General features: G+C 64.7%; 45 protein-coding genes, 1 tRNA gene, 1 pseudogene and 1 other annotated feature (1 of these 48 running past the window's edge). Of the genes and pseudogenes, 18 read left to right on the top strand and 29 right to left on the bottom strand.

The features are described from left to right. On the top strand, positions 1–96 hold the 3' end of the coding sequence (locus tag ASE49_RS06165; RefSeq protein WP_056769400.1) for an FAD-binding oxidoreductase. 1,464 nt of this gene lie to the left of the window's left edge; 96 of the gene's 1,560 nt are visible here — the last part of the coding sequence; its start codon lies beyond the left edge, outside the window; its stop codon occupies positions 94–96. 13 nt (positions 97–109) lie between these two features. On the opposite strand, the gene ASE49_RS06160 is transcribed toward ASE49_RS06165, so the two are convergent. The 3 genes from ASE49_RS06160 to ASE49_RS06150 form a co-directional block, all read right to left on the bottom strand. Continuing rightward, complete coding sequence (locus ASE49_RS06160; RefSeq protein WP_056769399.1) at positions 110–1,015, bottom strand: alpha/beta hydrolase family protein; 906 nt, start codon at positions 1,013–1,015, stop codon at positions 110–112. Positions 1,016–1,017: 2 nt separating this feature from the next. Beyond that, positions 1,018–1,410 carry a c-type cytochrome gene (locus tag ASE49_RS06155; RefSeq protein ID WP_056769397.1) on the bottom strand — a complete coding sequence of 131 codons (393 nt, stop codon included), beginning with the start codon at positions 1,408–1,410 and terminating at the stop codon, positions 1,018–1,020. 65 nt (positions 1,411–1,475) lie between these two features. Next, the gene (locus ASE49_RS06150) at positions 1,476–2,876 is read right to left on the bottom strand and encodes an MFS transporter (RefSeq protein WP_082456331.1); all 1,401 of its coding nucleotides are present in this window, start codon (positions 2,874–2,876) and stop codon (positions 1,476–1,478) included. 163 nt (positions 2,877–3,039) lie between these two features. Here ASE49_RS06150 and ASE49_RS06145 point away from each other — a divergent pair, with 163 nt between their 5' ends. After that, on the top strand, positions 3,040–5,289 hold the full coding sequence (locus ASE49_RS06145) for a beta-glucosidase family protein (protein WP_056769455.1): 2,250 nt from the start codon (positions 3,040–3,042) through the stop codon (positions 5,287–5,289). Between the two features lie 67 nt (positions 5,290–5,356). On the opposite strand, the gene ASE49_RS06140 is transcribed toward ASE49_RS06145, so the two are convergent. Next, complete coding sequence (locus ASE49_RS06140; protein WP_056769452.1) at positions 5,357–6,574, bottom strand: alpha/beta hydrolase-fold protein; 1,218 nt, start codon at positions 6,572–6,574, stop codon at positions 5,357–5,359. 213 nt (positions 6,575–6,787) lie between these two features. Here ASE49_RS06140 and ASE49_RS06135 point away from each other — a divergent pair, with 213 nt between their 5' ends. Together ASE49_RS06135 and ASE49_RS06130 are read left to right on the top strand one after the other, a co-directional pair. Then, a complete protein-coding gene (locus ASE49_RS06135; RefSeq protein WP_056769395.1) occupies positions 6,788–7,312 on the top strand; it encodes a hypothetical protein in 525 nt (174 codons plus the stop codon). A 118-nt stretch (positions 7,313–7,430) separates the two neighbouring features. Then, positions 7,431–8,681 (top strand): MFS transporter, encoded by a 1,251-nt coding sequence (locus ASE49_RS06130; protein WP_162234232.1) that lies wholly within the window; start codon positions 7,431–7,433, stop codon positions 8,679–8,681. 27 nt (positions 8,682–8,708) lie between these two features. Here the strand turns inward: ASE49_RS06130 and ASE49_RS06125 are convergent, their stop codons facing one another. Further along, entirely contained in the window at positions 8,709–9,200 is a 492-nt protein-coding gene (locus tag ASE49_RS06125) for a nucleoside deaminase (RefSeq protein WP_056769391.1), read from the bottom strand. Positions 9,201–9,322: 122 nt separating this feature from the next. On the opposite strand from ASE49_RS06125, the gene ASE49_RS06120 reads away from it, so the two are divergent. Further along, on the top strand, positions 9,323–10,198 hold the full coding sequence (locus ASE49_RS06120) for a formate/nitrite transporter family protein (RefSeq protein WP_056769389.1): 876 nt from the start codon (positions 9,323–9,325) through the stop codon (positions 10,196–10,198). Positions 10,199–10,209: 11 nt separating this feature from the next. Here the strand turns inward: ASE49_RS06120 and ASE49_RS06115 are convergent, their stop codons facing one another. The 8 genes from ASE49_RS06115 to ASE49_RS06080 all read right to left on the bottom strand — a co-directional run bounded on the left by ASE49_RS06115 (position 10,210) and on the right by ASE49_RS06080 (position 24,427). Continuing rightward, the gene (locus ASE49_RS06115) at positions 10,210–11,460 is read right to left on the bottom strand and encodes an arsenic transporter (protein ID WP_056769387.1); all 1,251 of its coding nucleotides are present in this window, start codon (positions 11,458–11,460) and stop codon (positions 10,210–10,212) included. Beyond that, positions 11,457–12,581 (bottom strand): metallophosphoesterase family protein, encoded by a 1,125-nt coding sequence (locus tag ASE49_RS06110; protein ID WP_056769386.1) that lies wholly within the window; start codon positions 12,579–12,581, stop codon positions 11,457–11,459. The genes ASE49_RS06115 and ASE49_RS06110 overlap by 4 nt, the downstream gene beginning before the upstream one ends. Further along, on the bottom strand, positions 12,578–13,888 hold the full coding sequence (locus tag ASE49_RS06105; RefSeq protein ID WP_082456330.1) for an MFS transporter: 1,311 nt from the start codon (positions 13,886–13,888) through the stop codon (positions 12,578–12,580). Before ASE49_RS06105 ends, ASE49_RS06110 begins: the two co-directional genes overlap by 4 nt. A 292-nt stretch (positions 13,889–14,180) precedes the next feature. After that, positions 14,181–15,707 (bottom strand): efflux transporter outer membrane subunit, encoded by a 1,527-nt coding sequence (locus ASE49_RS06100; RefSeq protein ID WP_082456329.1) that lies wholly within the window; start codon positions 15,705–15,707, stop codon positions 14,181–14,183. Positions 15,708–15,710: 3 nt separating this feature from the next. Further along, positions 15,711–18,926 carry an efflux RND transporter permease subunit gene (locus ASE49_RS06095; protein WP_056769384.1) on the bottom strand — a complete coding sequence of 1,072 codons (3,216 nt, stop codon included), beginning with the start codon at positions 18,924–18,926 and terminating at the stop codon, positions 15,711–15,713. Further along, complete coding sequence (locus ASE49_RS06090; RefSeq protein ID WP_082456328.1) at positions 18,923–22,189, bottom strand: efflux RND transporter permease subunit; 3,267 nt, start codon at positions 22,187–22,189, stop codon at positions 18,923–18,925. The genes ASE49_RS06095 and ASE49_RS06090 overlap by 4 nt, the downstream gene beginning before the upstream one ends. Before the next feature lie 9 nt (positions 22,190–22,198). Continuing rightward, complete coding sequence (locus ASE49_RS06085) at positions 22,199–23,452, bottom strand: efflux RND transporter periplasmic adaptor subunit (RefSeq protein WP_056769382.1); 1,254 nt, start codon at positions 23,450–23,452, stop codon at positions 22,199–22,201. Between the two features lie 198 nt (positions 23,453–23,650). Further along, positions 23,651–24,427 carry a helix-turn-helix domain-containing protein gene (locus ASE49_RS06080; RefSeq protein ID WP_056769380.1) on the bottom strand — a complete coding sequence of 259 codons (777 nt, stop codon included), beginning with the start codon at positions 24,425–24,427 and terminating at the stop codon, positions 23,651–23,653. A 158-nt stretch (positions 24,428–24,585) separates the two neighbouring features. Here ASE49_RS06080 and ASE49_RS06075 point away from each other — a divergent pair, with 158 nt between their 5' ends. Both ASE49_RS06075 and ASE49_RS06070 read left to right on the top strand, forming a co-directional pair. Further along, positions 24,586–26,724, top strand: a complete 2,139-nt coding sequence (locus ASE49_RS06075; protein WP_056769378.1) for a marine proteobacterial sortase target protein — start codon at positions 24,586–24,588, stop codon at positions 26,722–26,724. After that, complete coding sequence (locus ASE49_RS06070; protein ID WP_235522863.1) at positions 26,721–27,320, top strand: class GN sortase; 600 nt, start codon at positions 26,721–26,723, stop codon at positions 27,318–27,320. Before ASE49_RS06075 ends, ASE49_RS06070 begins: the two co-directional genes overlap by 4 nt. Here the strand turns inward: ASE49_RS06070 and ASE49_RS06065 are convergent. From ASE49_RS06065 to ASE49_RS06050, 4 genes are read right to left on the bottom strand one after another with little or no spacing between them, the layout of a single operon-like run. Next, on the bottom strand, positions 27,317–28,198 hold the full coding sequence (locus ASE49_RS06065; RefSeq protein WP_156370150.1) for a hypothetical protein: 882 nt from the start codon (positions 28,196–28,198) through the stop codon (positions 27,317–27,319). The two genes, ASE49_RS06070 and ASE49_RS06065, sit on opposite strands and share 4 nt — an antisense overlap. Then, positions 28,195–29,532 carry a lipopolysaccharide biosynthesis protein gene (locus ASE49_RS06060; RefSeq protein WP_056769372.1) on the bottom strand — a complete coding sequence of 446 codons (1,338 nt, stop codon included), beginning with the start codon at positions 29,530–29,532 and terminating at the stop codon, positions 28,195–28,197. The genes ASE49_RS06065 and ASE49_RS06060 overlap by 4 nt, the downstream gene beginning before the upstream one ends. A 28-nt stretch (positions 29,533–29,560) precedes the next feature. Beyond that, a complete protein-coding gene (locus ASE49_RS06055) occupies positions 29,561–30,277 on the bottom strand; it encodes a hypothetical protein (protein ID WP_056769370.1) in 717 nt (238 codons plus the stop codon). Then, the gene (locus ASE49_RS06050) at positions 30,274–31,026 is read right to left on the bottom strand and encodes a hypothetical protein (RefSeq protein WP_200921985.1); all 753 of its coding nucleotides are present in this window, start codon (positions 31,024–31,026) and stop codon (positions 30,274–30,276) included. Before ASE49_RS06050 ends, ASE49_RS06055 begins: the two co-directional genes overlap by 4 nt. A gap of 213 nt (positions 31,027–31,239) precedes the next feature. On the opposite strand from ASE49_RS06050, the gene ASE49_RS06045 reads away from it, so the two are divergent. Beyond that, on the top strand, positions 31,240–31,908 hold the full coding sequence (locus tag ASE49_RS06045; RefSeq protein WP_082456327.1) for a response regulator transcription factor: 669 nt from the start codon (positions 31,240–31,242) through the stop codon (positions 31,906–31,908). After that, the gene (locus tag ASE49_RS06040; RefSeq protein ID WP_156370148.1) at positions 31,905–33,278 is read left to right on the top strand and encodes a sensor histidine kinase; all 1,374 of its coding nucleotides are present in this window, start codon (positions 31,905–31,907) and stop codon (positions 33,276–33,278) included. Before ASE49_RS06045 ends, ASE49_RS06040 begins: the two co-directional genes overlap by 4 nt. Before the next feature lie 56 nt (positions 33,279–33,334). Here the strand turns inward: ASE49_RS06040 and ASE49_RS06035 are convergent, their stop codons facing one another. The 3 genes from ASE49_RS06035 to ASE49_RS06025 are packed head-to-tail and all read right to left on the bottom strand — an operon-like array spanning position 33,335 to position 37,150. Further along, positions 33,335–34,948: a family 43 glycosylhydrolase gene (locus tag ASE49_RS06035; protein WP_056769366.1), complete on the bottom strand. Its 1,614-nt coding sequence runs from the start codon at positions 34,946–34,948 to the stop codon at positions 33,335–33,337. 58 nt (positions 34,949–35,006) lie between these two features. Beyond that, positions 35,007–36,302, bottom strand: a complete 1,296-nt coding sequence (locus tag ASE49_RS06030; protein WP_056769364.1) for an MFS transporter — start codon at positions 36,300–36,302, stop codon at positions 35,007–35,009. 53 nt (positions 36,303–36,355) lie between these two features. Continuing rightward, on the bottom strand, positions 36,356–37,150 hold the full coding sequence (locus tag ASE49_RS06025) for a 2-keto-4-pentenoate hydratase (RefSeq protein ID WP_235522862.1): 795 nt from the start codon (positions 37,148–37,150) through the stop codon (positions 36,356–36,358). A gap of 268 nt (positions 37,151–37,418) precedes the next feature. Between ASE49_RS06025 and ASE49_RS06020 the strand changes: the two genes are divergently transcribed. From ASE49_RS06020 to ASE49_RS06000, 5 genes are all read left to right on the top strand, one after another. Beyond that, entirely contained in the window at positions 37,419–38,435 is a 1,017-nt protein-coding gene (locus tag ASE49_RS06020; protein WP_056769440.1) for a LacI family DNA-binding transcriptional regulator, read from the top strand. 127 nt (positions 38,436–38,562) lie between these two features. After that, entirely contained in the window at positions 38,563–39,399 is an 837-nt protein-coding gene (gene kduI, locus ASE49_RS06015; protein WP_056769360.1) for a 5-dehydro-4-deoxy-D-glucuronate isomerase, read from the top strand. Positions 39,400–39,536: 137 nt separating this feature from the next. Then, positions 39,537–40,292 (top strand): 2-dehydro-3-deoxy-D-gluconate 5-dehydrogenase KduD, encoded by a 756-nt coding sequence (kduD, locus tag ASE49_RS06010; protein ID WP_056769358.1) that lies wholly within the window; start codon positions 39,537–39,539, stop codon positions 40,290–40,292. Between the two features lies 1 nt (position 40,293). Beyond that, on the top strand, positions 40,294–41,319 hold the full coding sequence (locus ASE49_RS06005) for a sugar kinase (RefSeq protein WP_056769355.1): 1,026 nt from the start codon (positions 40,294–40,296) through the stop codon (positions 41,317–41,319). A 24-nt stretch (positions 41,320–41,343) separates the two neighbouring features. Then, on the top strand, positions 41,344–42,903 hold the full coding sequence (locus ASE49_RS06000; RefSeq protein ID WP_056769353.1) for a carboxylesterase/lipase family protein: 1,560 nt from the start codon (positions 41,344–41,346) through the stop codon (positions 42,901–42,903). A gap of 28 nt (positions 42,904–42,931) precedes the next feature. On the opposite strand, the gene ASE49_RS05995 is transcribed toward ASE49_RS06000, so the two are convergent. Continuing rightward, entirely contained in the window at positions 42,932–43,315 is a 384-nt protein-coding gene (locus ASE49_RS05995; protein WP_056769351.1) for a cupin domain-containing protein, read from the bottom strand. Further along, on the bottom strand, positions 43,312–43,539 hold the full coding sequence (locus ASE49_RS05990) for a hypothetical protein (protein WP_056769349.1): 228 nt from the start codon (positions 43,537–43,539) through the stop codon (positions 43,312–43,314). Before ASE49_RS05990 ends, ASE49_RS05995 begins: the two co-directional genes overlap by 4 nt. Positions 43,540–43,652: 113 nt before the next feature. Here ASE49_RS05990 and ASE49_RS05985 point away from each other — a divergent pair, with 113 nt between their 5' ends. Further along, on the top strand, positions 43,653–46,562 hold the full coding sequence (locus ASE49_RS05985) for a TonB-dependent receptor (RefSeq protein WP_056769347.1): 2,910 nt from the start codon (positions 43,653–43,655) through the stop codon (positions 46,560–46,562). Between the two features lie 56 nt (positions 46,563–46,618). Then, positions 46,619–47,617 carry an alpha/beta hydrolase gene (locus tag ASE49_RS05980; RefSeq protein WP_056769345.1) on the top strand — a complete coding sequence of 333 codons (999 nt, stop codon included), beginning with the start codon at positions 46,619–46,621 and terminating at the stop codon, positions 47,615–47,617. A gap of 4 nt (positions 47,618–47,621) precedes the next feature. On the opposite strand, the gene ASE49_RS05975 is transcribed toward ASE49_RS05980, so the two are convergent. Beyond that, positions 47,622–48,344: a LamG domain-containing protein gene (locus ASE49_RS05975; RefSeq protein ID WP_082456333.1), complete on the bottom strand. Its 723-nt coding sequence runs from the start codon at positions 48,342–48,344 to the stop codon at positions 47,622–47,624. Between the two features lie 8 nt (positions 48,345–48,352). After that, on the bottom strand, positions 48,353–52,183 hold the full coding sequence (locus ASE49_RS05970) for a LamG-like jellyroll fold domain-containing protein (protein WP_156370146.1): 3,831 nt from the start codon (positions 52,181–52,183) through the stop codon (positions 48,353–48,355). 221 nt (positions 52,184–52,404) lie between these two features. Between ASE49_RS05970 and ASE49_RS05965 the strand changes: the two genes are divergently transcribed. Then, complete coding sequence (locus tag ASE49_RS05965) at positions 52,405–53,937, top strand: UxaA family hydrolase (protein WP_056769433.1); 1,533 nt, start codon at positions 52,405–52,407, stop codon at positions 53,935–53,937. A gap of 115 nt (positions 53,938–54,052) precedes the next feature. Here ASE49_RS05965 and ASE49_RS05960 read toward each other — a convergent pair whose 3' ends face one another. Beyond that, on the bottom strand, positions 54,053–54,556 hold the full coding sequence (locus ASE49_RS05960; RefSeq protein WP_235522865.1) for an SDR family oxidoreductase: 504 nt from the start codon (positions 54,554–54,556) through the stop codon (positions 54,053–54,055). A gap of 510 nt (positions 54,557–55,066) precedes the next feature. Between ASE49_RS05960 and ASE49_RS05955 the strand changes: the two genes are divergently transcribed. Further along, positions 55,067–55,387 (top strand): hypothetical protein, encoded by a 321-nt coding sequence (locus tag ASE49_RS05955; RefSeq protein ID WP_056769341.1) that lies wholly within the window; start codon positions 55,067–55,069, stop codon positions 55,385–55,387. A 207-nt stretch (positions 55,388–55,594) separates the two neighbouring features. On the opposite strand, the pseudogene ASE49_RS05950 reads toward ASE49_RS05955, so the two are convergent. The 4 genes and pseudogenes from ASE49_RS05950 to ASE49_RS05940 all read right to left on the bottom strand — a co-directional run. Beyond that, positions 55,595–55,956 (bottom strand): annotated as a pseudogene (locus tag ASE49_RS05950) (IS3 family transposase); the annotation flags it as partial. Then, positions 55,775–55,891, bottom strand: a sequence feature (AL1L pseudoknot). It overlaps the preceding pseudogene by 117 nt. Positions 55,957–56,177: 221 nt before the next feature. After that, positions 56,178–56,372 carry a hypothetical protein gene (locus tag ASE49_RS18665; RefSeq protein WP_235522867.1) on the bottom strand — a complete coding sequence of 65 codons (195 nt, stop codon included), beginning with the start codon at positions 56,370–56,372 and terminating at the stop codon, positions 56,178–56,180. Between the two features lie 301 nt (positions 56,373–56,673). Further along, a complete protein-coding gene (locus ASE49_RS18655; protein WP_235522861.1) occupies positions 56,674–57,360 on the bottom strand; it encodes a tyrosine-type recombinase/integrase in 687 nt (228 codons plus the stop codon). A 189-nt stretch (positions 57,361–57,549) separates the two neighbouring features. Next, positions 57,550–57,626 (bottom strand) — tRNA-Met (locus ASE49_RS05940). Positions 57,627–57,671: the final 45 nt, after the last annotated feature.

The following is a 57,671-nucleotide window of genomic DNA, read 5'->3' as shown; positions in this document are numbered from 1 at the left end:
CAGCGCCTTGCCCCACCGGCCGCGTCATTGCTGCGCGCCATCAAGTCAGAACTGGACCCCCAGGGATTGATGAACCCCGGCGCGCTGGGGTTCTGAACGGGACAGCCCGCTAGCGTTTCATCAATCGAGCGGGCAGCGCCTGGGTTACTAGAGAATCAAGCCGCCGTCGGGCGCGTACATTGCTGGCGCCGTAGCCTTCCAGGAAAAGCGCCACCCTTGCGTTGGCAAGTTCCAGCGGGGCAAGCTGCATCGGCCCCGGCTTCGTGGAATCGCAAATCGCGCCGCCGAAGTAGTGATCGGCGCCTTCCAGCACCAGTCCGTAGCGATTCCCGCCCGGTGCAGGCGCCTCGAACGCGGCGAGGTGCACGTTCCATCCGTCCGGGCCTTGCGTGGTAAGGCCGGCCACCAGATCGCGCGTGCCGGTCTGGATCAGCGCGGGCACGGCGATCTGTGCGTAGCCCTGCTGGGTCACCAGCGCGGGAATGATGGGTGGCGGGGAAAACGCGATCACTGCTTTTGCCAGCCTGGGCACAAGCGGCAATGACAGGCCTTCGGGCACCACGGGCTGTGCACCGCTCAGCATCGTCGCGGTAAGACCGCCATACGAATGTCCGGCGGCAACGAACGGCGCATCGCCAATATGCGCGATAAGCGCACGCATATCCTCGACCCGGGCTTTCCAGCTCAGCAGGCCAGGAAACTTCGCAAGGTCGGGATGCTCGCGCGAGTCCACGTGTAGTGGCGCCAGCACATGCCAGCCCGCCGCAACCCAGGGATCGACGATGCGACCGTAAAAGGATGGGGACGATCCCGCGCCGTGCGAGAACAGGATGATGCCGCGCGGCCTGCCAGCGGGACGCCACTCGGTCACCGAAATGGCGCGCCCTTCCGGCGTTTGCAGCATCACGCGGCCAGGTATAGCCGCGGCCAGCGCCCGGCCACCCGTCATCGCCACGGCAAATGCCGCGCCGCCAAGCAGGACCTCGCGTCGTCCTAAACCGTTCCCCCCCGTCATGATCAGGGCGCCGGCTTTTTCAGGTAAGCGATGACCGCCGCGCGATCTTCGGGCTTGGACAGTCCCGCAAAGGCCATCGACGTGCCGGGGACCACGCTGGCAGGGCGCATCAGCCACTTGTCAAGCGTCGCCTCATTCCAGGTCACGTTGGCCTTCTGCATGGCGGCAGAATAGCGAAAGCCCTTCACCTGCGCCGCCTTGCGACCCACGACGCCGGACAGGTTGGGGCCCACCTTGTTCGGCCCGCCGGGCTGGATCGTATGGCAGGCCATGCAGCGTATGTAGATTTTCTTGCCCGCAGCCGCGTCCGGCGCCGCGAAGGCGGTGGAGGAGGCCGCGGACATGCCCACGATGGCAAGACCGGTCAGGACGGGAAGAAGTGCGCGTGTATTCATGTATCTATATCTACCTTTTTCAGTCCCTTGGCGCACCCGTTAGCGGGTGCTAGGTGCATACCATGTTAATGGCGGGCAGGCAGCCGGTACTGCGAAAATACGAGCAGGCTGATCAGCTGCGTAGCCGCAGGGATCAGACTGTAAAGCAAGACGATGCCGGCAATCGCATGGGGGCTTTGCGCCGCCGCCCCACCTGTGGACGACACGAAACCGAACGCGCTCATCACCAGGCCGGCCACCACGGGGCCAAGCGCGAACGACAGCTTTTCCAAGGCCGAGAACAGCCCTGCGAATACGCCTTCGTTGGCGATCCCCTTGCGCCGCCGCTCATAGTCGATCGTGTCGGTCAGCATCGAGAGGGAAAGCATGACGAATGCCGAATTGACGATCCCGATGATGGCGCCGCGCACCAGCACCAGCACGTGCTGCGTGCCGAGCGCGCCGACGCCCGGGATGGTCAGCAGCACATCCGTTGCCGGGTGGATGAAGAACCAGGTCGCGGTGACGGCGGCCCACAAGGCGGACGCGACGACATATGTCCGCTCCTTGCCCCAGCGCCGCGACAGCGCCAGCCACATCGGCTGGGCGGCAATCCCGGCAACCGCCATTACCAGGATGAAGAACGGCACAATCCAGATGGCCTGAATGGCATAGAGATAGATGAAGCCGATCACCGTGTAACCGGATGCCTGCCCGATGTTCTGGATCAGGCAGGTAGCCAGCAGGACCAGAAACGGGCGGTTGCCGCGAATGGCGCCAAGCTGCGCCAGCAGGCTGCCCGGCAGCGCTTCGTCGCGGATCATCGGCGTGCGCATCAGGCCAAGCGCAGTGACCAGCATCGTGCCAAGGCAGATCGCGCCCAGCACCAGCGCCATCACCGTCCACCCATGCGCACCGCCGCCCAGAGCGTAGATCAAAGGCTGCGCGACACCCACGCCGACCAGAACGCCCAACGTGGAAAAGATCATGCGGAACACCATGATCCGTGTCCGCTCATGCGCATCGTGCGAGAGCGCCGCAGCGATCGCCAGATACGGCACCGAAAACATCGAAAATGCCGTGGAAGCCAGGAAGAACAGCAAGCAGGTGATGCCAGCTGACCACAGCGGGCTGCCGCTATGGGTCAGCGTGAACAGGGCCACGAAGCCAAGGCTGGTAAGGATGGCCCCGCCCACCAGGAACGGCGTGCGGCCATATCGTCCCCGCAGCCGATCGGACCATGCGCCGACCAGCGGATCGCACACGATCAGCCATAGCTTGGGGATCAACACCACCAGGCCGGCCGCCCAAGCCTCCACCCCCAGCATCGTCGTGAGAAACAGCGGGAGCAGGACTGCTGGCGTATCGCGAAAGATCTGCGCGCCCAGCTGCCCGGTGCCATAGCGCAGCAGCACCGACGTGCCGACGCGCTCATGCTGATGCACAGCTTGGCTGCGGAGATCCGGGGTGTCGACGATCGTGGCCATTTCTATACCTGCATGTTGTGCTGCGCTGCAGCATGGCGCGGTCGAAGTCCGCCGTCCATCGCCATAATGTTGCAGCGCGCGCCCAATGACTGTGCAGGCTTGCCGATCTGTCCGACAGGCGGATGGCGAAGCCTGCCGTGTGGTGTCGGCACGGCAGGCCCCCATGCTTCACGAACCCGAACCGCACCGGAGAAATGATATCGTGATCGCCCGTCTGCTTGCCTGCACCGCCTTGTCGCTCGCCATAGCTACGCCCGGCTTCGCCGCGCCCGATGCGGCGCCGATAGATCTCGCCGCCGCGCAAGCGCGCGCCAAGGCTACGGTGGGGCAGATGCAGGCGGAAGAAAAGGTCGTCATCACTCACGGTATAATGCCCTTGCCGGGTGGCGGACCGAAGGTGGATATTCCCAAGGACGCGATCATCGGCGCCGGCTACGTTGCCGGCATCCCGCGCCTGGGCATTCCTGCCCTGCGCGAAACGGACGCAAGCCTCGGGGTCAGCTGGGTTGGCGGCGCGCGGGGAGACTGGTCCACCGCCCTGCCCTCCGCCGTAGCGCAGGCGGCCAGCTGGAACCCGGCGCTGGTGCAGCGTGGCGGCGCCATGATCGGGGCGGAGGCGCGGGCCAAGGGCTTTAACGTTCTGCTGGCGGGCGGGGTTAACCTGGCCCGCGATCCGCGCAACGGACGTACGTTCGAATACTTTTCCGAAGACCCGCTGCTGTCCGGCGTGCTTGCCGGTGCGGCGATCCGGGGCGTGCAGTCCAACCACATTATCTCCACGATCAAGCACTTCGCACTCAACGGGCAGGAAACCGCCCGTAAATACGTGAATGTGCAAATCAGCCGCGCCGCCGCCCATGAAAGCGACCTGCTGGCGTTTCAGCTGGGGATCGAGCAGGGCCAACCCGGCTCGGTCATGTGCGCGTACAACCGGATCGAAGGCCAGCAGGCGTGCGCCAGCGACTGGTTGCTCAACACCGTGCTGAAGCAGCAATGGGGCTACAAAGGCTTCGTGATGTCGGACTGGGGGGCAGTCCCCTCGATCGACGCTGCCATCAGCGGGCTGGACCACCAGTCCGGCGAGCAACTGGATCCCGGGGTATTCTTCGGGTCCAAGCTGGCCGAGAAGGCGGCTGGCGATGCGGTCTGGCGCACACGCCTTGACGATATGAACACACGCGTGCTGACCGCCATCTATGCCGCCGGCGTGGACAAGAACCCCACGCAACCTGGCGCTCCGATCGACTGGGATGCCCATGCCGCCATTGCCGAGGATACGGCGAAACAAGGCATCGTGCTGCTCAAGAACGACGGCGGCGTGCTGCCGCTGAACACGGCGGTCAAGTCCATCGCCGTGATCGGCGGCTACGCGGACGGTGGCGTACTGTCTGGTGCAGGCTCAAGCCAAGTCATGGGCAAAGGCGGGCCGGCAGTCAAACTGCCGGTCGCAGGCTCGGGCATATGGGCCACCTTCATTTCGGAGGCCTACCACCGCTCCAGCCCGATGGGGGCGATGAAGGCGCAGGCCCCCCAGGCGACGGTGCTGTATCGCCAAGGGCAGTACATCAAGGATGCGGCCGAACTGGCGGCGCGTTCGGAAGTGGCCGTGGTGTTCGCGACGCAATGGATGACCGAGGGGCTCGACGTGCCCGACCTCTCGCTCCCGCGCGGTCAGGATGCGCTGATCGAGGCGGTGGCAGCGGCCAATCCCAACACCATCGTCGTGCTGGAGACCGGCGGTCCGGTGAAGATGCCGTGGCTGGGCAAAGTGAAGGCCGTGGTCGAGGCCTGGTATCCGGGCGCGCGCGGCGGCGAGGCCATCGCCTCTGTCCTGTTCGGGCAAACCAATCCGTCCGGCCGCCTGCCGGTGTCCTTTCCCGCTGACGAAAGCCAGCTGCCCCGTCCGCGCCTTGACGGCAGCGATTGGGTGGAGCCGGACTTCGGAGGTAACCCCAAGAACGGCAAGGACCAGCTTGCGGCGGATTACAACATCGAAGGGTCCGACCTGGGCTATCGCTGGTTCGCCCGTAGCGGCGCCAAGCCGCTGTTTCCGTTCGGTTACGGCCTGAGCTACACCACATTCGCGCATGCGCGGCCGGTGATGAAAGGCATGACCGCCCGCGTCGCCGTGCGCAATACCGGCCAGCGCGCCGGTGCAGAAGTGGTGCAGCTTTATCTGGTGAGCCGCGCGGGCGAGGCCAAGCGCCGCCTTGTCGGATTCGGGCGGGTTGAACTTGCGCCGGGCGCGTCGGGCACTGTGGCGATGACGATCGACCCGCGCCTGCTGGCTGACTGGAAAGAGGGAAGCTGGATCATGCCGGGCGGCGATTACGTTCTGGCCACGGGCCGCGATGCCGAAACGCTCGACACCCCGATCACGGTGCCGCTCAAGGCGCGAAGCTGGAAGGACTGAACCGATACTGGCGCCGGCAATCGCTTGCCGGCACCAGTGCTAACCCTGTATCAATGCAACACGTGCATCATTTGAACAGGCGGGGGGCAAAATCCGCGAAATAGCGGCGCCAGTTCGGCCATTCGTGTCCCCCTGCGCTTTCGTTGTAGGTGTATCGGATCTTGTAGCGATCCAGCATAGCGCGCGTGGGGGCAACCGTGGGATACAGGAAATCATCTTTGCCCATCGCAAAGTACATCAGTTTGAGATCGCGCGCCGACCGTTTGAGCGCCGCATCGTTGGCGCTGACATACTGGTCCACGCGCCCCGGACCGTCGCCGGTTGCCAGGCCCATCGAGAATACGCCGAGCCAGCTGAACAGCTCGGGATGGGTAAGACCGTTATTCAACGTGTGCCATCCGCCCATCGAAAGCCCCGCCATCGCGCGCGCCTGTGGCCGCGCATCGGTGGGATAGGCGGCATCGACATAAGGCATCAGGTCCCCGAACAGGTCGTCGCCGAAATCGGTGTTGTTCAGCATCGTTGCTCCCGCGCGCGGCAGCGTATGCCCGTCGGGCATGACTACGATCATCGGCATGGCCTTGCCTGCGGCGATCAGATTATCAAGGATCAGGTTGGCATGGCCTACGCTGGTCCAGCTGTCGTCGCTGTCACCCGCGCCGTGCACTAGATACAGCACCGGATACTTCGTCGAGCCCTTGCCATAGCCGGGCGGCGTATAGACATGCGCGCGCCGCTGCACCCCTAACGACTTTGACCAATACACGATCGTGGCAACCGCGCCGTGCGGAACATTCGCGTCCCAGGTCTGGAACGCGCCTTGCGGTCCCTTCACTTCGAAGGTGGAATTGATCCCCTTCAACTCCTCGGAAAACGTCTTCCCTACGGGGTCCACGGTTTTTACCCCGTCCACCTGGAATGCGAAACGGTACGTGTCAGCCGGCACCGGCTGCGGCGTGGTCACGCTCCACAGGCCCGTCTTGTCACGTATCATCGCCAGTCCGCGCGGTGCGCCTTTGGGAAATCCCATCGGAATCACACTGGGAATGTCGGTGCTGGTGACCACCACCGTTTGTGCGTCGGGCGCGCACAGGCGAAAAGTGACGCGTCGATCGGGAAGTTGCTCGACCGAGGTGTACGGCGCGGGGCCTGAATAGAACGGCGGGGTAACGCATGTGGATGGATCGAGGGGCTGCGGCGCCATCTGCGCGCTGGCCGGGTTCGCCATCCCCGCCAAAACCAGTCCTCCCGCCAACAACGATCCCAATGCGGTATTATGCGGCATGCAGATATCCTTTCGCGCAACCGGCGCCAAACGCGGTGGCGCAAAGGTGCCGCGTGCCACCCCAACACCAATCGCGGTCACGGCATATGTTCGCCCACCGGATAAGCTGCAGCCGGCAGCAGCCAAGCCGCACGCCGATCCCGCATGACAAGCGCACAAGCAGAGCGTGCGCGGGCGTGGCCGGGCTTTGACAAACATGCGGAAGGAGCGAAGATGAGCACAATGACCAACGAGCCGGGCGTGCGCGAAGCGATGCCGCTGCTGGTCGCCAACGAAGGCGTCTGGGAAGGGTGGTATCGGTACTACGATGCGAAGACCGGTGCGCTGACCGATCAGCACCGCTCACGCCTGATCTGCCGCTTGTACACCAAAGACGGCATCGATCATTATCACCAGACCAACTACTATTTCTGGGAAGACGGTCGCAGCGAAATCCGCGAATTTCCTGCCACTTACAAGAACGGCCGGATCTGGTGGGACAACGACCTTATCAAGGGCTGGGCCGCACAGATGCAGCCTGACGACTTCAACCGCTCCACCTGCCTCAACTGGACCCGGAAGGACGAGCCGGGGATCTACCTGTACGAGATGATCCAGAATAACGACGAGCGCACGCACCGCGCCCGTACCTGGCAGTGGTTCCGCGATGGCCAATGTTACCAGCGCACCCTGATCGACGAAGTGTTCAAGACGCCGGACTGGCGCAACTGGACGAATGACGGGCCGCCGCTGGATTGATGGGGCACCACGGGGCGCCGATGCTATCCGCTGCGCGGATGGAAGGCGCCGCGTTGCTGGGCAGGATGGCCCGCAAAGGCCTTAAGGTGCAGCTGACGCTATTTTGATGGAGACCGCTTTGCAGGCACGCGATGGCACTTTGAGCGACCCTGCGGCGAGCCAAGATAGCGAATTTACGCGCGGCTGGCCGGTGCTGCTGGCATCGGTGATCGGCATCGGCTGCGGTCTTGCGGCCATCCCGTTCTATACGTTCGGCATTTTTGCGCCGCACTTGGTCAAGGCGTTCGGATGGTCGCTGGGCGAGATCATGGCTGGGCTGATGATCACGACGCTGGGCGTTGTCATCGGTGCGCCCTTGTGCGGCGTGCTGAGCGAGAAGATCGGCACCCGCCGCACCGCCATCGGCTCGCTGGTACTGTTCGGGCTGACGCTGCTCTCGCTTGCCACGCTCAACGGCTCGCTACTGCAGTTCTATATAACGTGGGGCGTGGCCTCGGTCGCCGGCACCGGCACCTTGCCGATTACCTTTACCCGCACCGTCAACAGCTGGTTCGATAGGCACCGCGGGCTGGCGCTGGGTATCGCGATGATGGGCACCGGCCTGTTCGGCATCGCGTGCAAGCCTTTGATGGCATGGGTGATCGGCGATTACGGCTGGCGGGCGGGCTATCTCGTACTGGGTGCATTGCCGCTGGTCGTTGCCATGCCCATCGCGGTACTTGCCTTTCGCGACCCGGTAAATCGTGCGGATACGACACTGCCGACAGCGCCGGCATCAGGCTTCACCCGTGCGCAAGTCCTGCGCCAATGGCGCTTCTGGTTGCTGCTGGTTATCCTGTTGCCGTTGTCGTTCGCCCTGGCGGGTACGCCGCCGAACCTGGAATCCATCCTCAGCGACAAGGGCCTCTCGCCCGCGACCATTCTTAGCCTCACCCCGCTGGTCGGCCTTGCCGCCATCGTCGGGAGGCTGGTCGGCGGCTCCCTGCTCGACCGGTTCTGGGCCCCAGCCGTCGCGTTCGTGATCCTGAGTATTCCGGTGGCGTCGTACATCATCCTGTCCGCCGCGCACGTGGAGCCAGTCATGGCAGGCGTGGCGGTGTTCCTGATCGGATTTGCACTCGGCATCGAATACGACGTGATCGCCTATCTTACCTCACGCTACTTCGGTCTCAGGGCGTATTCCGCGATTTACGGGATGCTTTACACCTGTTTTGCGATCGGATCGGGCTTCGCACCGCTGATGTTCGGCATGATCCACGACCGCACACACAGCTTCGGACCGGCGCTGACCGCCTGTGCGATCATCCTGCCGCTTGCTGCCGCCGGATTGCTGCTGCTGGGCCGCTACCCCCGGCTCGACGAAAACTGATCCGGCGGCCCTAAAGCATCTCAGCGCTCAGACGTTGCCCTGTTCTTCCTTGGGCACGTCGTCATCCGGACCGTAATACAGCGCGGCGCATTCGTCCGTAAGGCAACCGCCTTCGATGCGCAGATCGTCGCGCCAAGCATCGTGGATGAAGTCCATCGTGTCCAGGTGGCGATCTTCGAAATACATCTTGTGCACGTCTTCACGCCCTGCGCCGTAGACGATGCGGCCCACTTTGGCCCAGATCGATGCCATGGTGCACATGCCACATGGCTGCAACGTGGTGTACAGCGTCGCACCGCGCAGATCCATGTCGCCCGCCGCCTTACCGGCTTGGCGGAACGCCATCATCTCGGCATGGGCGGTGGCGTCGCAATTCTCCTGCGTTTCGTTGACGGCGACCGCCAGGGCTTTGCCATCGCGCACGATGATGGCAGCGATGGGTGTGTCGGCAGGGCTCGTCCCTTTCTGCCGCGCCGCCGCTATCGCCTCGCGCATCCACGTCTCGTCGTTATCGGCCATATGATCCCGCATCCTTGCTCAACGCCTCCATCACCGGACGCGCGCGGTCCGCATAGGTTCCACGCCACGCTGCAAGGTTAAGCGTGGCGCAGCGCATCGCCGCAATGCGCGTTGCAACCTGTATGGAACGCGAAACCGATAGCAATCCGCACGCCATCGACACCGGCGAAGGCGAACGACCGAACGAGAATTTCGATGCCAAGGAAGTGCAGGACGTAGAGGAGCGCCGGGCCGGCTCCAGCAAGGTGGTGCACGAAGTGGTGCGCCTGCAGGGCGAGGAAGAGCTTGAGCGCCCGGTGCTGGCGCTGCTGCTGTCCGGCTTGGCGGCGGGCCTTGCGATGTCGCTGTCGCTGATGAGCGAGCTTTCCTTGCGCAGCCATCTGCCCGATACCGATTGGGCTCCGCTGGTCTACTATTTGGGCTATCCGGTGGGCTATGTAATCGCCGTCATGGGCCGGCTGCAACTGTTCACCGAAAGCACGGTCACCGCCGTTCTGCCTGTAGCCAGCGCGCCGTCATGGCGCAATTTCGGGCGACTGTCACGCTTGTGGACCTGCGTCCTGCTCGGCAATCTGGTGGGCGTAATGCTGGTGAGTGCGTTGATGGCCACCGAAGTGATCGTGACCCACGAACAGCGAATGGTCGCGCTCGATATTCTCAGCAAACTGGAAATGCAGTCCTGGACGAAAACCCTGACGATGGGCATTCCTGCCGGCTTCATCATGGCAGCGGTGGCCTGGGTGCTGCCTAACGCCAAGGGCAACCAGCTGGGGGTGATCGTTCTGCTGACGTATGCGATCGCACTTGGCGGGTTCGCGCATGTCGTGACCGGATCGTCGCAGTCCAGCTTCCTTTGGCTCAGCGGTCGGATCAGCTTTGCCGATGCGTGGCTGGGCTTCACCCTCCCCGCGCTGATCGGTAACCTGATCGGGGGCACCGGCCTGTTCGCGGTGCTGGCGCATGGCCAGATGCGCAGCGACCTGAGCGGAGAGGAATAAGCGCGCGACGCTTACCCGATCAGCAGCCGCGCGCCGAACGCCGCAGCCAGGGCAAGCGGCATCGCCACCGCGCCAATCTTAAGGAACGCCAGGAAGCTCACATCCTCGCCCTCCCGCCGGATGGCCTGAAGCCACAGGATCGTCGCCAGCGAACCGGTGACCGACAGGTTGGGGCCAAGGTCCACGCCGATCAGCAGCATGTCCACTACCAGACGCGGTGGATGCGCCTGCGCCACCGCGCTGCTGGCGACCAGCCCGGCGGGCAGGTTGTTCATCAGGTTGGAGCCGAACGCCAGGATCGTGGCGGCGACAGTGCCACCGGTGGCCGGCTGGGCCGAGATCGTGCGAAGGGCATCAGCAACCATACGGATCACGCCGGTGCGGTCCAGGGACTCTACCAGTACGAAAAGGCCCGCCACCAGCGGCAGCACCCCCCACGAGATGCTGCGCACCAGATCGACCGGTGACTTTCGCGTAAGCGCGGATACGCCCAGCGCAGTAGCGATGCCGGCCAGTGCGGTGGGCAGGCCAAGCTGGCGGTCCAGCGCCGACATGGTGAGCAGCAACAACGCGGTCAGCCCGATGCCGGCGCATGCCACTTTGCCGCCGGTGGTCAATACCGGGGTTTCGACATCGCACGCGCAATTACCTGAGAGACGCTTGCGCTCCAGCCAGCGCAACACCGCGAACGTCACCGCGATGGACGCGATGGACGGCAGCGCGAAAGATGCCAGCCATACGCCCAGCGGTGGCATGTGGCCGCCATACAGCACCAGATTGGCCGGATTGGAGATCGGCAGTACGAAGCTGGCGGCATTGGCAATCAGCGCACAGGCGAACAGCAGCGGCAGCGGATCGGCCCTGGCCTTGCTGGCGGCGGCGAACACCGCCGGGGTCAGCACCACGGCGGTGGCATCGTTGGACATGAACGTCGTCACGATCACGCCGGTGCCGTAGATCAGCAGGAACAGCCGCGCGCGCGATCCCCCGGCGTGGTTGACTGCCGCCGCTGCCAGCCAGTCGAACACCCCGTGGGTACGCGCGGTTTCGCTCAGCAGCATCATGCCGGTGAGGAACAGATAGACGTCCAGCCCCTTGCCAATCGCAGAGCCGGCGGCGGGAAGCGGCATCAGCCCCAGCACGACGAGCAGCACCGCACCGGCCACCGCCCATATCCATTCAGGCCAGCGCATCGGCCGGCCGATCACCCCGGCGGTCGACAGCGCAGCAATGCCCCAGGTCGCGATTACGGGCAGGCTCACCAGCGCCCGCCGTTCTTGTTCGGCCCCAGTTGCGTGCCTTCGAGCCCAGCTACCGGCCACGCGCCGATCGCATGGCAATCGCGGCCCAGCGCTACCGGCAGCGGGCGCTTGGGAATATCGTCAGCCGGCCGAACCAGAACCTCCGCGATGTCTCGCGCCTCACCGCAGCGCACCTCAATGCGGTGCAGACCGGCATCGGGTATCGGCACGTCCGCCGACCACAGCGCGCCGCTGCGCTGCATTGGCACGGGCTGCGCGCCATCGACGGTTGCGAAAACCGCGCCGTCCTCATCCGCGCCAAATACGCGCGCGACCACGGACACCTGTCCGGGCCGGGGCACGTGGCGCGGATCAGCGGGCCGGGTTACCAGCCGCCGGTCACACGGCGCGACAATCTGCACATGCGGCAACGGTGCGCCAAGCCGCCGGAAGCGCCAGCTCGGCACGCCATCGTGCACGCACGCTATCGAGAAACCGGGCTTACCGCCGTCTTCCTCGATCTGCCCGGTTGACCGGGTGGCGCCATAGATCACGCGACCATCGTTCAACAATTCACTGTAATGGGTATGGCCCGTGTCCACGAAAGCGACGCCGCCATCGGCGAACATCTGCGCGATCTGATCGCCATCGGCGGCAAGGTCGCCGGGATAAGCATGCATGAAGACGAGCGGCACCTGCCCTTCGGCCTGCGCCCGCGCCAGGTTTTCGGCAATGCGGTTGCGGTGGTGCGTGGTCAGGCGAAAGTCCGGTCCGCCTGGACCCGCAGAAACCACGTCCAGAAATATGCAGCGATGCCCGGCGATCACCTCATGCTCCGGGCGGTTTTCTTCCGGGATGGCGGCTTTGTAAGTGTCGAGGGTGCCCGGCTCAAAGTCATGGTCACCGGGGACCACCCGCCAAGGCAGCGTGAGCGGGGACAACGCCGCCGTCATTTGCGCGTACTGTTCGGCGGTGCCGTGATTGGCATTGTCGCCGGGCAGGAACACGAAGTGCGCCTGACCCGCCATGTGCGCGTTTATCTCGGCAACGATCGCCCGCAGCCGGTCCCGGCTTTCCCAACCGTCCTCCGCTTCCAGATGCAGGTCGCCGATATGCACCCAGCAGATCGATGCGCCGCTCATGCCGGCTCTCCTTTTTCCCCGCGCGCCGCCTCGCCCTGCGCACCCGCGCAGGCCGGACGCAGCGTTTTGGCAAACCCGATCCACAAGCCAAGACTGGCGATGGCGAAGCTGCCCAGAATGTAGAATGCGACATGGTAGCCCAGGATCTGCGCCAGCCACCCCCCGATCGCCGGGCTGAGCGACGCGCCAAGGCCCTGCACGGTCATCACCGCGCCCTGCCCCACGTTGACACGGCCGGTGCCGCTCAGCAGGCAAGCCACCAGCCCGGGAACGGCCACGCTTTGCAGCCCTGCACCGATCCCGTCCAGCGCCTGCACCGGCCAAACACCCCAATGCTCGATGAACGTCCCGGCCAGAAAGCCGCGCAAAGGAAGCGCTGCAAACGATATCAGCATGACGAGCCAGTAGCCGCGCCCCGCCGCCACCTTCATCGCCACCAGGCTGGCAACGATCATCACCGCCTGCGCGACCATCACGGTGGTGGCAGTGAACATGGCGGCGTTACCCTTGCCCGCGCCCACCACGGCCATGCCGTACAGCGGCAACATCGCGCCGTTGCCCAGGTGAAAGCACGCCAGCGCCGTTGCCAGGATCAGCATGGGCTTGTTGCGCAGCAGCGTTTTGAAGCCTTCCGCCTGCCCACCGGCACCATCGTCACCCTCCTGTCCCTCGTCCAGCCCGCGCGCCACTTTGTGGTCGATCGCCTTTTCCGGAATGGACAGCACGCAGATGATCGCCAACACGCCAAAGGCGGCGGCCAGAAAGAAGATCGCCGGCATCCCGAACGTCCAGCCCAACCAGCCCGAGAGCCCGGCGCCGACCATGTTGCCGGCGTGGTTCCACGCCTGGTTGCGCCCGTTCTGCGCGTTGAAGCCTTTCTGCCCGACGACACCCAGAGTCATGCCGGTAACCGCAGGGCCGATGGCAGCGCCGGCGATGGCGGTCGCCACCTGGCTGGTCGCAACGACTGCAAACGATTGTGACCACAGCAGCAGGAACGAGGCCATCACCGTGCAGATGCCGGTGATGATGACCACCCAGCGCTTCTTGTCGGTATGATCGATGAAAGCGCCGGCCGGTACGGTCATGACCATGCCTGCCACGCCGCCCAGCGTCATCACGGTGCCAATCGGCCCGGTCTGCCAACCACGCTGCTGCAGGAACACGCCCAGAAACGGACCGATGCCCGCCTGCATGTCCGCCATGAAGAAATTCAGCGCCTGCAAGCCGCCTTTGGCGCGCTTTTTGCCCTGATCCGCCGCGCTTGCGGATGATCCTGCGGAGTGATGGAGCACGCGTGTTGCCATTATCGCTCGTTCCTCAATGTCAGCCCGCACGGGATGCCAATCTTGCAGACGAACGAACGCACACCAAAAAGGCGGTGGTAGAATGCGTTAACGTAGCGAATGGTCTGATCGGCGTTTGGACCACATAAGTAAAAAAGCGGGCGCGCCGTTCCCCACCTTTCGATACTTTCTGGCAATAAACGAGCGATATTACCGAACTGGCACACCGCCGCCAGGTCTTTATCTACCGCCGACTATACCAAAGAGTATGCAGCCCGGCACGGTTTCCTCACAGGCACGCGGCATCTGACTGTCACTTCCCGTTAGTGCTCGGCAAAGCCGGCTGCAGCAAGGCGGGATCATCCTGCCAGTGCCCGCCGATCGCCTCGATCAGCGAAACCGCAGCGGTCTGCTGGTTCAACACGTTGGTGATCAGATCGATGCGGGCGTTGTAGTTGGTCGCCTGCGCTGCGCTCACTGTGGTGTAGTCCACCGTGCCGGCGGTATATTCGTTGCGCGCGATCTGTTCGGCACGCATCGCGGATGCCTGCGCCTGCGCATAATCAGGCTGTTCGGCATTGTAGGCCGCAACCGCCGCGAGGTCGGTCTCCACCTCTTGGAACGCGTTCAGCACGCTCTGGCGATAGCTGGCCACGGCTGCATCATACGCCGCGCGAGCATTGCGCACTTTGGCAGAGCGGGCGCCGAAATCGAGCAGCGTCAGCGCCGCATCCGCCCCCAGCGACCAGAACGAAGTGGCTGCCGAAAACAGCTTGCCGATGCTGCTGGCGCTGCTGCCCGCCGATCCACTCAACGTTAGGTCGGGGAAGAACGCCGCCTTCTGGATGCCGATATTGGCGTTTGCCGCCGCCACTGCGCGCTCGGCCGAAGCGATGTCCGGGCGGCGCTGCAGGATCTGCGAGGGCAGGATGGAAGGCACCTTGGGCACCACCGGGTTCCACTGCGCGACCGGCAAGGTGAAGTGCGACGGGTTTTCACCAACCAGCATCGCAATTTCATTTTCATACGCGGCGCGCTGTCGGTCAAGATCGCGGCGGCTGGCCAGCGCGGTGCTTAGCGTGGACTGCGCCGAGGCCACGTCCGCCTCAGTGATGGTCTGCGCCCTGAACTTGTTGCGCGTGACTTCCAAAGCCTTGCGATAGGCCGCAATCGTATCGTCCAGCATGACTGCGCGCGCGTCGATCGCCCGCAGCGAGAGATAATCGGTGGCGAGTGTCGCCTGCGCTGAAAGCGTGGCGTTGGCGAGGTCCGCCGCGCTGGCCTGAGCCTGCGCGCGGGACTGGCCCACAGTGTTGCGCAACTTGCCCCACAAGTCCGGCTCCCAACTGGCCGATCCGGTCACCGATGCACCCTTGCTCGTGGTGCCGGTGCCGGGATTGACGCCGCTCGTGCCGCCGCTTTTGCCGATCGCGCCGCTGCGGGTATAGTCCGCACTGGCGCTGACGGTGGGAAAAAGCGCCGCCCGGTTGGCATCCACCGTGGCCCGGTTTTCCCGATAGAGCGCGCGGTAATAGGCAACGTTCTGATTGGTGACGGCGACTTTGGCTTCCAGCGCGTCCAGCACCGGATCGCCGAATAGCGTCCACCACGCGCCCTTGGCCACATCGTCAGCGGGCGCAGCGGTCTTCCACATCGGATCGGCCTTGTAGGCCTGGTCGCTGGGCGCAATCGGGCTGGTCGGCACGCTGTAAGGCGGCGCGAAATTGCAGCCTGACAGGCCAAGCGCCGTCACCGCGATCACGGCCCATTGCGGGCGGCGCGTGGGCCGGCGGGGGCAGCTTGGAATGGTGGGCGCAGTATGGGCGCGGGGCTGGGTCATGGGTCAGGCCTTGCTGGGCTGAAACGTATCGGGATGGCGGGCAAGCATATGTTCGTAGGGTGAACGTCGGCGAAACCGGTTGAGCGCCAGATAGACCACCGGCGTCGTCAGCAGCGTCAACATCTGGCTGACGATCAGGCCGCCCACTATCGCAATGCCCAACGGGCGGCGCAGTTCCGCGCCATCGCCAAAGCCGATCGCCAGCGGCACCGCGCCCAGCGCCGCTGCCAGCGTGGTCATCAGGATGGGCCGGAAGCGCAGCAGGCAAGCTTCGCGGATCGCCTCCACCGGACTGGCGCCATGCGATCGTTCCGCCTCGATCGCGAAGTCGATGATCAGGATGGCGTTCTTCTTCACGATACCGATCAGCAGGATGATGCCGATAAGACCGATCACGTCGAACTGCGCGCCCGCCACGATCAGCGCGAACGCCGCGCCCACGCCTGCGGACGGCAGCGTGGACAGCACGGTTAGTGGATGGATCGCGCTTTCGTACAAGATGCCCAGCACGATGTAGATCGTCAGGATCGCGGCCAGGATCAGCAAGGGCGTGCTGGCGGAGGATTGCTGGAACACTTTGGCGGTGCCGCCGAATTCGCCGTGGACGGTGGCGGGGAAATGCAGGCCCGCCTGCGTGGCAGCGATCGCCTGCGATGCCTGCCCCAGCGAGACACCGACCGGCAGGTTGAACGATACCGTGGCCGATGGCTCGCCTTCGGTATGACTGACATTGGCGTTAGTGGACGAGGACGACCACTGCGCGATGGCGGATAGAGGGGTCAGCGTCTTGGTGGCAGTACTCACCGCATTGCCGGTTGCCGCATTGTTGCCAAGCGCGGGGTTGGTCGAAGTGGTGCTGGTTGCGATGCCGCCGCCGGTGGGCAGATACAGGTTGTCCAGCGCCTCAGGCGTGCCGTTGAACTGCGGCGCGGCTTCCATCACCACGTGATACTGGTTCAGCCCCTGGTAGATCTGCGCCACCTGGCGCTGGCCGAACGCATCGTACAGCGTGTTGTCGATGGTGTTCATGGCTATGCCAAGCTGGGCCGCCAGGTCCCGGTCCACGGTCACGAACGCACTGGCACCGGCATCCTGCTGGTCGATATCGACATCGGTGATCACGTTGGCCTGTTTCTTAAGGGCGTTGACCATGCGATCGCCCGCGCTGGCAAGCTGCTGCGGGGTATCGGCATACAGCGTGTATTGATACGTACTGTTGGTCTGCCGCCCGCCCACCTGCAGGTCCTGCACGGGGTTGAGGAACAGGCTGACCCCGCGCACATGCCCCAGCTTGGGGCGCAGGCGCCCGATCACCACGTCGATCGGATCGCGCTGCGAACGCGGCTTGAGCGTGGCCATCAGAAAACCGCCGCCGGCCCGTCCCCCACCCGTGAACGCCACCACGGTGGCTATCGCCGGGTCGGCATTCACGATGTGGACCACCTGGGTCAGCTTCTGTTTCAGTTGCGTGAAGCTCATCGACTGGTCGGCACGGATGCCGCCCATCATCGATCCGGTATCCTGCGTGGGGAAAAAGCCCTTGGGCGCCACCACCAACAGAAACACGTTCAGGATCACCGCGCCTGCCAGCAGCAGCATCACCGCACCGCGATGATCCAGCGCCCAGTCCAGCTGGCGTGAATACCCGCGCTGCATGCGGTCGAACGCCCGGCGTGACCATGCGAAAATCCCGCGCTTGGGTTGGTCTTCGCCGTGTCCTGCCTTGCGGGTGTTGAGGATACGCGCGGCCATCATCGGCGTGGCGGTGAGCGAAACAATCAGCGAGATCCCCACCGCCGCCGTCATCGTCAGCGCGAATTCGCGGAATATGCGGCCCACCAGCCCGCCCATGAAAATCAGCGGCACGAACACCGCGACCAGGCTGAGCGAGATCGACAGCACAGTAAAGCCCACCTCGCGCGCGCCCTTGAGCGCTGCCGCTACGGGCTCCACCCCGTCTTCCACGTGCCGGGCGATGTTTTCGACCACCACGATCGCATCGTCCACCACGAACCCGGTCGCCACCGTCAGCGCCATGAGCGACAGGTTGTCCAGCAGGAAGCCGGACAGGTACATCACTCCGAACGTACCCAGCAGCGAGACGATGACCGCCGCCGCCGGGATCAGCGTGGCGCGCCAGCTTTGCAAAAACAGGCTGACCACCAGCACCACCAGCAGCGTAGAGACGACAAGCGTCAGTTCCACTTCGTGCAGGCTGGCACGGATGGTGATCGTGCGATCGCTGACGATCGCCAGCTTGATGTCCGCCGGCAACTGCGCGCGCAGGCCCGGAAGCTGGGCCTTCAGCGCATCCACGGTATCGACGATGTTGGCTTCCGGCTGCCGGCTGATAAGGATCGGCACCGCCTTGCGCCCGTTAAAGAGCCCCATCGTGCGGGTATCTTCCGGCCCGTCCACCACGCTGGCAACGTCCGTCAGCCGCACCGCCGCGCCGTTGCGCCATGCGACGATCAACGGGGCGTAATCAGATGCCTTGAGCCCGGCCTGGTTGGAATAGATCTGCCAGGAGCGCCCGCCCTTCCCCTCGTCGATGCCTTCGATCACCCCGCGCGGCCGGTTGGCGCTGGCGGATTGCAACGCGGTGCGCACATCCTCCAGCGCAACGCCGTTGCGGCTGAGCAGGACCGGATTGATCTCGATCCGCACCGAGGGCAGCGCCGCGCCGCCAAGCTCGACATTGCCCACCCCCTTCACTTGCAAAAGACGTTGTTCGACGATGTTGGACACCGCATCGTAGATCTCGTCAGGGCTGCGGGTAGGGCTGGTGAGCGCCAGGATCAGGATCGGCGCGTCCGCCGGGTTCGCCTTGCGATAGGTGGGATCGCTTTTGAGGGCGGCGGGCAGATCGGCCCGGCTAGCATTGATCGCCGCCTGCACATCGCGCGCCGCACCGTCTATATCGCGCGACAGGTCGAACTGCAGGATCACCGACGATGACCCCAGCGAGGAGCGCGAGGTCATTTCGGTGACCCCCGCGATCGTGCCCAGATGCCGCTCCAGCGGACTGGCGACAGTGCTGGCCATGGTCGAGGGACTGGCGCCCGCCATGCTGGCCTGCACCTGGATCGTGGGAATATCCACCTTGGGCAGCGGCGCCACGGGCAGGCGGAAGAACGCCACCACGCCCGCCAGCGCGATGCCGATCGTCAGCAGCACAGTGCCGATCGGCCGCCGGATGAAAGGCGCGGAAATATTCACGCTGGCGTGCCCGGCCCCGGGTTGTCACCCACCCGTTCCGGAGTATCGCGGGCCGGTTCCAGGCCGCGCGTGGCGCCCCGGCGCGCGGCGCGCCGCTCTGCCCAGCGTTCGAACCCCAGGAAGATCACGGGGGTGGTGAACAGCGTCAGCACCTGGCTCAGGATCAGGCCGCCGGCAATGGCAAGACCCAGCGGCTGGCGCAGTTCGTGGCCCATGCCGCCGCCGAAGATCATCGGCAGCGCCGCGAACAGCGCCGCGAAGGTCGTCATCATGATCGGACGGAAGCGCAGCAGCGCCGCGCGCCGGATCGCCGCGCCGGCTTCCATACCTTCATCGCGGATGGCAGCCACCGCAAAGTCGATCATCATGATCGCGTTCTTCTTCACGATGCCGATTAGCAACACGATACCGATCACGCCGATTACCCCCAGTCCGTAGCCGCTGAGAGACAGGGCGATCAGCGCGCCGATCCCGGCAGACGGCAGCGTGGACAGGATCGTAAGCGGATGGATGAAGCTTTCGTACAGCACACCCAGCACGATGTAGACGACCACGATCGCGGCCAGCACCAGCACCAGTTCGTTCGACAAGGCGGATTGGAAGGCGGATGCCGCGCCGGAAAAGTCCGTCGTCAGCGAAGCCGGCATGCCGATCTGCGCCTCCACCTTTTCGATCGCCGACACCGCCGATCCCAGCGACACGCCGGGCGCCAGATCGAAGCCGATCGTGGCTGAGGGGAACTGCGACTGGCGCGAAATCACCAGCGGCGCGGTGCTCACCTTCACGGTGGCCACCGCGCCCAGCGGAATGTTGCTGACAGATGTGGTGGACGCGCCGGATGTGGTGCCTGAAGACGAGGACGAGGATGACTGCACCGGCAGATACAGCTGCGTCAGTCCTTGCGGATCGGCCATCATTTGTTGCGTGGCTTGCAGGATCACCCGGTTCTGGCTGGACTGCGTGTAGATCGTGGAGACGATCCGCTGCCCAAAGGCATCATACAAGGCGTTGTCCACGTCCAGCGCCGAAAGGCCAAGCCGCGCCGCCGCATCGCGATTGATGTCCACGATCACCGAGGGCCCGCGCGCCACCGACGTTGCGTTGACATCGCGGATCCTGGTTTCGCCCTTCAGCTTCTGCGCCAGCTTTTCGGCCCACTGATCCACCACGTTCTGATCCGCGCCCTGGATCGCGAAGCGGTAGGGGGTAAGACCCGTCTCGGTGTCGATCGTCAGGTCCTGTGCAGGCTGCAGATACAGCTTCACGCCGGGAACGTGCGCGGCACGTTCAGTCAGGTCGGCCAGCACCTGCGTCTGATCGCCACGCTGGCTCAGTGGCTTCAAGTTGATGCTCATGCGCCCCTGGCTGAGCATCGGATTGATGCCATCCACCCCTACCGAGGAGCTGAGGCTTTCCACCGCGGGATCAGCCAGCAACGCCGAGGCCACCTGCTGCTGCAGCCGTGCCATGCGGGCATAGGACACGTCCTGGCTGGCGATTACCGTGGCGCTGATCTGTCCCGTATCCTGCACCGGAAACAGGTTCTTGGGGATCAGCAGGAACAGCAGCGCGGTGAAAACCAGGGTCCCGCCAAAGACCAGCATCGTCAGGGTCACGCGGGCCATCACCCAGTCCAGCGCACGCGCGTAGCCGCGCCCCAGCCGGTCGAACTGATACATCGCCTTGTCAACGATGGCGAAGCGCCGCTCCTCGTGTTCGGGGCGCAGCCAGCGGGCCGCCATCATCGGCACCGCCGTCAGCGAAACGAGCGCGGACAGGACGATGGTGACGGCAAGGCTCACCGCGAATTCGCGGAACAGGCGGCCCACCACATCGCCCATGAACAGCAGCGGGATCAGCACCGCCACCAGCGATACGGTGAGCGAGATGATGGTGAAACCGATCTCGCTGGCGCCTTTCAGCGCGGCATCGAATGGCTTCATGCCCTCCTCGATATGGCGCGAGATATTCTCGATCACCACGATGGCATCGTCCACCACGAAGCCCGATGCGATGGTGAGCGCCATCAGCGTCAGGTTGTTGATCGAATAGCCCAGCGCCCACATCGCAGCGAACGCACCGATGAGCGACAGCGGCACCGAGATCGCCGCCACCAAGGTCGCGCGCGCGCTGCCCAGAAACAGGAAGATAACCAGCACCACCAGCACGACTGCCAGCACCAGTTCGACCTGCACATCCTCCACGCTGGCGCGGATGCCAGTCGTGCGGTCAGTCAACACCGTCACCTTGACGTCGGCGGGCATCTGCGCGGTCAAGGCGGGCAGCCCTGCCTTGATCGCATCGACGGTGCCGATGACGTTGGCACCGGGCTGGCGCTGCACATCGACGATGACCGCCGGCTGCCGGTTCATCCACGCGCCATTGCGGGTGTTTTCGACCGACGCGGTGACACTGGCAACGTCCGACAAGCGCACCGGCGCGCCGTTTTGCCAGGCGATGATCAGGTTGCGGTAACTGTCTGCGTCAGTCAGCTGGTCGTTGGCATCGATGGTCCAGCTTTTGGTCGGCCCATCGAAGCTGCCTTTCGCCAGATTGGCGTTGGCATTGCCGATCGCGGTGCGCAGCTTTTCAAGGCTGAGGCCGTGCGCCGCCATCTGCGCCACGTTGGCGGTGATCCGCACCGCCGGGCGCTGGCCGCCCGAAAGCGACACCAGGCCGACGCCGGAAACCTGCGCGATCTTGTTCGAAAACTGGCGCTCGACGATGCCTTGCACTTCGCCCAGCGGCCGAGTCTGGCTGGTGATCGCCAGCGTCAGGATCGGCGTATCGGCGGGATTGACCTTCGCATACGTCGGGGGCGCGGGAAGATCGCTGGGCAACAGCGAATTGGCCGCGTTGATCGCCGCCTGCACTTCCTGCTCCGCTACGTCCAGCTGGAGGCTGAGATCGAACTGCAAGGTGATGACGGACGCCCCGGATGACGAGTTGGACGTCATCCGCGTCAGCCCCGGCATCTGGCCGAACTGGCGTTCCAGCGGACTGGTCACGGTTAACGCCATCACGTCGGGGCTGGCGCCGGGATACAGCGTGCGCACTTGGATCGTGGGGTAATCGACCTGCGGTAGTGCCGAAAGCGGCAGCTGCTTCCACGCCATAAGCCCGGCCAGTATCAGCGCCACCATCAGCAGCGTCGTGGCAACCGGGCGCAGAATGAACGGGCGCGACGGGCTGCCCGGCTGGGGTGGCAGCGGCTGCTGCGGCGTCGGCGCAGGTCCGGCCGCAGGTGCTGGCTGGTCTGTCATCGCTGTGGCTTACTGCGACTGATGCCGGCGACGATGGCCCGAACCTTCGGACCCGCCGCCCGCCCCGCTTTGGGCCCCGTGCTGTCCGGGCAGGCGCACTTTCGATCCGTCATCAAGGCCATCGGCCCCTTCGGACACCACCACATCGCCGGCGTGCAGGCCTGAGAGAACCGCGGTTTTGCCGTTGTTGCTCGGCCCGGTTTTGACGACCACCAGCTTCACCGTGCTGCCGGGCTGAACCACGAACACGAAATCGCCCGGCGCACCGTGACGCAACGCGGATACCGGCACCACCGGCACTTGGTGCAACGTATCCACTAGCATGCGCACGTTGACGAACTGGTTGGGGAACAGCACCGGCTGGGCGCCGGGATTGGCAAACCGGGCCTTGGCCTTCACCGTGCCGGTGGTCGTGTCGATCTGGTTGTCGAACGTGGAGAAGCGGCCCTGCGCCAGCACCGACTGCCCGTTCTGGTCTAGCGCGGTGACCGGCATCGGTCCGGTATCGCCCTGCCGGCGACGGATCGCGTCAAGCTGGCCTTGCGGAACGGAAAACTGCACGTCGATGGGATCGGACCGGGTCAGCACCACCAGCCCGTTGGTGTCAGACGGCGTAACATAACTGCCCACGCTGACCTGACGCAGACCGACCCGTCCCGAGAACGGGGCCTTCACCGCCGTATATTCAAGATTTAGGCGGGCCGTGCCCACTGCTGCGCGATCGTAGATCAGCTGCCCTTCGGCCTGCCGCACGGCCTGCCGTTGCTGGTCCAGCGTCTGGCGGGCAATGGAGTCCAGCTTGCCCAGCGTTTCGTAGCGCGCAAGATCCTGCCGCGCGGAGACCAGCGCGGCCTGGTCCTTCGCCAGCGTGCCTTGCGCCTGCGCCAATGCCAGCCGGTACGGCCGCGGATCGATTTGCGCGATCACCTGACCTTGCCGCACGATCTGCCCTTCGGTGAACGGCAGCGCGAAGACGACGCCCGATTCCTGCGTATGGATGGTGGCCGTATCGATAGGTGTCACCGTGCCGATCCCGTCAACCTCGACCGGGATGTCCGCCAGCACGACCTTGGCGGTGTTCACCGCCGCCGTCGGGCGCCCGTCGCGCGCGTTCTTGGAATCACCAGAGCGGGCGAAATGCAGGCCCACCAGCGCGACGATGACCAGCCCGGCGATCACGCATACATACGCAACCCAGCGCGGCCGGCGGCGGCGGGGCGTCTCGTCCGTGGTATCAATTCCCGCATCGGCATCGGTGGACAAGACGTGGTCTCCTCGACAGCGCAATCATGGCTGCATGCGCCGGCACCGGACCAGCGCGCAATCGAGCGCTGTTTGCTCACGCACGCAGGCCAAGATCAACGACCAAGTTATAATATTTTGTATCAGTCGAGCAACGATCTGTCGTCGATACGCACCATTACGCAGTCGTCGCGACTGGTGGAAACCGACGTGCCAAACTCAGGACAGGACGTGCAGCCGCGCGAAATCGCCGTCCACCGCAACGTCCAGCATCGCGCGATAGTTGTGGAAAGCCGGCATGTCCGGCGTGATGGCGCCAAGCGGCAGGTCGTCTCCCTCGGCAATCCTGCGCAAGGCAAGCGGCGCGGCGGCCGGGACCAACTGCGAACCGTGGCCAACTTCCAACGTGGTCAGGATGCCGAACAGCCCGCCATCGATGGTAGGGCGGGACAGGATCGCCAAACGATATTGGCCCTGCTCGTTAGTGACGAGATAGATGTGGCCTGAGCGATTGGGCAGCGAAACGAAACCGATCTGCCCGAACCGGGAATCCGATCGTCCGCTTTCCGCAAACCCCAGGCACGCGCGCTCCTCCACCCACTGGATCGTCGTGAGGTATGCGAACAAGCCGCCCGGCGTGCTGAAACTGGGGCGCACGGTCAGGTATGCGCCCTCCAGCCAGGACACGGCGGACCGTGCGTATGCGCCCATCGCCTCAGCCGCGACATCGCCACCATTGGCCGTCGGCGTGGCAGCGGCGGCAGATCCGCCGTGGCGCAACGCGATGCCCAGCGACTCTTCTATCCGCAGCACCGTGGCGAGCGTGAAGGCGCGCTTGCCGGCCAGTGCCTTTTCCAGTGTGGACAAGCTGATGCGTGCCATGTCTGCCAGGGCCTGCCGGGAAATGCGGCGGCGCGCGATTTCCTCACGCACCCGTTGCGCAATGTCTGCCCCTTCGCCGGCCAGATCGGCGTCATGGCGCTGGTTGGTTGTCATCCGCACATATGCGCACATTCGCGCACATGGCGTCAATCCCTTGCAGCGCGCCCGCCGCTGCCCGCACGCGCCGCCGGAAAGAGGCCAGGACTGCTTGTGGCTGTGCGCACCGTAATGCGCATAACAGGTGAGCTCCCGCTTTTGGTTGGAGCACTGCCATGCCGCACACACCGTACATCCGCCGCGCCCTGATCCCTGCCATCGTGCTGGCCCTGAGCGCCCCCGGCGTACTTGCGATCCACGCCACCGCCGCGTCTGCCGCTGCCGACGACGGCACCCAGACCGCCGACGATGGCCCGGCCGCCGGCACCCTGATGCTGCACGGCCAAGGCATCGCCGACGCCCTTCCCGCCGTTCGCCTGGGCTCCGACATGGACGTGACGGTGACCGGACAGATCGCCCGGGTGCGCGTTACGCAGGCATTCCGCAACACCTCGTCCAAGTGGATGGAGGCCAGCTACCTCTATCCGCTGCCGCATGACGGTGCGGTCGATTCCCTCAAGATGGTCGTCGGCCAGCGCGTGATCATCGGTCACATCCAGCCGCGCGAGCAGGCCCGCGCCACCTATGAAGCGGCCAAGGCCAGCGGGCGCAAGGCCGGCCTCGTTGAACAGCAGCGGCCAAACATGTTCAGCACCAGCGTGGCCAACGTGGGGCCGGGCGAAACGGTGCTGATCTCGATCGAGTATCAGTCCCCGGTCACCCAGGCGAACGGCACGTTTTCCTTGCGCCTGCCACTTGTCGTCGGGCCGCGATATACCCCGCCCCACACGCTGACCACCAGCGCTGCGGTTGCCGATGCGAACGCGGTCACCGCCGCGCCGGTGCTCGACCCGAAGACCGGCGCCACGTTAAACCCCACCTCGATCGCAGTGCACCTGGCGCCGGGCTTCGATGTCGCCAATCTCATCAGCCGTTATCACCGGGTGTGGGTGACCGGCCCGCTCGACCGGCGCGAGGTGCGGCTGGACGGCACGGTGCCGGCGGACCGCGATTTCGTACTCGAATGGCGCTCCGCCGCCGCCGATCCCACCTTGGGCCTGTTCGCCCAGCAGACCGCCAAAGGCGACTATGTCATGGCCGCGATCACCCCGCCCGCCGATACGTCCAACCTGCCCCGGCCACCGCGCGAAATGGTGTTCGTGATCGACAACAGCGGCTCGATGGGCGGCGCGTCGATGGAGGAGGCCAAGGCCAGCCTCCTCCACGCGCTGGGCACGTTGCGCCCGCAGGATCACTTCAACATCATCCGCTTCGACGACACGATGACCCGCGTGTTCGAACGCAGCGTGCCGGCAACGCCCGACAGGATCGCGACGGCCCGCCAGTTCGCCAGCGCGCTGCAGGCGCAGGGCGGCACCGAAATGCTTCCCGCACTCAAGGCCGCACTGGCTGACGCGGCAGCCAGCGGCGGCAGCGATCCCGACACGCTGCGCCAGATCGTGTTCCTGACCGACGGGGAGATTTCGAACGAGCGTGAGATGATGGCCGCGATCGGTGCGGACGGCGGCAAAAGCCACGTGTTCATGGTTGGCATCGGATCTGCGCCCAACGACTATCTGATGGAGCGCATGTCCACCCTTGGCGGCGGCATCTACACCCACGTGGGCGCGCCCGAAGAAGTCGCGGCCAAGATGATGCCGCTGCTCGACGTGCTCAGCCACCCGGCGGTGCGCAATCTGTCCGTCCGCGTCGATGGCGGTTCGGTGGCATTCACGCCCGAGCATTTGCCCGACGTCTACGCCGGGCGCCCGCTGGTGCTGGTGGGCCGCACCGCGCAGCTGGCTGGAAAGCTTACCGTCTCGGGCACGATCGGCGGCAAGCCCTGGGAGCGGCAGGTGGATCTTGCCACGGCGCTGCCCAGCGCGGCGATCGCGAAGCTATGGGCCCGCCGGCGGGTGAGCGATGTGGAAGCCGACCGCGCTCTCGGCAAGCTGGACGATGCAAAAGCGAACGCGCAAGTCGAGCAGATCGGCGTGGAAAACGGCATCGTCACCTCCCGCACCAGCCTGGTCGCGGTGGACGAAACGCCGTCCCGGCCAAAGGGCGCGCGCCTGACGCGTGAGGAATTGCCGATCAACCTGCCCGCCGGGTGGGACTTCGACACCTTGTTCGGACGCGACGCTGCAGCAAACGCCGCTGCGGACGGTGCCGGCAGCGCGCCCGCCACGCAGGCCGAGGCGCTGGAACTGCCGCAGACGGCGACCGGCTTCCTGGGCATCGTGGGCCAGGGCGCGGCGCTACTGCTGGCGGGTCTGGCGGGCCTGGCAACGTTGCGTCGGCGGAGGGCGGCGTGACCGCGCTCGTAATGAGAGGGGCCGCGTGGCGGCGCGGTCCCCTCACCCTGCTGTGCGCGATCCTGTGCCTGGCGGGCGCCGCGCAGATCGGGGCCGGCTTGTATATTCCCGCCAAGGCGGCGCTTGCGCAGGTCCTGCTGGAACGCGCGTTCGACCGCAGCCTTGCCACCCGCTTGCCGCAAAAGCCCTGGGCCTGGGCGGACATGACGCCCGCAGCGCGCATCACCGTCCCCCGGCTTGGCGTGGCACGGGTGGTACTGGATAGCGGGTCCGGCCAGGCGATGGCCTTTGGGCCAACCCTGCTGCCGGGCGGCGCGGCGATAGGCGAACGGGGGACCGCCGTGATCGCCGCCCACCGCGACACCCACTTTCGCTTCCTGCGCGACGTGCGACGGGGCGACATCATCACCGTCCAGACGCGAAAGGGTCTGACGCGCCGTTATGCAGTTACCGGCAGCGGCGTGGTGCGCTGGAACGGCTATGCGCTGGCAAACGCCGCGTCCGGCGAGAAGCTCGATCTGGTCACCTGCTTCCCGTTCGATGCGGTCACGCGCGGGCCGTGGCGCTATGTCGTCCACGCCGCGGCGCTGGACTAGAGAACCGTATCGTGGGCCTTGCGCAATTGCGGAAGGGCATGCCCGTCCGATCCGATACACGGCAGCGGATAAGCATCGGTGAGCGTGCGCAGGCGGCAGCGAATGTCCTGCGGCAGCGCAAAGGTATCGCGGTGATAATCATGCCGACCGGCAACCGCGCCCTCGACGAGATCGTCATGCAGGCTACCCATCAGGCCGTTGATCGCGCTGAGAAAGCGGGACATCCGATAGGTGCGCTCATCAGGCTCAAGCGAGCGCATGGTATCGTAGAAGGACACCTGCCGGCTGACGATCTTGCGCATCGCGTGGAAGGTGTGCGCAGTCAGCCGATCAGAACGTAGTCCCTGTTTCAGGCGCAGCAGTTCGGCGGTGCGAAACCGCGCAAACCCCTCTGCGTTGTCGAGCCGCACGCGGCGCACCTCACGCTGCACCAGAGCCCACGCCGGCCAGCACAGCAGGAGGCGCAGCGCCATGCCGTATCCGACGACGGCGGCGCGGCGCTGGTTCTTGAACGCGTCCTGCAAGTGCCCCATCACCGCCACCGTTGCGCGGAACAGCGGTGGCGCGTGATGCTGCGCGCCGTACAGCACCAGTGCGAAGCGCAAGTGCTTGTAGCGCGCGCGGATCAGCTTGAAGCGGCGGCGCGCGTCCTGCGGCAGATCTCCCGTTGCCAACAGTGTCGACGTTAACCCCAGGATGTCTGCGCGAATGGCGCCTTCGCGCCAGAATTGCACGCACAAAGCCAGACACCGGCGCATCTCCTCCTGCGAGCAGGCGATCGGGATCGCGTCCGGCAGGCTGACGACGGGATCCACCACGTCGTCCATCTCCACTGCATCGAACAGAGCGTGGATGACCTCTGGCGGGTAAGGGCTCATGCGACCGCCCCCAGCAGACCGTCGTGGCTCAGGTCCTGCCGGCGACGATAGGCCCACAGCGTCGGCGCCAGCATGAACACGGTCTTGAGACACACTCCGATCACATAGGCAAGGCCCGCGCCCCACAGCCCGAACACATGGATCAACACCACCAGCAGCCCTGCATACGCAAGCGCCGCCGTACCTTCGGCCACCAGCGCGGCGCGTTCGCGCCCGGCCATGTAAAGCAGCGATTCCAGCGGGAAGGCGGCCATCGCCACCACCAGCGAGGCGGTCATCAGCTGAAGCAGGTCGAACGCGGCGACGTAGCGTTTGCCGAAAACCAGCTGGATCACCGGTTCACCACCGATGGAGACGACAAGCAGCATCACCAGCGCCATACCGCCGGAAATCAGCGCGCTGCGCACCGCAAGCTGCCAGGGATGGCGGCTGCTGGGATCGAGGCGCATGATTTCGGGATAGAAGCTGCGGGACATCAGTTCCGCCGGCTTACTGGCGGAATCGAAGAACGTGGCGGCGATCTTGAACAGGCCGGCAGCGGCAGGGCTGAGCAACGCGCCGACGAGCAGGTTGCTGACCGGACCCCATGCCGCCCAGATCGAGTGCGCGATGTTAGTCGTCCACACAAAGCCCCATGCGCGCGACAGCCGCTTGGCAGGCGCGAACAGACCGGGCCGCAGCGCACCCCGGATGTTGCGCCGGCGCAATTCCCGGATCGACATGACCCACAGGCACAAATCGCCCGCAAGGTCAGCGATGAACCAGGTCAGCACGAACCCGATGAACCCAAGCCCCGCAATGTACGAGATCGCCGCGCCCATTGCGCGCAGTAGCGGGGTGACCAGCTGCTGCAGGGCGATCTGGTCGAATCGGTCCAGCACGCGCAGGATGCCCGTGGGCGTGGCCGCGGTCATGGTGGGAATGAGCGTGCAATACAGCATGGCGAGGTGCAGGTTTTCCGCGCCGATCCCGAACCATTCCGCCGCCCAGGGCAGCAGCAGGAGTCCGCCCGCCATGCCCAGCAGGCCGCTGGCCAGATCGAGCCCGAAGGCAAAGCCGGTGACATCGCGCAGGCCCGCGATATCGCCACGCTCGAATGCGGGGGCACCATAGCGCACGATGAATTGCCAGGTCTGGAACTTGACGACCGCGCCCACGCCGTTGGCATAGGAATGGATGAGCACCAGCGTGCCGAACAATGCGGGCGACATGCCGCGCCCCGCGCAGCCCAGCGCCACCAGTCCCAGCACCGCCCCGCCCAGCTTGCCGGACGCGAGGTAGGAGGCATTGCGCATGATCGTGCGGAAGGCCCCGTCGGCAAACCAACGCTTCATGGCGCGGCCCTATCGCAATACCTGGCCATCAGGCAGCCTCGCGTACCGGGCGGCTGGTGACGAGCAGTTCGTTCACCGCCATCTTCGCGCGCGCCAGCACCATGGCCAACGGTTCATGCGCATCCAGCTCAACGATCGGTGCGCCACCAAACTGCAGGCGCGGCACGTCCTCAATCTTGCGCGCCAGCGACGTGACCCGATGATCGGGCTTGCGCGCCATCGCCACCTCCAGCGAGACATTGAGGCGCAGCACGAGGTCGGGCGCGTGGCTGACCATGCGCGCAAACATCCGCCGTTCGGACGCCGCCATCAGGCCAACCAGCCCACCTGCGCGCGCCGCCGCCAGACCCGGACCGTCCATCGGCCCGGGCACCACGATCTGCGGAAAGCGATCGGCGATGATCGCATAGCCTTCGTGCCGCAGCCGCATCATGCGCCGGAACCGGCGCGCGCGGCGCAGCGCGAACGCATAGATCACCAGCGCGGCCAGAAATCCGGGGCCACCCGCCCCTTGCGCCTTGCGCGCGGTGGCATGGATGGACTTGTCCATCCGCCGCCCCAGCAGCGGCAATCGCGCGATGACGCGGCCGATATTGCCCGATTGTTTGCCCAAGTGGCACGTCACCGTGGGCTGGCGGCTGTTCAGCCATGCCTCAAGTTCCTGCGTGACGGTGGATTTGCCCGAACCATCGCACCCCACCACCGCGATCAGCGGCGGCAGCGGGCGGGTATGATCGGCCTTCACAGCAACACCTCGAAGGGAAACAGCGCCAGGATATTGGCCAGCACTTCGGCATAAGGACGTGTCGCGTCGATATCGACGATCGGCGCGCCGTTGAACTGCAAAAGGGGCATGATCGCCAGCTTTTTTTCCAGCAGTGGCCGCGTGTGATCCGCCTTGCGCGCGATCGCGGTGTCCACGTCGACATTCAGCCGGATGACGAGCGTCGGCCGATACGTCGCCATATCCTGATACATCGCGCGCTCCTGGGCGGCGAGCCGCTCCACCAGGGGTGACCCGCGCCGTGTCCACGACAGCCCCGGTCCATCGAAACCACCGGGCAGCTCAGCTTGCGGGTAGCGATCAGTAATGACCTGAATGCCCCGGCGCCGGAATGCCAGCACGCGCGCGAAACGCCATCGGCGCGCCAGCGAAAAGGCGAAGATCGCCAACGCCGTCACGATGCCGGGCAGCCGCTTGCTGTGCGCGGAATGGGCCTTGCCGGCCTTGGCCGTCAGATAGCGTTCGGTCAAACCACCCACGATCGGCAAGCGCCCGATCCGCCGGCCCAGATCGCCGGTGCCCAGGCCAAGATACATCGAGCGCGTCGGCGCGCGCCGGGCCAGCAAGGCCGTGAGATCGCGCGTCAGCGTGGACTTGCCCGACCCGTCGCATCCCACCAGCGCAATACAAGGCGCCAGCCCGGCTGCATCACGGGAGAGATCGAGCTGGGTTGTGAACGGCAGTGCGGCGGTATCCGGAGTCGGACACATCAGGGGGTGAGCTGTCATAATTTTGTAGCTAAGTTCCGGCATAAGAAAGACTGGTGCCCGGATGCCCCCACGCACTCGAACATCACTCCTTACACAACCAACCTGATGCGAAACTGATGGCGTGCGCGTGTTTGACGCGTGTGGTCGCAAGGCTTAGTTTGGGCTCCAATCCAGGCGAGCCAGCTTGCGCATGATGTTCAGGAGTCCTCACAGTTGCCCCGCCTGCTGCTTGCGGAAGACGACGCCGATCTCGGCCCGACCATGCGGCGCGCGCTGGAAATGGAAGGCTATGTGGTTGACCTGGTGACCCGGGGAGACGATGCCTGCGCAGCGGCGCGGGCAGACAATTACGACGTGATCCTGCTGGATATCGGGCTGCCCCACGGTTCCGGGATCGACGTGTTGCGCAGCTTGCGGGCCGCAAAGAATGCAACGCCGGTGATCATCGTTACCGCTTTCGATCGCACCCAGCAGCGCATAGCCGGGCTGGATGCCGGGGCTGACGACTACGTGGTGAAACCGGTCGATCTCGATGAACTGGCGGCGCGCGTGCGCTCGCAACTGCGCCGGCGCGACGGGCGGGGCAACGAGCAGCTGACCATCGGCGCGGTCACGTTGGACTTTGCGGGAAATGTCGTCACGCTCGACGGTCAGGTCGTGCCGCTTACCGCCAAAGAGCATCGCCTCCTGGCACTGCTGATGAGGCGTGCCCGGCGCTTCGTATCCAAGGCCGACCTTGAGGCTGAGTTGTACGACCAGGATAACTGGGCGGAATCGAACACCGTGGAAGTCGCCATCTCCTCGCTCCGGCGCAAACTGGGCCGCGATTTCATCCGCACCGCGCGCGGGCTCGGGTATATGGTGGGAGCGCAGGCGGCGTGAGACGCTCGTCGCTCACGACGCAGTTGTATCGCCGGGTGCTGCTGCTGTTGGCGGTGACAGGGATCGCGATCGGCGCGGTGCTGTATCTTACCGCATCGCGTGAGGTAAGCAGGGCCGCAGATGCACAGCTCATAAACGCGGCGCGCCTTGTCCATATCATGGTGCAAGACGATATCGCAGCCGGCCAATTGGCGTGGCGCGACAAGCCGCCGGCGCAAATCCGTCAGATGGTTTCGCCCCAGGAAGCGCAGGCGTTTCGGGACTCTTACGATTCGTGCATCTTCCTGGTGTTCTGGAATGGCCGGGCCGTGGCACAGTCCGGCTCGGGCGCACCCGTGCGGCTGGTGCCGCGCCAGACAGGGCTGCGCACGTTCAAGGTAACGGGTAACCGTTGGCGCAGTTATGGCATGCGTGGTGAAGACCCGCGCCTGCTCATCGTGGTGGCGGAGCGGGACGCGCTTCGGGAATTTTCGATCGGGCAATTGCTGCGTGAACTGGCGGTGCCGATGCTCGCACTGCTGGCAGTGGCGATGGTGGTCTTGTGGTGGACCTTGCGCCGCGGCCTGTATCAGGTGGAACGGTTGGCCTCGATTCTGGGCGCGCGTTCGCTTTCAGACCTTCAGCCGCTGCCACCGCAGGAATGGCCCCGCGATCTTGAACCGTTGATCATCGCGCTCAACAAACTGTTCGCGCGCCTTGAAGGGGCTTACGAGCTTGAACAGGCGTTCACGGACGATGTGGCCCACGAATTGCGCACGCCGCTGGCCGCGATACGTGCACAGGCGCAGTTGCTGCATCGCCTCTCGCCAGCGAACCTGGGCCACGAAACCGACCGGTTGATTGGTATTGCCGATCGCGCCAACGCGCTGATCGACGGAATGCTGACGCTGGCGCGGCTGAACGCAACATCGCTCACCAGCCGCTCGGTCGATGTTCACGCGCTGGTAGCCGAAGTTGTCGCCGAAGTGATGATCGAGCAGCAGGCCGACACGATAAACGTAGCGGTCATGCCCGAACACATCGTGCGCTGGCATTGCGATGCGTCGCTGCTGCAGATCGCCCTGTCTGCCGTGATCGGCAACGCCATGCGCCATGCCGGTTCAGGCCGCGCCCTGGATATCGCGATTGTCCGGGGCTCCGGTCGGCTGGTCATCACCGTGGGCGACAGGGGGCCGGGCATTCCCGAGCCGGAGCGTGAGCGTCTGCTGCGCCGCTTCGAACATGGCAGCCTGCAAAGTTCCGGCAGCGGGCTGGGCTTGTCCGTCGCATCCAAGGCGATGACGTTGCTGAACGGCTCTATCCGGCTGGAGGGCCGCCCCGATGGGCCGGGACTGCTGGTGATCCTGACGTTGCCTGACCTGCCGCGATAGGCGCGGCCGTACGTCAGTAGCCAGCAATCATCGACCAGATCAGCAGCACCATATCATCATAGCGCGCGAAACCGGAAGTCGCGGAAACGAGCCTCGCCCTTGCCCGCCGCATACAGGCCCGGCCGCAACATCAGGAAACCGCCGCGCACGTTATGATGGTAGCCTGAAACTTCCATGCCGCGATCGAAGCGCTGCCAGGTCTGTCCACCGTCCGCGCTGGTGTGGAACGAGACGATATGGCGGTCGTTGCGCACTCGCATCAGCATACGAGCGCCATGCGGGTTTGCCGGGCGGCCCCGCTCCATGCCGTACTGGTGGGTGACGAACTTGGCCGCGTCGAAGCCCAGCCCGCAATATAGCTGCTGGTCGTAGAACAGCAGAAGGCCCGCCGTGGTGCCGGGATCGACTTCGATCTCGCACTGAAACTCATAGGCCTGGTCGCCGGCAATGAGCAGCAGCGGCGAGGAATCGACCGGCGCCGTCCCGCTGGCCCGCAGGTGCAGGCACTTGTCCGCAACGCGGGCGCGGCGCCTCTCGTCAGCGGCGGGCTTGAAGAAATTCCAGCGTCGACCGAGTTCCAGCGTCGAGAAATCGTCCGACAGCGGCAAACCGTGCGGCCCGGATTTGCTGCCCCCTTGCGGCGCGGCAAGGGGTGCTGACAAATCGCCCCCGTTCATCTTGAACCAGCCGTCGGCAGTCCAGGTGACGGGATCGAGCAGGGTCTGGCGCCCCAGCGTCCAGAAATCGCGCTCGTAGCCGTGATAGACCGACCACCATTCGCCGACCGGCCCTTCGAACACCGTGGCATGGCCGCGCGACCACCATTTTTCGGCGAGGTCGGTGGTGCGCACGATCGGATTGTGCGGGCAGTTTTCCCACGGTCCGTGGATCGACCTGGAACGCGCCGCGATCACCATGTGACCCGTCGGCGGACCGGCGGTGCCGCCTACTGCCGTGATCAGATAGTGATAGGCACCGTGCCGAACGATCTTGGGGCCTTCGGGCGAAAAGCCTTCAACGTCCCAATCCTGGGGATAATGCCAGGGATCGTAGACATGCTCCACCGTGCCGACCGTCGAAAGTCCGTCATCGCGCAACCGGATCCTGTCGCCGCCTGACAGGAACAGCCAGCGTGATCCGTCCTCGCCCACCGCGTGGCCGGGGTCGATGTGGTCGGGCAGCCCGAGATCGATCGGGTCGCTCCACGGCCCTTCGATGCGGTCAGCCCAGATCACGTAATTGGCGTTGGGGCTGGCCTTTGCCGGGAAGTAAATGAAATAGCGCCCGCCGTGCTTGCAGATGTCCGGCGCCCAGACCGCGCCAACGTTCTTAGTTAGTGCCGCAGTGATCGGCTGCCAGTTCAGCAGGTCGCGCGAATGCCAGATGACGAGGCCGGGATAGGAATCGAAGGTCGAGAAGGTGAGATAATAGTCCTTGCCATCGCGCAAGATCGAAGGGTCGGGATGGTCGCCCGCCATCAGCGGGTTGAGGAACCGCCCATCTCCCAGATCGGCGATACGTTGATCATCAAAACCTTTGCGATAGGCCGGCGCCGGGCGGGTCCCCGGCCCTGGCGCGTGCGGGCTGACCGCAGTGGCAGAACCGGGGGCCGCCGCCAAAGATGCTGCGCCCAGAGCCGTGGCCATCGCGTCGCGCCTATCGAACTTCATCCGTCTCCCTTTCGACTGGCAGGGGTTTACGCGCCTGCTTTCATGACTGATGCGGTCGTCAGATGCGGACCGGAGCCAGCCTCGGGCTCAGCAGGTGGACCACCAGCAGCGCGAGGAGGTATGCACTGGCGCAGATCGCGAACAGCACCTCGTAGCTGTGCGTCGCATCGAGGATGTAACCGGCGAACAGCGCCATGCCCATGCCGCCGAACGCGCCCACCGTGCCGCCTATGCCCACCACCGAGCCGACTGCGCCGCGCGGAAACATGTCCGACGGCAGGGTATAGAGGTTGGCCGAAAACGCCTGGTGCGCCGCAGTTGCCAGGCCGATCACCAGCACCGCCGTCCACACGTTGTCGATGCTCTGGACGAACCAGATCGGCAGCACGCACACCGCGCATATCAGCATCGTCATCTTGCGTGCGAAATTGGCAGTGCGCCCGGCCTTCATCAGGCGGGAGGACAGCCAGCCCCCGGCCACGCTGCCCAGATCCGAAATCAGGTAGATCGCGGCTAGCGGCAGGCCAAAGGTCTTGAGATCAAGGTCATAGCGTTCGAACAGATAGCCCGGCAGCCAGAACAGGAAGAACCACCAGATGGGGTCGATCAGGAACTTGCCCAGCGCATAGGCCCAGGTTTCCTTGACAGTGAGCAGGCGCGCCCACCCGATCTTTTCTACCGGGTCGGCAGGATCCTGGCGGATCCAGGCAAGTTCGGCGGCACCCACGCGCGGATGCTCGGTCGGGTGACGGTAGACGATCCACCACACCGCCAGCCAGGCGATGCCGAAAACGCCGGTCACGAAGAAGGCCATGCGCCAGTCAAACCACAGCACCAAAAGCGGCACGAGCAGCGGGGTGATGATCGCGCCGACGTTGGCGCCGGCATTGAACAGGCCGATGGCGTAAGCGCGTTCCTTCTGCGGGAACCAGTCGGTCACCGCGCGGATGCCGGCGGGGAAATTGCCTGATTCGCCGATGCCCAGGCCAAAGCGGGCCATCGCGAACGAAACCATGCCGGTGGCAAAGCCATGCGCCATGTGGCTCACCGTCCAGATGACGATGGCGATCGTGTAACCGAGCCGGGCGCCGACCACATCGACGATCTTGCCGAACGAAAGATAGCCGACCGCGTAGGCGACCTGGAACCAGAAGACGATGCCTGCAAAATCGGATTCGGACCAATGAAACTCGGCGGCCAGCGTGGGCTTGAGCACGCCGATCATCTGCCGATCGATGTAGTTGATCGCGGTGGCCGCGAACAGCAGCGCCACCACAACCCAGCGATAGCGACCGACCTTTACCGGGCCTGCGCCGGCGTCGTTCGGTTTCATGCCATCGATTTGTGCTTCCATTGATCCTGCTCCCGTGACGGCGGTCTGTTGTCCTGCCGCGCTCTTGTCTGCTCTCAGGCCGCCGCGGCGACGATGCCGCAGGCAACGCTGCCGTGCCCCGCGAACGTGGCCAGGACCTGCTGCCCCGGCCTCACGGGATGCACGCCGGTAACCGCGCCCGTCGAAACCCAGGTGCCCTTGCTGCAGTCTATGCCGCGCGTGGCCAGATTGCCGAGCAGGAAACGTACTGCCCCCAGCGGTCCGTCCAGCATGGTGGCGGTGGTCGCCTCGCCGGCGACTTCGCCGTCAATCTCAAGCCGCACTGCGATTGCGTCGAAATTGATGGTTTCCCACCCCGAAAGCGCAGGGCCCACGACCAGACCGTAATTGTTGCCATAGTCGGACACCGTCACCGGCGGGCCGTCGTCATTGATGCCGGGGTACGGCGAACTGGCCACCTCGATGCCCAGGTGCACCGCGTCCAGGATTGCGCGGGTTGACGCGTCGTCTTGGGGAACAACGCCGTCCCAGCCGGCGGCGACATGCAAAAGGAACTCCGCTTCGGCAGCCGCAAAGCCTTGCACGAAAACCGGCATGTCGAGCGATTCGGCTGCGCCGGCGCTCACGACGCTGTCTTCGAAGATCGGGCCAGCCAGGCGATTGCTGGCCAGACGCGCATCGTCGGGCGGGTTGATCTTGCCAACTTTCCAGCCGACGACCGCGCGCCCGTCCATGTCGATCGCAAAATCCTGGATGCGGTATGCGCTGCCCAAGTCTGTCGGTGCTTGTCCGGGATAGGAGGGCAACGCCCGCTTTTCGCGCCGGGCCGTCACGAATGCCTCGGCTACTGCCTTTGCCGTATCAGTCAAACCAATCCCCATAGTTTCAAAATATTCCACCGCCGCCCGCGCGCGTTGTCGACACCGGTGTCATCGAGACGGACGATCAGGCCGTCCGACCATGCCCAACCAGCCCCGCGCTGCCGCGAACGCCACCCAAACCTTCCGCATCTTTTCAAACCGGCGCGCGGTCTGCAAAAGAGTGTTCTTTCGGATGGTAACCGGTGTCATCTTGCCTTTTACCGGACGTGAAGGCAATCCGGAAAATCGTTCGGGTCGAGAGGTTGAAGAACGCCGCATGGCACAAGGGCAGAAACCTACAATCAATGATGTAGCCCGCTTGTCGGGGGTGTCGAAGAAGACCGTCAGCCGGGTGATCAATAAATCCCCCCTGTTAAACCAGGCCACGCGCGAGATGGTGGAGGCGGTGATCGCCCAACTGGAATATGTGCCCAATCCGCAGGCGCGCGCGCTGGCGCTGCGGCGCAACTTCCTGATCGGCCTGATCCACGACAACCCCAACGCGCAGATGGTGCTGGGCGTGCAGGAGGGCATTCTCGACACGATCCGCAACACCGAATTCGCGCTGGTCGTGCGGCCGGTCGATCGCCATTCACCGACCATGCTTGAGGATATCCGCCGCTTCATCGAGCAGCAGCGGCTCTACGGCGTGATGCTGCTGCCGCCGATCTCGGAAAATGACGCGCTGGCGCAACTGTGCCGAGACCTTGGCTGCACGGTGGTGCGCATGGGCTCGGCGCGGCTGGATGACGATGCCCACCTCGTTGCCTCGAACGACCAGCAAGCGGTCAGCGACGCGGTTGCCTGGTTGGCGGAACTGGGGCACACCCGCATCGGCTTCGTCACTGGGCCGGAGGGCTTCCGTTCCGCGCGCGAACGCGAACTGGGCTTCACCGCCGGGCTATCGCGCGCGGGGCTGAAGCCAGACCCCAAGCTTTCCGTCCGGGGCGACTATCGATTCGAATCGGGTATCGCCGCTGGCAAGAAATTGCTCGCGGGCAAGAAACCGCCCACCGCGATCTTTTCCAGCAATGACGAAATGGCCGCAGGCGTCCTCCACGCCGCGCGCGCGCAGGGCCTGAGCGTGCCCGAGGACGTGTCGATCATAGGTTTCGACGATACCGCCATCGCTGCGCACATCTGGCCACCGCTCACCACTGTGCGCTGGCCGATCCGCGCGATGGCTCGCACTGCCGCCCTCAAGCTGACCCGCCCGGAAACGGCGGCGTCGGAACCGTCGTTCTTCCTCTCCGACCTTGTTCGCCGCGCGTCGGTTATCGAATGCAAGCCTTGAAGCACCCTTAGGCCCGCACCCGTCAGCGCCATTGAGACGATAGTACAAAATCATAACTGTACGACGTTGACACCGGTTACCTAGAGCGGATACGAAGGCATCCGAGAGCTTAACGGGAGAGTTCGACGTGTTCTGCAAGACCTACCACGCCACCCATCCAGACATGATGGAGTGCGTCTCCAACGAAGAACTGCGCGACCGGTATCTGGTCACCGGCATGTTCAAGGACGGTGAGGTCAACCTCAACTACTCGCACAACGAGCGCTTCATCATCGGTGGCGCGGTTCCGGGCGCGCAACCGCTCCCCCTGCCGCTGCAGACCGTGCCCAAGAGCGCCGAGGGCAAATCTTTCTTCGAGCGCCGCGAAGCCGGCATCACCAATATCGGTGGCCCCGGCGCGATCACTGTGGACGGCCAGCGTTTCGAAATGAAGAACAAGGAATGCCTCTACGTACCGATGGGCACGGGTGAGGTTATCTTCGAAGGCCAGGGTGCGCGCTTCTACATCGCGTCGGTCCCGGCCCACAAGGCGCTGCCGATCAAGCACATCACGCTTGACCAGGCCAATCCGCTGGCGCGCGGCGACCTTGCCAATTCGAACCAGCGCACGATCTACCAGCTGGTGATCCCCGGCGTGTGCGACAGCGCGCAGCTGCTGCTGGGCCTGACGGTGCTGGAAGAAGGTTCGGTCTGGAACACGATGCCGCCTCACCTCCACGACCGCCGCTCGGAAATCTACCTGTATTTCGAGCTGCCCGAAGAGAACGACCGCATCTTCCACTACATGGGAGAGCCCGACCAGATGCGCCACATCGTCATCGCCAATGAAGAAGCGGTGATCAGCCCGCCGTGGTCGATCCACATGGGCTCGGGCACCAAGAAGTACGCGTTCATCTGGGCCATGGGCGGGGAAAACCTCGACTATACCGACATGAGTGTGCTGGATATCTGCCAGCTTCAGTAGGCTAGGCTTCACTCTACTTCCGCTCTTGCCGCCTTGTCATGCTGAGGCGTGCAGAGGCGTGCAGAGGCGCAAATCGAGGGCGTCCTGAGCAACCGCTCTGGTTGGCTTGCCGCGTTCACACTGACGAGATGGGTTTTATGGCAATTTCCTTCGACCTCAGCGGTAAAGCCGCCCTCGTTACCGGCGCTAATACCGGCATCGGGCAGGCTATCGCCGTCGCTCTTGCGCAGGCCGGCGCCGATGTTGCCGTGGCTGGCCGCTCCCAGCCTGCCGAAACGCTCGACCTGATCGCTGCAACCGGCCGCAACGCGGTCAACATCAAGGCCGATCTGTCCAGCATCGAGCCCGTCCAGCGCGTGATCGACGAAGCCGTCGCGGGCCTTGGCAAAGTGGACATCCTGGTCAACAACGCCGGCATCATCCGCCGCGACGACCTGCTGCAGTTCTCTGAGGAGGACTGGGACGCAGTGATGGACACCAATCTCAAGACCTTGTTCTTCCTTAGCCAGGCAGCGGCCAAGGGCATGGTCGAGCGCCAGAACGGCAAGATCGTCAATATTGCATCGCTTCTCACCTTCCAGGGCGGCATCCGCGTACCTAGCTATGCCGCCGCGAAGTCCGGTGTCGGCGGCGTGACGAAGGCCATGGCCAACGAACTGGCGCCCAAGGGCGTGCAGGTCAACGCTATCGCACCAGGCTACATCGCCACCAACAACACCGCCGCGCTGTCCGCGGACGAAACGCGCAACCGCCAGATCCTCGAACGCATCCCCACCGGGCGCTGGGGCCGACCTGAGGATATTGCCGGCGCGGCCGTTTTCCTTGCCTCCCCAGCTTCCGATTACGTGACCGGTCAGGTCCTGGCGGTCGACGGCGGCTGGCTGGCGCGTTGACATGAGCGGCCCCGGTCAAGCCGGCCATATAGTGACGTTCGGCGAAGTTCTGCTGCGCTTCGCCACGCCTGGATATCGCCTGACCGTGCAATCCGACGCGCTGGACATGGCCGTGGGCGGCGCCGAAGCGAATGTGGCGGCCGGCCTTTCCTCGCTAGGCCACGACGTGAAGATGCTTACGCTACTGCCGTCCAGCCCATTGGGTGACAAGGCTCGCGCGGCGTTGAACGCAGCGGGCATCGATACCACCCATGTCAGCCGCGCCAGTGGCCGCATGGGTCTCTATTTCCTCGAGAGCGGAGCGGGGCTGCGGCCTTCGTCGATCACGTACGATCGCGCGGGCAGTGTCTTCGCCCTTTCCTCCAAGGGCGATTTCGATTTCGCCTCCGCTCTTGAGGGAGCCCGACTGCTTCATCTGTCGGGCATCACGCCGGCGTTGGGGCCCGGGGGCGTCGCGCTTGCGCAAGCCGCCGTCGCCGAGGCGATCAGCGCCGGCGTGCCCATATGTTTCGACGGCAACTACCGCGCCTTACTGTGGGATGCTTGGGACAGCGATCCGCGCGCCATTCTCACCGAACTGATGCAGTCCGCCACGGTAATGATCGGCAACCATCGCGACATCTCGCTGCTTTTGGGCCGGCCCTTCTCCGGTGACGGAGCGGATCGCCGGCGCGAGGCTGCGCTGGCCGCTTTCGAAGCATTTCCGAAGCTGCAACTGATCGCCTCCACCGCCCGCCATATCGTTAACGCCGGCCATCACCGCATCGCCGCGCGAATCGACGCGCGCGCGAGTGCACACCAGGCCGCCGAGGTGGACGTGACCGGCATCGTCGATCGCATCGGCACCGGTGACGCATTCGCCGCCGGTGTGCTGCACAGGTGGCTTGAAGGGGCCGACATCGTCGCCATCGCGCAAGCGGGGCTGGCCTGCACCGTGCTCAAGCATACCATCCCCGGCGACATGTGCCTGGTCTCCCTGCAGGAGTTGGAAGCGTTCTCGGCCAGCGGCGGTGATGTGCGGCGATAAGGATTCAATCGCGGGGAAAGCAGGATGAACGACACCGGCCCGAAAATCACCCGGCGCGCCGTGGTGCGATCCGCCGTCTCGCTAGCGGCCATCGCATCGACCCCCACCCTCGCCCGCGCGCCGAGGTCGCCTCGTGTCGGCCGTTACACCGGCACGATCGATCAGGGCGTGCAGGCCTTCAAGGGCATCCGCTACGCCCGCGCAGACCGATTCGCGCGTGCTGTTCCCGAGCCATGGGACGGCCCCGCCTTCAAGGCGGAGACCTTCGCGCCCGTCTGCCCCCAGCGCGCCCTGGCGGACGAGGCGCAGTCGGAAGACTGCCTGTTCCTCAACGTGTGGACACCCGACGCGGACATGCGCGCGAAACGGGCGGTGATGGTCTATTTCCACGGCGGGGCCTACACCACCGGCTCGGTCACCGATCCCCTGACACACGGCGCACGGCTGGCGGCGGATGGCGACGTGGTGGTCGTCACCGTCAACCACCGCCTCAACGCGCTTGGCTATGCCTGGCTCAAGCCTTTCGGCGCCCGCTATGCCGATAGCGGCAATCTCGGCCAGCTTGACCTCATCACGGCGCTGCAGTGGGTGCGCGACCACATCGCGCAGTTCGGCGGTGACCCGACACGGGTGATGGTGTTCGGCCAGTCCGGCGGCGGCGCCAAGATCGCGACGCTGATGGCGATGCCCGCCGCAGACGGCCTGTTCCACGCCGCCGCGACGATGAGCGGTCAGCAGGTCCAGGCGAGTGGACCCGCTCACGCCTGGGCGCGCACCCAGGCCCTGATGGCGCGGCTGAAACTGGCGCCCGATGATGTCGACGGCCTGCGCACAATGCCGGTCGCGCGGCTGATGGGCGCGCTAGATGCCATCGATCCCATCATGGGAGGCGGGGTCTACTTCGGCCCGGTGCTCGACATGACCAACTTGCCGCGCCACCCGTTCTGGCCTGACGCGGCACCGCAATCGCTGCACGTGCCGATGATCCTGGGCAATGTCCGCGATGAGACCCGCGCTTTCCTCGATCCGCGCGGCCCGAAGTTGCGCGGCCTCACTTGGGACAACCTGGCTGCCCGAATCGCCCCGGAAGTGAAGATCGACATCGACACCGCCTGGATCGTTGCGCAATACCGTCGCCAGGCGCCGGACTGGACGCCAGAGCAGGTCTATTACGCGGCAACCACCGCCGGACGGTCTTGGCCCGGACAGGTGATCGAAGCGGATGCCCGTGCCGCAGCCGGCGCGCAGAACACCTGGGTGTATCAACTCGACCGATCCTCTCCGCGTGATCCACTGCGCGGCGCCGCGCATACCGATGACATTCCCTACGTGTTCGGCACAATCGATGCGCCGGGCAGCTATTCGGGCACCGATGCCGGCGCGCGCACGTTGAGCTCAGCCATGATGCGCGCTTTCACCGGCCTTGCAAAAACCGGTCGGCCGGGGCTGACGCAATGGTCGCCCTATCGCCTGCCCGACCGCGCCACCATGGTCTTCGATGACACCACGCGTGTGGCAAACGATCCACGCCGCTGGCAACGCGAACTGTGGTCAGTCGCGCCCTATGTCCAGCCGGGGACATAACTGAGCCTCCACGGCACCGATAACGCGCCTAGCGAGGATTGGGATACGCGATGATCAGCGATAGCGGTTTCTCGCCGCGTTGCCAGATGCCCACCACGGCGCCATCGTAGAGGTAGGCCGTCATGCCCGGCTTGAGCATCGCGCGCTGGCCGTCCGACACGACCTCCCCCTCCCCCGCCAGCACGTAATACACCTCATCGTGGGCAATAGGATGGCTGCCGATTGCCGCGCCCTTGTGCAGCACGCGGCGGCGGAACTCCATCGCGCGTGGGCCCGGGACCGCATCCGAAATCCGATAGGCAGTACTCATCCCGATGGCACCGTGCGGAGGCGCTTCCTCGCGCACGGTGTGACGTTCATCTACGACCGCCATCGGCGGCGCCAAAGCGAGCAGCAACGCCGCGCCGATCATATTTCCATGCCCTCATTTCTCAGTATGGCCGAAATCATGTTGCGATGTCTTTGAAACACTGCGGTAATTTGGATCATATCTCTCCCTCTCATCATTTTCGATTTCCCTTCGTTCAGGTTCTTGACAGCACGGTCGCCCTGCGGCACAAAATGATGACACCGGTTACCTAAGCTCGCAAGGATGAACTTTCGAACCGGTAGGGCGATTTGTTGATCGCCTGCCATGCTCCTTGAGGGGGCGGGAGTAGAGGTGCCGGAAAACAGACGCAGGCTTGACCACGTCTCTTTCTGACACCGGTATCAATTGACCCGACGGGGTCGTGAGGGGATGTTTAGTCATGCGCCAGGGTACGTCTGGAATTTCGCTTTTAAAGGCCGCCTTGTTCGCCGGCAGCGCTCTCGCGTTGCCGCACGCGGCACTAGCTCAGGACGCCACGGGAACCACCGGCACTGCAACCGATGCAGCAGCCCAAGCCAATACCGAAGCGGCCGCAGTCGACGAAAACGTGGCCCAGGACATCGTCGTTACCGGCTATCGCCAGTCATTGCAGGCCGCGCTCAACGTAAAGCGTGAATCGATTTCGGCAGTTGATGCCGTCGTTGCTGAAGACATGGCAAAATTTCCCGACCAGAACCTGGCCGAATCGCTGCAGCGCATTCCCGGTATCTCGATTCAGAAAGACGGCGGCGAAGGCCGCGCGATCACTGTTCGCGGACTTGGCGCCCAGTTCACGCGTGTCCGCGTCAACGGGCTGGAAACAATTGCAACCAGTTCCGACGGCGCTTCGGCGAACCGCGACCGCGCGTTTGACTTCAATGTTTTCGCCTCGGAACTGTTCAGCAGCCTCGTCGTCCACAAGACCGCCGAAGCAAGCCTCGACGAAGGCTCGCTGGGTGCGGTCGTCGATCTCAACACGGGCAACCCCCTTGCCGGCAAAGCCGGGCTTACCGCCGTGCTCAATGTGCAGGGTTCGTACAACGACCTGTCGAAGAACGTCGGCCCGCGCGCGGCCGGCCTGCTGTCTTGGCGCAACGATGCCGGCACGTTCGGCGTAAACCTTTCGGCTGCGTATTCGCACACCGATACGCTGGAAACCGGCAACAACTCGGTGCGGTGGTCGCAAGCCTACTTCAATTCCGTCAATGGCACGCCGTGCTTCTACTCGAACGCCGGAGCCACAGGCGGCACGCCGGTCAGTTCGGGTGGTAACTATCGCCCTTCGGCGGCGTGTGACGCGGCCAGCCTTGCATTCCACCCGCGTATTCCGCGCTACGGCGTTATCGAGCATGACCGCAAGCGCCTGGGCCTTACCGGCTCGATCCAGTTCGAGCCCAGCGACCGCACGAAGATTTCGCTCGACGGACTGTATTCCAAGTTCAAGGAAGATCGCGCCGAACAGTGGCTCGAAGTGCTCGCCCGTTCGAACGAGCGCCGCTTCAACGTCGTCAACCCAGTCTACGACGACAAGGGCAACATGATCAGCGCCACGCTGAACAATGCCTATGTCCGTACCGAAAGTTACTTGCGCAAGTCTCAGACAGAATTCTACCAGATCGGCGCGACGTGGGACCAGGACGTTACTGATACCTTCCGCTTTACCGCGCTTGGCGGTTTCTCACAGTCGAATGCGGAAATTCCGGTTGAGACCACGATCGCTTACGACAATCGCAACGCCAACGGCTTCAGCTACGATTATTCGGACATGAAGTCGCCCGTACTCAGCTATGGGCTGGATGTGACGAATCCGGCGAACTTCCAGCTCGCCGAAATTCGCGACCGTCCCTCCTATGTCAAGAACCGCTTCAAGACCGCGCAGCTGCGCACCGAATGGGATGTGACCAAAGGCTTCACCATAAAAGCCGGCGCGGTGTGGCGGCGCTACAACTTCCGTACCCAGCTGTTCCAGCGCGACACTGCGGCTTGCGGTGCGAACGGCACGCGCGATCTGATCCTCGGCACCGTGACCTGCTCGTCGAGCATCTATGGCCTTCCCGTCACGTCGGGCATTTCGGACCTGGTAAATCTGGGCGACGCCGGACAGCCGGACGGCACCACCAGTTCCTGGCTGGTGGGCAACATCAAGAATGCCGCGGACTATACCAATCTGTATGACCGTACCGCCATCGAAGACCTGGGCAACAACCGCCAGGTGCAGGAAACCACCTCGGGTGGCTACGTTCAGTTCGATGTGAAGGGCCAGATCTTCGGGCTGGAGTATGCCGGCAACGCGGGCATGCGCTATGCCCACACCAATCAGAAATCGACCGGCTACACCGCGGGCATCGCACAGACCGTCGGGCGGACGTATGACGACTGGCTGCCGTCAATGAACCTGGCGTTCTACCCGCATAGCGACGTGATCGTGCGGGGCGCGATCGCCAAGGTCATCACCCGGCCCGCCTTGTCCAACCTCAATCCCGGCGGTTCGGTGGACGGCTTCAACTACCGCATCAACTTCGGCAACCCCGACCTTCAGCCCTACCGTGCGACCAACTTCGACGTTTCGGTCGAATGGTACTTCGCGCCGCAGGCGCTGTTCTCGGTGGCCGGCTTCGTCAAGAAGATCGAAAGCTTCCCGGTCGCCGGCACGTATGTCACCACATTGCCGCAGCTTGGCTTCGACCGTTCGGTCCTCGGTGCCAGCACACCCGCTTACATCAACTACGACCCCAACCAGGAATACGTGGTGTCAACGCAGGTTAACGGCCAAGGTGCAACGCTCAAGGGCGTGGAAGTGGCGCTGCAATTGCCTTTCACGTTCCTGCCCGGCCTGCTCAGCCATACCGGCTTCCAGGGCAACGCCACGTTCATCAAAAGCAGCGCGGATTACCAGATCACCGGGCCGGCAACCTCCGCCTGCACGCGCAACGCGACGACCGGCGCCTGCGGACTTTCGGGCGTGTCGGCGATCTACACCAACACCCTGCTGGGCGTCTCGAAGAAGGCGTGGAATGCCACCGTGTATTACGACGACGGCAAGTTTAGCATTCGTGGCTCGGTCAGCTATCGTGGGCCTTTCAGCGATGCAACGAGCGCCACAGGCAACATCTTCGAAGGCTATGGTTCTTACACCAGCGTCGATGCCGCGATCCGTTACAAGGCGACGGAATGGCTGGAACTGTCGATCGACGGCAACAACCTGACCGATGAATACCGCTACCGTACGAACGATATCTATGCGCAGCGCAACTATGAGAACAACCACTTCGGGCGTACCATCCTGTTCGGTGCACGCGCGAAGATCTGAAAATGCGTCGTCCCGGGCTTGGCGCCCGGGACGACCACCTTCAAGGGAAGCCCGGCATGGCGTTCGATCGCAGGACCGTGATCGCAGGTTCACTTGCTGCGGCCGGCTTTGTCGGAAAAGCGAACGCACAGACGCCTCCTCCGCTTGCATCTCAGGGGCTGCCACCGGGCCTGCCGCAGCCGACCGAAACGATCGACTTGTGGCCCAAGGGGCCGCCATCCACGCTCAAGGCCCCGCTGACCGAGACAATCAACGAACGCTCTACCGACGCGCTGGTCACCGACCGGGCAGTGGCCGGCATCACCCGGCCGCGCCTGGTGGTGTTTCGTCCTGATCGCCCCAACGGCGCGGCAGTGATGATCACGCCGGGCGGCGGCTACACCCGCATCGTCGTTGACAAGGAGGGCTATGAAATCGCCCGCTGGCTCACCGCCCGGGGATTTACCGCCTTCGTCCTGTTCTACCGCCTGCCCGGCGAAGGCTGGTCCAGCGGGCCGGACACGCCATTGGCCGACGCGCAACGCGCCATGCGATTGATCCGCCATCGCGCGCGCGATTTTGCAATCGATCCCGAGCGCGTTGCCGCGATGGGTTTTTCCGCCGGCGGCCACGTGTGCGCCGATCTGGGCGCTCGCTTTGCCGCCCACGCCTACGCGCCGGCGGACGCAGCCGACCGGCTTTCCGCCAAACCGCTATGCGCCGCGCCCATCTATCCGGTGGTGAGCATGGACCCGGCCATTGCTCACGCCGGCTCCCGCGAATTGTTGCTGGGGCCATCGCCGACAGCAGCGCTGGAGGTGGCCCATTCGCCTGATCGCATGGTGCCCAAGGACGCACCGCCGCATTTCCTCGTCCATGCCGAGGATGACGATGTGGTCCCCGTCGAAAACACCGTTCGGCTGCGCGCCGCGCTCAAGGCGCAGGGCGTCCCGGTCGAAACGCATCTGTTCGCCAATGGCGGCCACGGCTTCGGCCTGCGCCGCGCGATCGGCAAGCCGGTAGAGGCGTGGCCGGACCTCTGGCGGGCATGGGCACGCACGGTAGGGCTTGGCTGACCGGCTACTTGCGCAATGTGCGGAATTGCGATGGCGGCAGCGCTTCGGCGGCGAAGCGCGCCATCCGCACCGCGCCATGGAAAAAGTCCACGCCGGTATAGCGCACCCCGACTGACGTCTTGCCCGACCCTTGCGGGGTGAACGCCACCTTCGCCTCCCCTTCCAGCACGCCGTCGACATAGCTGCGATACGTGGTGCCATCATAGGTCTGGGCCACGTGGTACCAGCGGCCGATCGGGTGAAGCTTGGCGGGGTCGATCAGCGCCTGGGCATAGCCTGGCCCCTTCACGAAGGTGTCCAGGTACCAGAAATTGCCGAGCACGCGGATTTCGAACAGCATCCGCGTCTGCCCGCCGGGATCGTCCGAAGCCAGGTGCATCCAGCGCTGCGCGAACGCGCCGCCGTCAGGACGGAACACAGCCTCGGCGGTGAAGTGCGCCGCCCCGGCCAATGGGTGACGGTCCAGATAGACAGCGTCGTCCACCCCGTCGAAGGCCATGGCCTTGCCGATAGGCGTCTTGACGATGGCGGGCGCACCAACGATGCGCGGTGTCATGCCGCCGATATGCCGCAAGTTGTCGAAGCGCCAGACCACCGTGGCCGGCTTCGCCTGCCCGGTGGCCGGCAGCGATGCTACGGTGAGAAGCGCGAGTGCGGCCTTTGCGAGATGGATTGCCCTACGGGGGGTTCGAGAGTGTGCCCGCCCGGTATGCGAATTGGTCACCATCCAGCCCATCACCCTGGCGAACCAACCAGCACGACCACATCGTTGCGCCGGGTAATCTCCGGCGCTCCAGTCGAAACCCGGACGTGCAGCGTGGCTGGTGCCCCCGCAGGAACCGTGAGCGTTACCCGCGCAGTCTTCACGTGAAGATCGAGCGGCGCATCCAGTGGCGGGATCGGTGCCGAGGCGAGCACCCTGCCATCCGCAGTCTCCAGCGTCGCGGTGCCGGCGCGGGTTGGAACCGAGCCGAGGCTGTGGGCGGTGACGGTGATCGTGTTACCCTTGCGCACGACATCGTCCGGCCCAATGCCCAGATCCGGGCGATGTTCGGGCTGCACCTCGGCCTTCCGTTTCAGGGCGAAGGTCATGACAGTGGTCCGTCCCGGCGCGAACGTGACCGGGATCGATCCGCTGCACTCCAGTTCCACTTCGCTGGCGACCGGGTCCTGCGCAACGTCCTCGCCGGGGGCGGCCAAGCCCTGCGTCATGGCCCAGGTGCCCGCCGTGACGTTCCAGGTGCCCATGTCGGCCTGCTGCGCCGCGTCGGTGGTGTTGTATGCGATCACGGTGAAGCGATCGGGCGTGGCATCGCGCACCAGTATCGCGACTTTTACCGCCGCTTCGGGATCGGCGAACCGCCAGCTTACCGCGTTGCCGGGATAGGTCTGGTTGCGTTTGAGTGCGATGCCGCCCAGCCGTTCGCGTTGCAGCAGTTCGTTGGGCGCTTCCACCCGGTCGGTCCACCAATGGCCTTGCGTGTACATGTACATATGCTGCGACTTGTCCGCTATGCCGGCGGCATTGAGCGCTTCGAGCCATGCCGTGTCGCCAGTGCTGTTCCACGCCTCGAACCGCGCGAAATCGTTGCCGGCTGCGGCACTTTTGAGCACGTCTGCCTGCCAGTCCTTGCGGCGGCCCAGCACGGTGATGGCGTTTTCGTTGATCTCTGTCAGTGCGCCAAACGCGGTCTTGCCCACCCGGCCCAACACCGGACGCAGGTATTTGTCGTCCCCGGTAAAGCGCCAGGCCGCCCAGGCCGACTGCATCGGGAGCGAGGCCCCGCCGCCATCGCCGGCGCGCTCGGTGTCGTGATCCCAACTGATATCGTTGGGGAAGCGCCACACGCCGTCCGCGTCCTGCTTCCCGTGCGCCAGCAGGCCGTCCATCATCCCCGTCACGAGGCCGCGCGCGGAGGGATCCGCGTTGTAGACGCCCAGCAGGATCGGGGTGTGCATGATCACGAAGCCATAGGGCTTTTGCCACGCCCACGGTGCATCGCGGTAGATCTTGCGCGCGCCGTACCAGCTTGACGACAAGTGCATGTGCCCTGCCGGGTTCACCCGGATCACATCGTGCAGCGCCTTAACGGTGGCGAACATGCGCTCCACCGCCTTGGGCTCACCCCAGTTGAGATAGAGCCGCTCGGCATCCGAATTGATGCCTTCCTCATAGACGTGCAGTTCGTCGGTACTGATGTAGCTCAGCCCGTTCACGATCATGCCGTTGGTATAGACCGCATCCGAAAGCGCCTTGAGCGAGGCGTTGATCTTGTCCGGATCCACACCCATCAGCGCAAGGCCGGGCCACTGCTGAGTCAAGTCGGTATCGTCCGAGATGCCGCCGCCGAAATCGCCGTAACGCACCTGCCGCTCATCGATCCACCAGTTCACGAATTGGCGGGTCAGCTTGAGATCCTCAAGCTGGCGGAACGCCCAGAGCGGCATGCCTGCGGGCGCAGTGGGCTGGATGAACGGCGGAAGCTGCCCCTCGGAATAGCTAATGTCCGCCCAGTACCTACGCGCTTCGAGGTTATCGGGGTCCACGCGCAACACATCGGTGATGTCGCCGTAAAGGCGCCTGTACAGCCCCTCGCGCTTGGAAGCGGTGTGCTCCTCAACCAGAAAGGCCCAGTTGTCCTTCACCTGATTGAACCGGTCGGCGATGTGCTCAACCTTCGCCTGCGCACGGTCCTTGAACACCAGCCGCACCGTCATGCCGTCCAGCGATTTCGCGCCGAAATCGGGCGCAGCCGAGGCGATCGCCATGTAAAGACTGTCGGCAGTCAGGATGCGGTCGCGCAAGTCCAGCCACAGCGTCCGCGCCTGCCCCGGCCGCACGGAGACCTGCACGTCGATCATGTCACGGTCCGGCCAGATCGGATCCTTCACGCGGATGTCGAGCGGGATCAGGCCGCGCGCATCGCCTTTCGCGGCGATCGCCGGCAAGTCGATGGCGATACCGTCAAGCCCATCGTAGCTGTTCTCCCACCCGTAGTTCCAAGCCCGGGCGAGCGGGCGACCCGGCGGCGCATCACCGAAGTTGGAGGGGATCAGCACGTGCACGATCGGCATCGCCGCCCCATCGCGCTGCGCGCTTCCCGCCTCCGCCGCGCTGCCAGCGCCCACCGCCGCCCGCACGCCCGCGCTTGGCAACGCGACGACGGTCGATCGCTCGCTCGCCGGATACCGACCGGCGATATGCGCGTTCAGCGATGCCAGCGCCCCCAGGTTCGGCGCCGTTGCCGAATTGACGGTGTAGCTGAGTTGGAACGTACCCTTGGGGACTGCGCCGGGGTGGATATCATAGGCCCAGATCTCCTGGATCGGCTGCTCCTGCATTACGTTGGTGAAACGCAGAGTGCCGCCGGTTTTGGTGGGCGTATCGGTGATGGAGCGCACCACGCCCTTGGGCCGCGTAGCCAGCGAGCGCCAGGATTTGCCATCGCTCGACCAGTCCAGCGCGCCATAGGCCGCGCCGCGAATCTCGACCCGGTTGAAGGCGACGTTTTCAGGAACGGTGAGCGTATAGGTCTTGCCGCCCTCGACATAGACGTTCCAGTCCGGCAGCTGGAAATAATCGTTGCGGCCGGGCAGGCGCGAACGGTTGTAGACGCCAGGCCAGGTCGTCTCGGCGATGCCGTCGACCCCTTTCCACATCCACTCTTTAAGATCCTTGGCATCGGCGAATTCCACTTTGCGCACGACGGTTACGGGGTCGGCAAGCGCGGGCGGCGACTGCTTGTCCCAGCCGAAGCGATGCAGCCACGCCGCGCGCAACTGGGCAGCCGCCGGACTGGATGCGGTTTGCGCTGGCGGCACCTCCTGCCTTGCTGCCAGCCTTGCCACATCCGGGGCCGACAGCATGTGATCGTAGACGCGAATATCGTCGAGGTCGGAGCCGCGCATGAAATTGTAGCGGCTTTGCACCTGATGCGGGGCGATCACGCGCCCGGCGAGGCCGAACTGGTCCAGCGCCATATCGAGATCTGCGGTCTGCTTTTTCGCGGCAACCTGCTGGCCGTCCCAGAACAAGCGCACGCCTTGCGTCTCGTCCCACGCGAAGGCGATGTGGTGCCATGCATCAGGCGCGGGCGGATTGGGCATCGTCCAGCTTACCCGCACCCGCGACAAGTTGGCGTCGGTGACGAAGGCGTCGAAGCCGTGGCCGTTCCAGTCGATGCGCAGGAAGGCCATGTCCCAGCTCGAATGATCGCCGGCACTGGCACGGAAGATGACGAAGGGTGCTTCGCCCACCGCGGTGTGGCTGCGCCAGAAGAACGATAGCGAGCCGCGCTGCGCCTGCATGTTGCCCGGCGCCTCCCAAGCGACATAGCCGCCGTCCGACCACCGGCCTGCGCCGCCCATCGCCCCGTCAGCAACGATGGCGACGTCGCTCTGGAAGTTCGGCACGTCCGCACCGCCGGCAGTCGTCGCGTTGAAATCATGATCCAGCGGCGCGTGGAACAGCAGGCCGTCCTCAGTCTTCGCAGCAGCAGGCGTAGCGCCCCAAGCAAGCCCGGCCCCTGCTGCAACCGCCAATGCGATACGCGAGGCGAAAGTCATCCTGTGGCGCGATGAGGTTGTGGGCACCGTATCCATCTCCATTACCGGCAGATCGTCTCGTGCCAACCGTGTGATTTCTGCAAGGGGTATGACACCGGTATCAATGATTCAACCCATTACCTTTTGACAGGATCATAAAAGCTGCCGTCGATGGCGGGATCACTTTCAGAACCGAAGACCGCGTAGTTGTGCCAGCGCTGGCAATCCTGTATCGGGCGATCATGGTCGAGACACTTGCCACCCCCGTCGCCACGCCCGCAGCCGCCCTGCCCGCCGCCATTCGGACTGCTCTGGAAGACAACGTCGCCGTCGCGCTGCGCACGCTGGAGGCGGGCGAAGACGTGACGGTGGACGGGCAGGTCATACAGCTGCGCGATGCGATCAGCGCCGGGCACAAGTTTGCGGTGACCCCGATCACCGCCGGGGCTCCGGTCCGCCGCTATCGGGCGCCGATCGGCATTGCCACGCGTGACATCGCGGTGGGCGAGCATGTCCATACGCACAACGTGAAGACCGCGCTGACCGGCGAACAGGCCTATACTTTTTCTGCCCCACGCGCTGACGCGAGCAGGTCAACCGCCGCCCCGGTGCGCACGTTTGAGGGCTACGTGCGGCCCGATGGCAGCGTGGGCACGCGGAACGAGTTGTGGATTCTGCCCACCGTCGGTTGCGTGGGCCGGCTGGGCGAGCGGCTGGCGCAGCGCGGCAACGCGATGGGCGCGCCGGGCGTCGATGCAGTCCATGCCTTCAACCATCCTTTCGGCTGCTCGCAGCTTGGCGCGGACCTTGACGGGACGGCCGCGATCCTGGCATCGCTAGCACTCAACCCCAATGCCGGCGGCGTGCTGCTGCTGGGCCTGGGATGCGAGTCCAACCAGCTCGACGCCTTGCTGACGCGCATCCCTGAGGCACGCCGCTCCCGCATCCGCGTGCTGCGTGCGCAGTCGGAAGGTGACGAATTTGCCGCCGGGGAACGGCTCATCGCCGAACTGCTTGGCTTTATGAGCGAAGATCGGCGCGCGACAGTGCCGCTTTCGCACCTGCGCCTGGGCGTCAAGTGCGGCGGGTCCGATGCCATGAGCGGCCTGACCGCCAACCCGCTGATCGGCCTGATGGCAGACGCGGTGACGCAGGCCGGTGGGGCCGCGATCCTCACCGAAATCCCGGAAGTCTTCGGCGCCGAAACCCTGCTGCTTGAACGCGCCACCAGCCGTGAGGTGTTCGACAAACTCTCGGCGCTGGTCAATTCCTTCAAGCGCTACTTCCTTGATCACGGTGAGCCGGTGTCCGAAAACCCCAGCCCCGGCAACATTGCGGGCGGCATCACCACGTTGGAGGAAAAGTCGCTCGGCGCGGTGCAGAAGGGCGGCCTGGCGCCTATCCATGACGTTATCGGCTATGGCGAGCGCTTGTCGACAACCGGCCTGACCGTGCTGGAAGCCCCCGGCAACGATGCCGTGTCAACCACCGCTCTGGCGGCGGCGGGCGCCACCATCACGCTGTTCTCCACCGGACGCGGCACCCCGCTCGGCAGCCCGGTTCCCACCCTCAAGATCGCCTCCAACAGCGCGCTGGCCGCGCACAAGCCAGGCTGGATAGATTTCGATGCCGGCATGGTCTTGACGATGGGCATGGAAGCCGCCGCTTGGGTGCTGCTGGACCGGATCCTTGCCATCGCGAGCGGCGAACCTTCACGCAACGAACGCAACGACGAGCGGGCCATCGGCATCTGGAAGCGCGGCGTCACGCTCTGAAAAGCGTGACGCCCAAAGGCCGGCCACCGAAATTTGCAGCATCTCGTGCTGCAGGCGCCGGGGGCCCTCGCGTTTCGACCTTTTTGATAACAGCACCGACGTCATCGGCCTGCGATCAGCCGCGCATCAGCGAGCCACCGTTCACGTCGATGATCGTGCCGTTAATCCACCGGCCATCCTCGGAAAGCAGCATCGCAACCACGGCGGCGTGATCCTCGGACTCGCCCAGCCGGGTGTCCGGCGTACGGCTCATGAAGTAATCCGCCCACTTGGTGGCTTCTTCGGCGTTGGCTTCCATAGCCTTCTTCATCTCGCCCGTGACGGTGAAGCCGGGCGCCAGGACGTTGGCGGTCACCCCTTCCTTGCCCCAGCGCGAAGCGACGTGCCGCATAAGCGCGTTAACGCCGGCCTTGGTCATCGCGTAGGACGGCCGGGTTGGTTCCGCACCATAGGCCGAGCCTGAACTGGTGTAGACGATCGCACCCGATCCGGTGGCCGTCAGGTGCGGCAATACGGCACGGGTGCACAGTAAGTGCCCACGCAAGTTCACCGCCACTGTACGGTCGAACACATCCAGGTCGACCGTGAGCGCACCGCTGTCTTCCATGATGACACGCAAGTCGGCAACGCTGATATGTACGCCGTCTAGCCCGCCGTAATGCGCGACCAGCCGCCGATGCAAAAGCGGTTGCGGCGGACATCAGCATCTGCGCCGTTGCACGACAAATGAGCCAATGCCAGCATCGCCAAAAGCGGGAATCAACTCGGGAAGGGGGAGAGACGGTGGTGCGTTCGGCGATCGCAGTTCTTTTGCTATGGACGGTCCTGCTGCCCGTAAGCCGCAGGGTTGCACCGACATCGCCTATACTGTACCATGTCGTCCATGGCTGGCCCGATCTGCCGAATGAACGCGTTCTGGGGCCGTCTGCCGGGGTCGCTTTAAACTCCAGGCAGGAAGTGCTTGTCTTTCACTAGGCCAATCGGGTCTGGTCGGAACCGCTTCTTCTGACCCCGCTTGTACTCTCCCACCATCGCCGTGTTCGACAGCAGGGCGGGACGGTGTCTACGGAAACGGGGCACCAACGGTTTTCAGGTTCGGCCGGACGGACGCCTGGCGTCGCCGGAGCGGATGACCGCCAGCGCGACAGGGACCAACGCCACTGCCGTGGGCGCAGAATCCACCGCCTCCGACTTTGTCTCCGATGCGTTCGGCACAGGTTCGTTCGCTCAGGGTGATGAATCCCTGGCCCTCGGGCATCAGGCATGGTCAGCCGGCAAGGGCAGTGTTGCGGTGAGTCTCGTTTCCTATGCGGAAGGCAATTCCGGCATTGCCATCGGCCACTTTTCTGACTCGCGCGGCGATGACGCAGTCGTCGTCGGCGGTAGCAGCGCATATGACGTGCAGACCGGACAGGGCGTGAGCCCCAACGCTCGGCTCTTATGCCTATAGCAATGGCGCGACCATGATCGGCGGTCAGGCGGGCGTAGGCTACGATGCCAACGCCGGCCCCGCCGATGTAACACCGACAGTTTCCGCCAATTTCGGCACTGTGGTTGGCTATCAGGCGATTGACGAGCTGGCGCGCGCCACCGCGAGAGGCGCGAACGCACATGCCGTATATGCTCGATCAACCGCAGTCGGTGCCGGCGCGAACATACAGCGGGCGACGGGCATGCCCTCCCTTATCATCTGCCGCCAAACCTTGCGCACACCGTAGACCGCGAAGTTCTCGGCGAACACGCGCGCGACCTCGGGCTTGAGGGCCACATCCTGTCGTGCCCGCGCCGACAGGCGTGTCGGATCCTGTCGCTGCGCGACGCGCTCGTGGTATGTGGATGGGGCGATCGGCAGGACACGGCAGATCGGCTCGACCCCATAGGCATCGCGGTGATCATCGATAAACGCGATCATCGCCGGAACGGGCGGTCGAGCTCCGCCTGCGCAAAATATGCCGACGCCTTGCGCAAAATCTCGTTGGCCTGCCGCAGCTCACGGACCTCGCGCTCGAGCGCCTTTGGAACGCTTGTACGACCAAGGGTTGATCCTCACAAGTGACAAGCGCCCAGTCTAGCGGTCGCTGGGGCGGCGCGTTCCTCGGCCACCTGCTACGCAGCCGTCCAATTCCAGGGCAGGAGTTCGTGCGGTTAATTCGAGGATGTCGGCGATCCCCGGCCAGGACATCGGTAAGCCGCACACAGATCAACCTCGCTGGGCCAGCCAGGCGGCCCCGAACAGGATCCTATACACCCTCCCAGCCGATAGGGTCACCCCAATACTGGAGCATGCGTCGACGCGGCGTGAGGTAGAGCGCGCTGTTATAGGCGCTCCTCACCTCGTCCTGTTCCTCATGCGCCAGCGCCATCTCGATCCAGTCGGGCCGGTACTTTTCAGCCTCGTTCGCCCAGGTCGAGGCGATACCCCGAAACCCGTACATCGTCTGACGTCCCAGATAGCCCGGTAGCAGCCATAGATCATCGTATTCTGCGAGATCGGCTTGCGAGGCTTTCCGCCCGGGAAGACATAACTGGTTCGCCCAATTTCGCCGATTGCGTTCAGCACCCGCATCGCTTGCCTGGACAAGGGGACGAGATGGTCGCGATCCGTCTTCATCCAGTCAGGAGGCACCCGCCACCGCGGCTTGGCGCTATCGAGATCTTCGAATTGATCCCACGTGGCAAAGCGTGTCTCGTTGATGCGCGCCCAAGTCAGCACCGTGAACAGCATGGCTGCACGGGTCACGGCCCCCGGCGGCAAGGATTGTGATCGCCGTCGTACGTGTCGATGGCGCGCACGACACCCGACAACTCGCTGATGCCGACGCGCGCCATATGCCGCACTCGCGGCTCGGGCTTGAGAAGATCGGAGAGATACGCCGCCGGGTCCTGATCGGCCCGACCGTGCGGGATCGCAAAACGATAGATTTGGCTGACGTGCTGCTTGATTCTGCGGCTTACATCGAACGCCCCGCACGCTTCGACCACGCGGATCATTGCCAGCACATCAGCGCTGGTGATCGCGCGCAGATCGCGATCTACCAACGCCGGGAATGCATCGCGCTCAAGGCGGCGCAACAACCTGGCAGCATGGCCGGGATTTAGCGAAGCAATACGGGTTTCATGCCAAGCCCGCGCCACGGCTTCAAACGTCATCTTGGGCTTGGCGAGACGGCTTGGGCGCCCGGATCCCTGCCCTGCCCCAAGGCAAACCTTGGCCTCGGCGCGCAACAGTAGCGCGGCGGCGAGACAGACCTCGGGGTAGTGGCCAAATGAAAGCAGCTTTTCCTTGCCCGCGAAGCGGTATTTCATCAGCCAGAGCTTGGAGCCGTTGGGCCGGACCGGCAGGTGCAAGCCGCCACCATCGGCGAGCTTATAATCCTTGGCGCGCTTGGTGGCGTCGCGAACATCGGAGTCTTTGAGGGCCATTTAAAGCTGAAGTGGTCGAGGCCCTTCGCACGCTCATCGACGAGGTGACGCTGATCCCGGAAGGAAGCGAACTAACAATCGCTCTGCGCGGTGATCTGGCGGCGATGCTCACATTTGCCTCAAACAAGAAAAAGCCCGCCCTCCTTTCGAAGGCCGGGCTTATGGGCGATTTCTTATCGCCGGTATCGTTGGTTGCGGGGGCAGGATTTGAACCTGCGACCTTCAGGTTATGAGCCTGACGAGCTACCGGGCTGCTCCACCCCGCGTCACCATGTTTGGGCTGAGTGTGTCAGCCCGGAAGCGTTTTTGTG

The sequence above is a fragment of the Novosphingobium sp. Leaf2 genome, from assembly GCF_001421325.1.
In the GTDB taxonomy this organism is placed as follows: Bacteria; Pseudomonadota; Alphaproteobacteria; order Sphingomonadales; family Sphingomonadaceae; genus Novosphingobium.
This window is presented reverse-complemented; position numbering and strand designations above follow the sequence as displayed.

Bases quoted from the DNA above. Each gene is read 5' to 3' on its own strand.
- ASE49_RS06160 (WP_056769399.1), bottom strand. From the start codon at position 1,015: ATGACGGGGGGGAACGGTTTAGGACGACGCGAGGTCCTGCTTGGCGGC.
- ASE49_RS06155 (WP_056769397.1), bottom strand. From the start codon at position 1,410: ATGAATACACGCGCACTTCTTCCCGTCCTGACCGGTCTTGCCATCGTG.
- ASE49_RS06150 (WP_082456331.1), bottom strand. From the start codon at position 2,876: ATGGCCACGATCGTCGACACCCCGGATCTCCGCAGCCAAGCTGTGCAT.
- ASE49_RS06145 (WP_056769455.1), top strand. From the start codon at position 3,040: ATGCTTCACGAACCCGAACCGCACCGGAGAAATGATATCGTGATCGCC.
- ASE49_RS06140 (WP_056769452.1), bottom strand. From the start codon at position 6,574: ATGCCGCATAATACCGCATTGGGATCGTTGTTGGCGGGAGGACTGGTT.
- ASE49_RS06135 (WP_056769395.1), top strand. From the start codon at position 6,788: ATGAGCACAATGACCAACGAGCCGGGCGTGCGCGAAGCGATGCCGCTG.
- ASE49_RS06125 (WP_056769391.1), bottom strand. From the start codon at position 9,200: ATGGCCGATAACGACGAGACGTGGATGCGCGAGGCGATAGCGGCGGCG.
- ASE49_RS06120 (WP_056769389.1), top strand. From the start codon at position 9,323: ATGGAACGCGAAACCGATAGCAATCCGCACGCCATCGACACCGGCGAA.
- ASE49_RS06110 (WP_056769386.1), bottom strand. From the start codon at position 12,581: ATGAGCGGCGCATCGATCTGCTGGGTGCATATCGGCGACCTGCATCTG.
- ASE49_RS06105 (WP_082456330.1), bottom strand. From the start codon at position 13,888: ATGGCAACACGCGTGCTCCATCACTCCGCAGGATCATCCGCAAGCGCG.
- ASE49_RS06100 (WP_082456329.1), bottom strand. From the start codon at position 15,707: ATGACCCAGCCCCGCGCCCATACTGCGCCCACCATTCCAAGCTGCCCC.
- ASE49_RS06090 (WP_082456328.1), bottom strand. From the start codon at position 22,189: ATGACAGACCAGCCAGCACCTGCGGCCGGACCTGCGCCGACGCCGCAG.
- ASE49_RS06080 (WP_056769380.1), bottom strand. From the start codon at position 24,427: ATGACAACCAACCAGCGCCATGACGCCGATCTGGCCGGCGAAGGGGCA.
- ASE49_RS06075 (WP_056769378.1), top strand. From the start codon at position 24,586: ATGCCGCACACACCGTACATCCGCCGCGCCCTGATCCCTGCCATCGTG.
- ASE49_RS06065 (WP_156370150.1), bottom strand. From the start codon at position 28,198: ATGAGCCCTTACCCGCCAGAGGTCATCCACGCTCTGTTCGATGCAGTG.
- ASE49_RS06060 (WP_056769372.1), bottom strand. From the start codon at position 29,532: ATGAAGCGTTGGTTTGCCGACGGGGCCTTCCGCACGATCATGCGCAAT.
- ASE49_RS06050 (WP_200921985.1), bottom strand. From the start codon at position 31,026: ATGTGTCCGACTCCGGATACCGCCGCACTGCCGTTCACAACCCAGCTC.
- ASE49_RS06035 (WP_056769366.1), bottom strand. From the start codon at position 34,948: ATGAAGTTCGATAGGCGCGACGCGATGGCCACGGCTCTGGGCGCAGCA.
- ASE49_RS06030 (WP_056769364.1), bottom strand. From the start codon at position 36,302: ATGGAAGCACAAATCGATGGCATGAAACCGAACGACGCCGGCGCAGGC.
- ASE49_RS06020 (WP_056769440.1), top strand. From the start codon at position 37,419: ATGGCACAAGGGCAGAAACCTACAATCAATGATGTAGCCCGCTTGTCG.
- kduD (WP_056769358.1), top strand. From the start codon at position 39,537: ATGGCAATTTCCTTCGACCTCAGCGGTAAAGCCGCCCTCGTTACCGGC.
- ASE49_RS06005 (WP_056769355.1), top strand. From the start codon at position 40,294: ATGAGCGGCCCCGGTCAAGCCGGCCATATAGTGACGTTCGGCGAAGTT.
- ASE49_RS06000 (WP_056769353.1), top strand. From the start codon at position 41,344: ATGAACGACACCGGCCCGAAAATCACCCGGCGCGCCGTGGTGCGATCC.
- ASE49_RS05995 (WP_056769351.1), bottom strand. From the start codon at position 43,315: ATGATCGGCGCGGCGTTGCTGCTCGCTTTGGCGCCGCCGATGGCGGTC.
- ASE49_RS05990 (WP_056769349.1), bottom strand. From the start codon at position 43,539: ATGGCAGGCGATCAACAAATCGCCCTACCGGTTCGAAAGTTCATCCTT.
- ASE49_RS05985 (WP_056769347.1), top strand. From the start codon at position 43,653: ATGCGCCAGGGTACGTCTGGAATTTCGCTTTTAAAGGCCGCCTTGTTC.
- ASE49_RS05980 (WP_056769345.1), top strand. From the start codon at position 46,619: ATGGCGTTCGATCGCAGGACCGTGATCGCAGGTTCACTTGCTGCGGCC.
- ASE49_RS05975 (WP_082456333.1), bottom strand. From the start codon at position 48,344: ATGGTGACCAATTCGCATACCGGGCGGGCACACTCTCGAACCCCCCGT.
- ASE49_RS05970 (WP_156370146.1), bottom strand. From the start codon at position 52,183: ATGACTTTCGCCTCGCGTATCGCATTGGCGGTTGCAGCAGGGGCCGGG.
- ASE49_RS05965 (WP_056769433.1), top strand. From the start codon at position 52,405: ATGGTCGAGACACTTGCCACCCCCGTCGCCACGCCCGCAGCCGCCCTG.
- ASE49_RS05955 (WP_056769341.1), top strand. From the start codon at position 55,067: ATGACCGCCAGCGCGACAGGGACCAACGCCACTGCCGTGGGCGCAGAA.
- ASE49_RS18665 (WP_235522867.1), bottom strand. From the start codon at position 56,372: ATGTACGGGTTTCGGGGTATCGCCTCGACCTGGGCGAACGAGGCTGAA.
- ASE49_RS18655 (WP_235522861.1), bottom strand. From the start codon at position 57,360: ATGGCCCTCAAAGACTCCGATGTTCGCGACGCCACCAAGCGCGCCAAG.